48 protein-coding genes and 3 pseudogenes (2 of these 51 cut by a window edge) are annotated in these 57,671 nt (G+C 71.5%); 22 read left to right on the top strand and 29 right to left on the bottom strand.

The annotated features are described in order from the left end of the window. Both speB and ABZ642_RS33150 read left to right on the top strand, forming a co-directional pair. Positions 1–446 carry the end of an agmatinase gene (gene speB / locus ABZ642_RS33145; protein ID WP_351734961.1) on the top strand. It extends 523 nt beyond the left edge of the window, so the window shows 446 of its 969 coding nt (coding positions 524–969); the start codon falls outside the window, past its left edge; its stop codon occupies positions 444–446. After that, positions 443–2,128, top strand: a complete 1,686-nt coding sequence (locus ABZ642_RS33150; RefSeq protein ID WP_360490672.1) for a thiamine pyrophosphate-binding protein — start codon at positions 443–445, stop codon at positions 2,126–2,128. Before speB ends, ABZ642_RS33150 begins: the two co-directional genes overlap by 4 nt. Positions 2,129–2,184: 56 nt before the next feature. On the opposite strand, the gene ABZ642_RS33155 is transcribed toward ABZ642_RS33150, so the two are convergent. From ABZ642_RS33155 to ABZ642_RS33180, 6 genes are all read right to left on the bottom strand, one after another. After that, positions 2,185–2,541 carry a peptidase inhibitor family I36 protein gene (locus tag ABZ642_RS33155; RefSeq protein WP_360490675.1) on the bottom strand — a complete coding sequence of 119 codons (357 nt, stop codon included), beginning with the start codon at positions 2,539–2,541 and terminating at the stop codon, positions 2,185–2,187. 142 nt (positions 2,542–2,683) lie between these two features. Continuing rightward, positions 2,684–3,490, bottom strand: coding sequence for an endonuclease (locus tag ABZ642_RS33160; protein WP_360490678.1), 807 nt, complete (start codon positions 3,488–3,490; stop codon positions 2,684–2,686). 138 nt (positions 3,491–3,628) lie between these two features. Next, positions 3,629–5,980: a glycosyltransferase family 39 protein gene (locus tag ABZ642_RS33165; RefSeq protein WP_360490681.1), complete on the bottom strand. Its 2,352-nt coding sequence runs from the start codon at positions 5,978–5,980 to the stop codon at positions 3,629–3,631. Positions 5,981–6,098: 118 nt separating this feature from the next. Next, positions 6,099–7,136 carry an esterase-like activity of phytase family protein gene (locus ABZ642_RS33170; protein WP_360490684.1) on the bottom strand — a complete coding sequence of 346 codons (1,038 nt, stop codon included), beginning with the start codon at positions 7,134–7,136 and terminating at the stop codon, positions 6,099–6,101. A gap of 154 nt (positions 7,137–7,290) precedes the next feature. After that, a complete protein-coding gene (locus ABZ642_RS33175) occupies positions 7,291–8,136 on the bottom strand; it encodes a serine hydrolase (protein WP_360490687.1) in 846 nt (281 codons plus the stop codon). 124 nt (positions 8,137–8,260) lie between these two features. Next, a complete protein-coding gene (locus ABZ642_RS33180; protein WP_360490845.1) occupies positions 8,261–9,973 on the bottom strand; it encodes an MOSC and FAD-binding oxidoreductase domain-containing protein in 1,713 nt (570 codons plus the stop codon). 244 nt (positions 9,974–10,217) lie between these two features. Here ABZ642_RS33180 and ABZ642_RS33185 point away from each other — a divergent pair, with 244 nt between their 5' ends. Together ABZ642_RS33185 and ABZ642_RS33190 are read left to right on the top strand one after the other, a co-directional pair. Beyond that, positions 10,218–13,952: an ABC transporter ATP-binding protein gene (locus tag ABZ642_RS33185; RefSeq protein WP_360490690.1), complete on the top strand. Its 3,735-nt coding sequence runs from the start codon at positions 10,218–10,220 to the stop codon at positions 13,950–13,952. A 146-nt stretch (positions 13,953–14,098) separates the two neighbouring features. Then, positions 14,099–14,491, top strand: coding sequence for a hypothetical protein (locus ABZ642_RS33190; protein ID WP_360490693.1), 393 nt, complete (start codon positions 14,099–14,101; stop codon positions 14,489–14,491). A 61-nt stretch (positions 14,492–14,552) separates the two neighbouring features. Here ABZ642_RS33190 and ABZ642_RS33195 read toward each other — a convergent pair whose 3' ends face one another. Next, positions 14,553–15,170 (bottom strand): hypothetical protein, encoded by a 618-nt coding sequence (locus tag ABZ642_RS33195; protein ID WP_360490696.1) that lies wholly within the window; start codon positions 15,168–15,170, stop codon positions 14,553–14,555. Between the two features lie 101 nt (positions 15,171–15,271). After that, complete coding sequence (locus ABZ642_RS33200) at positions 15,272–17,095, bottom strand: glycoside hydrolase family 3 protein (RefSeq protein WP_360490699.1); 1,824 nt, start codon at positions 17,093–17,095, stop codon at positions 15,272–15,274. A 483-nt stretch (positions 17,096–17,578) separates the two neighbouring features. Between ABZ642_RS33200 and aroA the strand changes: the two genes are divergently transcribed. Continuing rightward, entirely contained in the window at positions 17,579–18,865 is a 1,287-nt protein-coding gene (gene aroA / locus ABZ642_RS33205; protein WP_360490702.1) for a 3-phosphoshikimate 1-carboxyvinyltransferase, read from the top strand. Positions 18,866–18,980: 115 nt separating this feature from the next. Here aroA and ABZ642_RS33210 read toward each other — a convergent pair whose 3' ends face one another. Both ABZ642_RS33210 and ABZ642_RS33215 read right to left on the bottom strand, forming a co-directional pair. After that, positions 18,981–19,781 (bottom strand): sugar phosphate isomerase/epimerase family protein, encoded by an 801-nt coding sequence (locus ABZ642_RS33210; RefSeq protein ID WP_360490705.1) that lies wholly within the window; start codon positions 19,779–19,781, stop codon positions 18,981–18,983. 17 nt (positions 19,782–19,798) lie between these two features. After that, positions 19,799–20,734 carry a bifunctional helix-turn-helix transcriptional regulator/GNAT family N-acetyltransferase gene (locus ABZ642_RS33215; RefSeq protein ID WP_360490709.1) on the bottom strand — a complete coding sequence of 312 codons (936 nt, stop codon included), beginning with the start codon at positions 20,732–20,734 and terminating at the stop codon, positions 19,799–19,801. Positions 20,735–21,117: 383 nt separating this feature from the next. On the opposite strand from ABZ642_RS33215, the gene ABZ642_RS33220 reads away from it, so the two are divergent. After that, positions 21,118–21,525 carry a hypothetical protein gene (locus ABZ642_RS33220; protein WP_360490712.1) on the top strand — a complete coding sequence of 136 codons (408 nt, stop codon included), beginning with the start codon at positions 21,118–21,120 and terminating at the stop codon, positions 21,523–21,525. 134 nt (positions 21,526–21,659) lie between these two features. Then, on the top strand, positions 21,660–22,907 hold the full coding sequence (locus ABZ642_RS33225) for an FAD-dependent monooxygenase (protein WP_360490715.1): 1,248 nt from the start codon (positions 21,660–21,662) through the stop codon (positions 22,905–22,907). A 250-nt stretch (positions 22,908–23,157) separates the two neighbouring features. Here ABZ642_RS33225 and ABZ642_RS33230 read toward each other — a convergent pair whose 3' ends face one another. Continuing rightward, positions 23,158–24,204: a LacI family DNA-binding transcriptional regulator gene (locus ABZ642_RS33230; protein ID WP_360490718.1), complete on the bottom strand. Its 1,047-nt coding sequence runs from the start codon at positions 24,202–24,204 to the stop codon at positions 23,158–23,160. A gap of 227 nt (positions 24,205–24,431) precedes the next feature. Here ABZ642_RS33230 and ABZ642_RS33235 point away from each other — a divergent pair, with 227 nt between their 5' ends. The 8 genes from ABZ642_RS33235 to ABZ642_RS33270 all read left to right on the top strand — a co-directional run bounded on the left by ABZ642_RS33235 (position 24,432) and on the right by ABZ642_RS33270 (position 31,481). Continuing rightward, on the top strand, positions 24,432–25,589 hold the full coding sequence (locus ABZ642_RS33235; RefSeq protein WP_360490721.1) for a Gfo/Idh/MocA family oxidoreductase: 1,158 nt from the start codon (positions 24,432–24,434) through the stop codon (positions 25,587–25,589). Further along, positions 25,586–26,737 (top strand): dihydrodipicolinate synthase family protein, encoded by a 1,152-nt coding sequence (locus ABZ642_RS33240; RefSeq protein WP_360490723.1) that lies wholly within the window; start codon positions 25,586–25,588, stop codon positions 26,735–26,737. The genes ABZ642_RS33235 and ABZ642_RS33240 overlap by 4 nt, the downstream gene beginning before the upstream one ends. Before the next feature lie 32 nt (positions 26,738–26,769). Next, positions 26,770–27,570: a sugar phosphate isomerase/epimerase family protein gene (locus ABZ642_RS33245; protein ID WP_360490848.1), complete on the top strand. Its 801-nt coding sequence runs from the start codon at positions 26,770–26,772 to the stop codon at positions 27,568–27,570. A gap of 188 nt (positions 27,571–27,758) precedes the next feature. After that, positions 27,759–28,016: a hypothetical protein gene (locus ABZ642_RS33250; protein WP_360490726.1), complete on the top strand. Its 258-nt coding sequence runs from the start codon at positions 27,759–27,761 to the stop codon at positions 28,014–28,016. Positions 28,017–28,062: 46 nt separating this feature from the next. Further along, positions 28,063–29,130 (top strand): MerR family transcriptional regulator, encoded by a 1,068-nt coding sequence (locus ABZ642_RS33255; RefSeq protein WP_360490729.1) that lies wholly within the window; start codon positions 28,063–28,065, stop codon positions 29,128–29,130. 81 nt (positions 29,131–29,211) lie between these two features. Further along, positions 29,212–29,541: a hypothetical protein gene (locus tag ABZ642_RS33260; protein ID WP_360490732.1), complete on the top strand. Its 330-nt coding sequence runs from the start codon at positions 29,212–29,214 to the stop codon at positions 29,539–29,541. Between the two features lie 12 nt (positions 29,542–29,553). Next, a complete protein-coding gene (locus ABZ642_RS33265) occupies positions 29,554–29,964 on the top strand; it encodes a hypothetical protein (protein WP_360490735.1) in 411 nt (136 codons plus the stop codon). A gap of 521 nt (positions 29,965–30,485) precedes the next feature. Then, positions 30,486–31,481 (top strand): DUF5937 family protein, encoded by a 996-nt coding sequence (locus ABZ642_RS33270; RefSeq protein ID WP_360490738.1) that lies wholly within the window; start codon positions 30,486–30,488, stop codon positions 31,479–31,481. Here the strand turns inward: ABZ642_RS33270 and ABZ642_RS33275 are convergent. From ABZ642_RS33275 to ABZ642_RS33325, 11 genes are all read right to left on the bottom strand, one after another. Beyond that, the gene (locus ABZ642_RS33275) at positions 31,470–32,456 is read right to left on the bottom strand and encodes a hypothetical protein (protein WP_360490741.1); all 987 of its coding nucleotides are present in this window, start codon (positions 32,454–32,456) and stop codon (positions 31,470–31,472) included. The genes ABZ642_RS33270 and ABZ642_RS33275 overlap by 12 nt on opposite strands. A 39-nt stretch (positions 32,457–32,495) precedes the next feature. Next, complete coding sequence (locus tag ABZ642_RS33280; RefSeq protein ID WP_360490744.1) at positions 32,496–33,014, bottom strand: peptidase inhibitor family I36 protein; 519 nt, start codon at positions 33,012–33,014, stop codon at positions 32,496–32,498. Positions 33,015–33,177: 163 nt separating this feature from the next. Continuing rightward, complete coding sequence (gene rbsD, locus ABZ642_RS33285) at positions 33,178–33,567, bottom strand: D-ribose pyranase (protein WP_360490747.1); 390 nt, start codon at positions 33,565–33,567, stop codon at positions 33,178–33,180. Then, positions 33,564–34,466: a ribokinase gene (locus ABZ642_RS33290; protein WP_360490750.1), complete on the bottom strand. Its 903-nt coding sequence runs from the start codon at positions 34,464–34,466 to the stop codon at positions 33,564–33,566. The genes rbsD and ABZ642_RS33290 overlap by 4 nt, the downstream gene beginning before the upstream one ends. A gap of 73 nt (positions 34,467–34,539) precedes the next feature. Next, the gene (locus ABZ642_RS33295; RefSeq protein WP_360490753.1) at positions 34,540–36,486 is read right to left on the bottom strand and encodes a substrate-binding domain-containing protein; all 1,947 of its coding nucleotides are present in this window, start codon (positions 36,484–36,486) and stop codon (positions 34,540–34,542) included. Further along, complete coding sequence (locus ABZ642_RS33300) at positions 36,476–38,002, bottom strand: sugar ABC transporter ATP-binding protein (RefSeq protein ID WP_360490756.1); 1,527 nt, start codon at positions 38,000–38,002, stop codon at positions 36,476–36,478. The genes ABZ642_RS33295 and ABZ642_RS33300 overlap by 11 nt, the downstream gene beginning before the upstream one ends. Further along, positions 37,999–39,030 (bottom strand): LacI family DNA-binding transcriptional regulator, encoded by a 1,032-nt coding sequence (locus ABZ642_RS33305; RefSeq protein WP_360490759.1) that lies wholly within the window; start codon positions 39,028–39,030, stop codon positions 37,999–38,001. Before ABZ642_RS33305 ends, ABZ642_RS33300 begins: the two co-directional genes overlap by 4 nt. A 144-nt stretch (positions 39,031–39,174) precedes the next feature. Beyond that, complete coding sequence (locus ABZ642_RS33310) at positions 39,175–40,032, bottom strand: PhzF family phenazine biosynthesis isomerase (RefSeq protein ID WP_360490762.1); 858 nt, start codon at positions 40,030–40,032, stop codon at positions 39,175–39,177. Positions 40,033–40,253: 221 nt separating this feature from the next. Next, positions 40,254–41,036, bottom strand: coding sequence for a VOC family protein (locus ABZ642_RS33315; protein WP_360490765.1), 783 nt, complete (start codon positions 41,034–41,036; stop codon positions 40,254–40,256). A 170-nt stretch (positions 41,037–41,206) separates the two neighbouring features. Next, positions 41,207–41,650, bottom strand: coding sequence for a nuclear transport factor 2 family protein (locus tag ABZ642_RS33320; RefSeq protein WP_360490768.1), 444 nt, complete (start codon positions 41,648–41,650; stop codon positions 41,207–41,209). A 157-nt stretch (positions 41,651–41,807) separates the two neighbouring features. Then, positions 41,808–43,109 (bottom strand): amidohydrolase family protein, encoded by a 1,302-nt coding sequence (locus ABZ642_RS33325; RefSeq protein WP_360490770.1) that lies wholly within the window; start codon positions 43,107–43,109, stop codon positions 41,808–41,810. Positions 43,110–43,279: 170 nt separating this feature from the next. Here ABZ642_RS33325 and ABZ642_RS33330 point away from each other — a divergent pair, with 170 nt between their 5' ends. Then, positions 43,280–43,723: an Lrp/AsnC family transcriptional regulator gene (locus tag ABZ642_RS33330; RefSeq protein WP_360490773.1), complete on the top strand. Its 444-nt coding sequence runs from the start codon at positions 43,280–43,282 to the stop codon at positions 43,721–43,723. 13 nt (positions 43,724–43,736) lie between these two features. Here ABZ642_RS33330 and ABZ642_RS33335 read toward each other — a convergent pair whose 3' ends face one another. From ABZ642_RS33335 to ABZ642_RS33345, 3 genes and pseudogenes are all read right to left on the bottom strand, one after another. Further along, positions 43,737–44,912, bottom strand: coding sequence for an aminotransferase class I/II-fold pyridoxal phosphate-dependent enzyme (locus ABZ642_RS33335; RefSeq protein WP_360490776.1), 1,176 nt, complete (start codon positions 44,910–44,912; stop codon positions 43,737–43,739). Positions 44,913–45,069: 157 nt separating this feature from the next. Beyond that, positions 45,070–45,921 carry a PhzF family phenazine biosynthesis protein gene (locus tag ABZ642_RS33340; protein WP_360490779.1) on the bottom strand — a complete coding sequence of 284 codons (852 nt, stop codon included), beginning with the start codon at positions 45,919–45,921 and terminating at the stop codon, positions 45,070–45,072. Positions 45,922–46,009: 88 nt separating this feature from the next. Beyond that, a pseudogene (locus ABZ642_RS33345) lies at positions 46,010–46,171 on the bottom strand (ATP-binding protein); the annotation flags it as partial. A 10-nt stretch (positions 46,172–46,181) separates the two neighbouring features. Here ABZ642_RS33345 and ABZ642_RS33350 point away from each other — a divergent pair. Next, positions 46,182–46,346, top strand: a pseudogene (locus ABZ642_RS33350) (DUF397 domain-containing protein); the annotation flags it as partial. A gap of 11 nt (positions 46,347–46,357) precedes the next feature. On the opposite strand, the gene ABZ642_RS33355 reads toward ABZ642_RS33350, so the two are convergent. Continuing rightward, entirely contained in the window at positions 46,358–47,239 is an 882-nt protein-coding gene (locus ABZ642_RS33355; protein ID WP_360490782.1) for an alpha/beta hydrolase, read from the bottom strand. Positions 47,240–47,596: 357 nt separating this feature from the next. On the opposite strand from ABZ642_RS33355, the gene ABZ642_RS33360 reads away from it, so the two are divergent. The 5 genes and pseudogenes from ABZ642_RS33360 to ABZ642_RS33380 all read left to right on the top strand — a co-directional run bounded on the left by ABZ642_RS33360 (position 47,597) and on the right by ABZ642_RS33380 (position 54,118). Next, complete coding sequence (locus ABZ642_RS33360; protein WP_360490785.1) at positions 47,597–48,733, top strand: alpha/beta hydrolase; 1,137 nt, start codon at positions 47,597–47,599, stop codon at positions 48,731–48,733. A 130-nt stretch (positions 48,734–48,863) separates the two neighbouring features. Beyond that, positions 48,864–49,595 (top strand): annotated as a pseudogene (locus tag ABZ642_RS33365) (methyltransferase domain-containing protein); the annotation flags it as partial. A gap of 139 nt (positions 49,596–49,734) precedes the next feature. Beyond that, a complete protein-coding gene (locus tag ABZ642_RS33370) occupies positions 49,735–50,283 on the top strand; it encodes a hypothetical protein (RefSeq protein ID WP_360490788.1) in 549 nt (182 codons plus the stop codon). Between the two features lie 48 nt (positions 50,284–50,331). Beyond that, positions 50,332–52,590 (top strand): ATP-dependent RecD-like DNA helicase, encoded by a 2,259-nt coding sequence (locus ABZ642_RS33375; RefSeq protein WP_360490791.1) that lies wholly within the window; start codon positions 50,332–50,334, stop codon positions 52,588–52,590. 238 nt (positions 52,591–52,828) lie between these two features. Next, the gene (locus ABZ642_RS33380) at positions 52,829–54,118 is read left to right on the top strand and encodes a citrate synthase (protein ID WP_351690840.1); all 1,290 of its coding nucleotides are present in this window, start codon (positions 52,829–52,831) and stop codon (positions 54,116–54,118) included. Between the two features lie 662 nt (positions 54,119–54,780). Here ABZ642_RS33380 and ABZ642_RS33385 read toward each other — a convergent pair. The 3 genes from ABZ642_RS33385 to ABZ642_RS33395 form a co-directional block, all read right to left on the bottom strand. Further along, complete coding sequence (locus ABZ642_RS33385; protein WP_360490794.1) at positions 54,781–57,060, bottom strand: heavy metal translocating P-type ATPase; 2,280 nt, start codon at positions 57,058–57,060, stop codon at positions 54,781–54,783. Between the two features lie 148 nt (positions 57,061–57,208). After that, a complete protein-coding gene (locus tag ABZ642_RS33390; RefSeq protein WP_360490797.1) occupies positions 57,209–57,448 on the bottom strand; it encodes a heavy-metal-associated domain-containing protein in 240 nt (79 codons plus the stop codon). Positions 57,449–57,521: 73 nt separating this feature from the next. After that, positions 57,522–57,671: the 3' portion of a PrsW family intramembrane metalloprotease gene (locus ABZ642_RS33395; RefSeq protein ID WP_360490799.1), read on the bottom strand. 801 nt of this gene lie beyond the right edge of the window; the window shows 150 of its 951 coding nt (coding positions 802–951); its start codon lies off the right edge, out of view — the gene reads right to left on this strand; its stop codon occupies positions 57,522–57,524.

Below are 57,671 nucleotides of genomic sequence, written 5' to 3' on the forward strand. Positions count from 1 at the left end.
TCGAGGAGGGCATCCTCGACACCTCGGCCCTCTCCCACGTCGGCACCCGCGGCCCGCTGTACGGCAAGCAGGACCTGACCGACGACGAGAAGATGGGCTTCGGCATCGTGACCTCGGCGGACATCTACCGCCGGGGCGCCGACGAGGTGGCCGACCAGCTCCGTCAGCGCATCGGCGACCGCCCGCTGTACATCTCGATCGACATCGACTGTCTGGACCCCGCGCACGCCCCGGGCACCGGCACGCCCGAGGCCGGTGGTATGACGTCCAGGGAACTGCTGGAGATCCTGCGCGGACTCTCCTCCTGCAACCTGGTGTCGGCGGACGTCGTCGAGGTGGCCCCCGCGTACGACCACGCGGAGATCACGTCGGTGGCGGCCTCGCACACGGCGTACGAACTGACCACGATCATGACCCGACAGATTGCCGAGGCTCGTTCGAAGTGACCCACGACCACGACCTGGTACTCCGCCCGACGGAGGAGCAGACGGCCGCAGCCCTCGACCCGCCCGCCGGCCGCAACGGCGGGGACCTGGTCGTGGAGACGCTGGCCGGACTCGGCGCGACGACGGTCTTCGGACTGCCCGGCCAGCACGCCCTCGGCATGTTCGACGCCCTGCGCCGCTCGTCGCTGCGCTATGTCGGCCTGCGGGTGGAGAACAACGCGGGCTTCGCGGCGGACGCGTACGGCAGGATCACCGGCGAGGCGGCCCCGCTGCTGCTGTCGACCGGTCCCGGCGCGCTGACCTCGCTGGCCGCGCTCCAGGAGGCGGCCGCGGCCTCCGCGCCCGTGCTGGCGATCAGCAGCCAGATCCCGACGGCCGGCCTCGGCGGCGGCCGCCACGGCTACCTGCACGAACTCCCGGACCAGTCGGCCTCCTTCCGGGGCGTGGTGAAGTCGGTCCACACCGTCCGCACCCAGTCGCAGATCCCGTCCGCTCTCGCGGCGGCCTGGAAGTCGGCCCTCTCCGCCCCGCACGGCCCGGTGTGGGTGGAGATCCCGCAGGACGTGCTGCTGGCCCCGACGCCGCTCCCGGTGGTGACGGCGATGGACGCCACCCCGGACGAGCTGCCGCCGCGCCCCGAACTGACCGCGGTGGCGGCCGACCTGCTGTCCCGCGCGGCCCGCCCGGCGATCATCGCGGGCGGCGGAGTGGTACGGGCGGACGCCTCGGGCAAGCTGCGGCAGCTGGCCGAGCGGCTGAACGCCCCGGTCGTCACCACCTTCGGCGGCAAGGGCGCCTTCCCCTGGCAGCACCCGCTCTCCCTCCAGTCCTGGCTGGAGGACCGCCACACCACGGACTTCCTGGAGGACGCGGACGTCCTGCTGGTCGTGGGCTCGGGCCTGGGTGAACTCTCCTCGAACTACTACACGTTCAAGCCCCGGGGCCGGGTCGTCCAGATCGAGGCGGACCTCGGCAAGCTGGAGGCCAACCACCCGGCGCTCGGCATCCACGCGGACGCCCGGCTCGCGCTCCAGGCCCTGCTGGAGACGGTGTCCCCGCGCGCGGACGACACGGCGGCCGACCGGGTACGGGACCTGCTGTCCCGGGTCTCGGAGCGCGTCGCCGCCCAGGAACTCACCCTGGAGCAGGACGTGTTGGCGGCGGTCCGCCGGGCTCTCCCGCGGACGTCCCCCTCCTTCTGGGACATGACGATCCTGGCCTACTGGGCATGGTCGGCGTTCGACCCGCAGGGCACCAACCTCATGCACTCGGCCCAGGGCGCCGGCGGTCTCGGCTACGGCTTCCCGGCGGCGCTCGGCGCGGCCGCGGCCGACCCGACCCGCCCGGTCCTCGCGGTGTCCGGCGACGGCGGCGCCCTCTACTCCATAGCGGAACTGGCGACGGCGCGGCAGCACGACCTCCCGGTCACCTGGCTCATCGTGGACGACGGCGGCTACGGCATCCTGCGCGAGTACATGACGGACTCCTTCGGCGAGGCCACGGCGACGGAACTGGCCCGCCCCGACTACGTGGCGCTCGCCGAGTCCTTCGGCGTCCCCGCCGTCCGCACCACCCCCGAGACCCTGGAGACGGACCTGGCGAAGGCCCTGTCGACCCCTGGGCCCTCGGTGGTCGTGCTCCCGGCACTGCTGCGGATGTTCGCGCCGACGCATCTGGGCTGAGTGCGAAGTGCCCCGGGCAGGCCGCCCTACCGGCCGGCCCGGGGACGGTGACCGGTTCAGCAGGCGCCGGCGCCCACCCCGTCGATGCGGCCGCCGAAGTCGCCGAGGTACTGGGAGCGCCAGTCGCCGTTGAAGACGTCGCGCTTCTCGGTCGGGGACCAGTTGACGAGGCAGGCGCGGGTGGAGGCGACGAAGGAGCCGACGTGGTCGTGGAGGCCCGGCGGCATGTCGCGGTATCCGCTGCGGGCCGTCCACTCCCAGTAGTCGCCGCCGAAGCCCTCCCCGCTCCAGAAGCACACCGAGCCGTCGGGACAGGAGGGGGCGGCGGCCGCGTGCGCGGAGGCGCTCTGCGCGGGCACCACCAGCGCGGTCAGCGCGAGCGCGGCGGCGAGGGACCAGGTACGAAGCTTCACGAGGCTCTCCGTAAAAGGGAGTTGGGGACACCCCGGCGGAACTGCCGGGGCGCCCCCATGCTCCTGGGCGATCACACGGACACGCCCGAGCCCAAGATCGACTTCACCTGTGTGAGGTAACTAGTCGTTCAACATCACCGGGCTACCAGATCGCGTCCACCCACTCCGGGTGGTCGATGAACGGGTTCCGGTTGTGCTGGTAGGTGCTGTAGATGACGTCGTTGCGGTTCTCCTCGAAGGAGTCCGGCGGGTCCTCGTCGTTCCACTGCTTGAGGACCGAGAGCTTGCCGATGTACGGGTTGGAGCCGTTGGCGACCTTGTCGTCGGGCTCCAGGTTCGCGAACCCGTCGTCGCCCTCGTAGCGGACGGCCATGTAGAGGATCATGCGGGCCACGTCGCCCTTGACCGCGTCGCGCGGCTCGAAGGAGTCCGAGTCGGCCTTGCTGCCGCCGCTGTTGGTGAAGGTGGAGCCGCCCTCGTCGAAGTCGAGGTTGCCGCGCTTGCCGTTGACCGCCACGTCCTCGGGACGGATGTGGTGCAGGTCCGTGCCGGGGCCGGTGGACGTGGTGAGGTCGCCGTGCGAGATCGCCCACACGTGCTCACGGTTCCAGTCGCCGCTGTCACCGCCGTTGAGGGTCTTGCTGCGCGAGATGCCCGAGTACAGCAGGATCACGTTGCTGCTGTTGTTCGGGTCCTGGTCGGTCTTCTTCAGGGCGTCCCACAGGGCCGAGTACGACAGCTTGGTGACGTTCGCGCTGATGATCGTGTGCAGGGACGACTTGAGGCTCGTCCCCGTCTTGCCGATCGCGTTCTTGTAGTACGTCGAGTCGTACGCGGTCGTCGTGGCGGCGGCCGGAGTCGCCGTCAGCGCCGGGGCGGTCAGGCCCACCAGGACGGCGGCGGTCGCCAGGGCCACCGACTTCCAGCGCCGGATGTGTGTCGCCAGCATAAAGAGTTTCCCATCTACGCGGGTTGATGAGGCGGCAAGAAGGAGGGTGACATGAACATGAGGACGGCGCGGTGAACGGGACGTAAAAAGAAACCCCCGACCGTGTGGTCGGGGGCCTCTTCGGGTGTCGGGGTTACGTCAGCCGACGTCCGACGGGTCCAGCCGGTAGAGCGTCGAGGTGGACGCAGAAGACGAAGTGGACGAAGACGTCGAGGACTTGGAGTTCGAGGTCGAGTTCTCCGTAGTGCCCGTGCTCTTGCTGTAGGCGCTCTCCTTCACCGCCGTCCCGTTCTTCTGCACCCAACTGGTCACCTCGGAGCTGAGCGTGTTGTTGCCGCCCATGCCCATACCGCCGCCGCCGACCTGGATGTAGTGCAGCTTGCCCGCCTTCACCAGTTCCTTCAGCTTGGCGACGGTCATCGCCTTGTCGGATCCGGTGAAGCCCCACATGGAGATCACCGGCTCCTCGGCGCTCAGCTCGATCTGGGCCGCGGACTGGGAGTTGGAGACCGCGAGCAGCCAGGTGGCGCCGTCCATGTGCTTCTTCAGGTAGGCGATCAGGTCGCTGCTCACGCCGCCGCCCATACCGCCGCCCATGCCACCGCCGCCGAAGCCGCCGCGCTGACCGGTGCCGCCGCCTGCCTCGCCGGTCCCGCCGGTGCCGTTCGGCGGGGTGCCGCCCGCCTCGCCGGTGCCACCGGTCCCGCCGGCCGCACCGCCCGGCAGCTCGCCGTTCGCGCCACCGGGGAAGCCGCCGCCCTGCTGGGTGCCGCCGGGCGCCTGGCCATTGGTACCGCCGGGACCGCCGGTGCCGCCGGTGCCGCCGGCCGCACCCGTACCGCCGCCCGGCGCCTCGCCGTTCGTGCCGCCGGGGAAGCCGCCGCCCATCTCGCCGCCGGCCTCGGCGTTCTGCCCGCCCGGGAAACCGCCCCGGTTGCCGCCGCCACCGCCGGGACCGCCGCCGAAGCCGCCGCTGCCCGTCGAGGGGCCGGCCGTCGGGTTCGTACCGCCCATGCCACCGCCGGCGGAGCCGCCGAACGGGTCCGCCGCCGCGTATGCCGTCGGACCGGCCAGCGCCGCGATCACGGCCGCCGCCACCGAGGCCGTGAGAAGGCGGGCCCGGTTGCCGGACCGGAAGAGGATCATGCCCACGATGCCGGCCACCGTCAGGACGCCGATCGTCGGCCACAGCCAGGTGTTCCAGCCGGAGGCGCGGCGGAGCAGGACGATCGCCCAGATGCCGGTCACGCCGAAGGCGGCCGGGAGGACCCAGAGCCACCGCTTGTCGGTGCGGAACGCGTGCAGCAGCATCGCGCCACCGCCGCCGCACAGCGCCGCGACGCCCGGGGCCAGCGCGGTCGTGTAGTACGGGTGCATGGTGCCCTGCGCGGTCGCGAAGATCACGTAGTGCAGGAGGGTCCAGCCGCCCCACAGGACCAGCGCCATCCGGCGCAGGTCGGTGCGGGGAGCGCGGCCGCACAGCACCAGGCCGCCGATCAGGGCGATCGCGGAGAAGGGCAGCAGCCAGGAGATCTGGCCGCCGAGGATGTCGTTGAACATGCGGCCGAGACCGGCGGAGCCGGAGAAGCCGCCGCCGCCACCACCCCCGCCGCCGTTGCCCTCGCCGCCGAAGACGCGGCCGAGACCGTCGTACCCCATGATCAGGTCCCAGGCCGAGCCGTCCGTGGAGCCGCCGATGTAGGGGCGGTCGGAGGCCGGGACCAGGGAGACGGCGATCGCCCACCAGAAGCTGGAGACGGCCAGTACGACCGCGGCGAGCGCCAGGTTGACGATCCGCTTCACCCACGGGGCCTTCGACGCGTACAGGTAGAGCGCGAAGACGGCCGGGAGCGCGATCCAGCCCGCGAGCAGCTTGGTGTTGAAGGCGAGGCCGAAGCAGGCCGCCGAGCCGAGCAGCGGGAGCAGCTTCTCGTCACGGGTGGCGCGGAACGCCAGCGCCGCGCCCGCGACCATCAGGAAGACCAGGATCGTGTCGGGGTTGTTGTCGCGGTTGATCGCGACGGTGATCGGGGTCAGCGCGAGCACCAGCGCGGCGACGGTCGCCGCGCCGTGGCCCCAGATCCGCTTCAGGTTCGCGTGCAGGATCCAGATCGTGCCGAGGCCGGCCGCGACCTGCGGCACCATCATCTGCCAGGTGCCGAAGCCGAAGATCCGGCACGACAGGCTCATGACCATGGTCGCGAACGGCGGTTTGTCGACGGTCAGGAAGTTGCCCGGGTCCAGCGAACCGAAGAACCAGGCCTTCCAGCTCTTCGTGCCGGCCCAGATGGCGCCGCTGTAGAAGGTGTTCATGCTGGAACCGGAGAGGTTCCAGGAGTAGAGCACCGCCGCCAGGATCAGGATCGCGATCAGCGCGGGCAGCGACCAGCGCGGTGCCTTGTCCGGCAGGGGAGCCGCGGGGGTCGCCGTGGGCGGCGCCCAGTCGGGGGACACGGTCGTGGGGGGAATGGGATCGGTGGCAGATGTCACCAGCCCACCATGCAGACGGCCGATGGGTGAGGGCTGTGCCGATCCTGGGCGCAGGCTGTGGGTGGATGAGATATGGGTAAGAGGGCGGCCGGTGCGACCGCCCTTCGGAGCCGCTGTCTCAGTGCGCGCGGACCGACAGGCGGTAGAACCGGGTCGTCTGGGCCGCGTTCTGGTTGTCGTCGCTGACCAGGAGAACCTTGTACGCGCCCTGGGAACGGCCGGTGACCACCATGCCCTCGATGTTGTCGAGGAGCGGGTTGGGCTGCGGCTGCTTGGCCGTGGCGCCCAGGGTCGGGCAGGTCGCGATGTCCGTGAGCAGGGTCTTCCTGATCAGCCGGACGCCGGGCTGCCCGGTGAGGTTGGCGATGCCGCTGGTGTCGGTGGCGTGCCGCGGGTCGGCCAGGAAGAGGCGGACGGTGTTGCCGACGCCGGCGGTGAACCCGCGCTCCAGGACGAGGAGACGGCCGTCGGGGAGCGCCTGGACCTCGGGGACGCCGAGGATCGGGTCGTCGGTGCGGTAGGCGTACTGGGCCGACAGCCTGAAGTGGTCGCCCTTGGTCCGCTGCCAGGTCTGGAAGCGGACGATCCCGGCGGTGTCGCCGGAGAGGGCGTACTCCATGGAGGCCAGCAGGGTGCGGCCGCCGTTGAGGAGGGTCAGGCCCTCGAAGGTCTGGTTGGAGGTGGCCCGCCCGGCCGGGGAGACCAGCAGCGACGACGGCACGGGGAGGCGGTCCAGGATCCTGCCGTCCACCGAGTAGCGGCGGATCGACGGCTCGGTCTCGGAGGTGACCAGCCGGGTGCCGTCGCGGTCCACGACCAGGCCCTCGGAGTCCAGCGCGGCGCCGTTCTCGTCGGCGAGCTGGACGACCTTCTTCGGCGCCAGCGTCCTCGCGTCGAGGTCGAAGAGCGAGGACCGGTCGGAGAGGGCGGCCAGGGAGCCGTGCCGGTCCAGGGCGAGGGCCGAGAAGTTGCCGACGAAGGTGCCGTCGAAGGTCGTCTTGTCGAGGGCGTCGGAGAAGCCGTCGATGGAGACCGTGGACGAACAGGCTTCGACCGGGGCGGACTTGGCCGACGCGACGGCGGGTCCGGCGGCGGACAGGCAGGTGGCCGCCGCCAGGCCGGCGGTGACGGTGGCGAGTACGGTTCGCAGGCGCATGGCCGTCACCGTAGGGCGGATCGGTGAAGGGCGGGAGACCCGCTCGTGAAAGGTCGGGTCGGGGTCGGGCCACCCACCGGCTCGGAGCCGGATCACGGTACGACCACGGCCGGGTCATGGCCGGAGCACGCTCCCGCCATGACCCCTGGCGGGCTCAACTCGCCGCCAGATCCTTGTGGATGGCCTTCGCGATGCCCTGGATCGTGGTGATCCCGTAGTTCATGGTGCTGTTGTCGTGGGTCAGCACGGTCAGCATGTAGTCGTGGCCGCCGCCCTTGAAGGTGCCGAGGCTGTGTACCCGCCAGCCGTGCGTGGAGCGCGACAGCCAGCCGTTCTTGACGTGCACGGAGACCCCGGAGGGGACGCCGTACGGGGTGCCCCAGCGCTGGGACGAGATGACCTGCCCCATCAGCTTCTGGATGTACGCCCGTGAGTTGTCGCTCAGGACCGTGTTCTTGGCGGTGATCAGGGTGAGCAGCCGCTGCTCGTCGTGGACGTCGATCTGGGTGAGACCCCAGTAGCCGTTGGCGCCCGGGGTGGTCTGGGTCATCCCGGCGGCGGTCAGGAACCCCTTGATCTTCGTCATGCCGAGCTGCTTCCACAGCTTGGTCGTCGCGTCGTTGTCCGACTTGGTGATCATGGCCTTGGTCAGCGTCTGCTCGGTGGTCGTCAGATAGCGGTTGTGCTTCTTGGCGTCCCACAGCAGCGTGGCCAGCACGGTCACCTTCACGGTGCTCGCCGAGTCGTAGTGCGTGGTGGCACGGAGCGTGCAAGTGGTCTTCGTGGAACGGTCGTAGAGGCCGACGGCGATGGTCCCCTTGCGGTTCGCCATCGCCGCCGTGATGTCCTTCTTCAGCTTCGTGGCCAGGCCCGCCTTCGCGGACGTGCAGCTGACGGTGGGAGCGGCTGCCGAGGCGGGTGCGGCCACCCCCGCGGTGAACGCGGCCCCGCCTGCGATCGCCACCAGCACCTTGGCGCGTCTGGATATCCCGTGAGTCATAACCGGATTGACTCGCGAGTTCGCCCGAATGGTTGTACGGGCGGGGAAGGGTTTGACTAGTCGTTACCGGCACGGCGACGGCGGGGTGCCGGTCGCCGCGGCCGGCGCGGCCGCGCCGCCCGGGTCAGAGGTCGAGGACGGTCTCGGTGGCCGGGGTGCTGCAGCAGACGAGGACGGTGCCGGGCTCGGGGAGTTCGAGCGGCGCGGTGGTGTACTCGACGTCGCCTGTCACCAGCGGGGTGACACAGGTGTGGCAGACGCCGGTGCGGCACGACCAGCGGGTCGGGACGTCGCAGGCCTCGGCGAGGTCGAGGAGCGAGCCGTGGGCGGGGGACCACGGGGTGGTGACGCCGCTGCGGGCGAAGGTGACGAGGGGGCCGGTGCCGGGGGGACCGGACGGCTGGTGCGGGCGGACCGCGGCGGTGGGGGTGACGCCGGGGTTGACGGCGGCGAGCGCGCTGAACCGTTCCGTGTGGATCCGCTCGGGGCGCAGACCGTGAGCGCGCAGCAGGTCGCCGAAGTCGTCCATGAAGGCGGTGGGCCCGCAGAGATAGGCGTCGGCGTCGGCCGGGACGCCGAGGGCGGTGAGTGACGCGGCGGTCGGGCGGCCCCGGGTGACGTGGTCCTCGCCGGGGCGTGGGCCGTCGGCCGTGTAGTAGATGTGCTCGTGGGCGTCGGGGAGCCGGGCGAGGAGGGTCCGGGCCTCGGCCGCGAAGGCGTGGTGGGCGCGGTCGTGGGCGGTGTGGAGCCACCAGAGGGGGCGTGGGTCCCGGGCGGTGGCGAGCCGGTGCAGCATGGCGAGCACGGGAGTGGCACCGATGCCCGCGGAGGCGAGGACGACCGGGCCGGTGCCTTCGCCGAGTACGAACGTGCCGCGTGGGGCGGCGACGTCCACGAGGTCCCCGGCGCGGAGCCCGGTGTGGAGGTAGCCGCTGACCCTCCCGTGGGGCTCGTGCTTGACGCTGATGCGGTAACCGCCGGCCGCGGGCCCCGAGGACAGGGAGTAGCTGCGCACCTCGTGGGCGGCCTCGCCGGTGGTGAGGCGGACGGAGAGGTACTGGCCCGGGCGGGCCTCCGGCAGCGGGGTGCCGTCGGTGGCGGCGAAGTAGACGGAGGCGATGTCGGCGGTCTCGCGGACGATACGGGCGACCCGCAGGGGTCGGAAGCCCGGCCATCCCGGCTGGTCTCCTGGCTGTCCGGCGGCGGCCAGTTCCCGGAAGGACTGCTGCCAGCCGGGGCTGAGGGCGGGGATGTCCAGCGCGGTGCGCAGCTTCGCGGGGTCGCGGCCGGGGAGGTAGAGCAGCGCGTCGGTGTCGGCGACGCTGAGCTCTCCCGGACCCTTGCGGGTGAGGGCGATCTCGTCGCCGGCCCGGACGTGTCCCTCGGTGAGCACCCGCAGGTAGAAGCCCGGGCGGTGGTGGGCGACCAGGAGGGCGGCCATGGTGGGCTCGCCCAGGCGCATGCCGACGCGGTAGCAGGTGACGCGTGGCTGGGTGACCTCGAACTCCGCCTCGCCGATCCGGTACCGGTCGCCGATGCACACCTCGTCGTCGGGCAGGCCGTCGACGGTGAAGTTCTCCCCGAAGCTCCCGAAGGTCAGGTCGTCGCGGCCGAGCTGCTTCCGCCAGTACCGGTAGGAGTCCAGCTGGTAGACGAGCACGGCCCGGATCTCGCCGCCGTGCCCGGCCAGGTCGCCCTGGCCGTCCCCGTCGATGTTCAGCCGCCGCACCATACGACGGCCGGACACGGGCGCCTTCCACGCTCCGGTCCGCACGGTCCGCCCCTGCCAGGGCACGTCCTTCGGCAGCCCCACGTTGACGGACAGCAACGTCCCCATGGCGACCTCCCGCGGGCACCCGGCCGTCAGACCCTCCTGGTCATGCATCCTGCTGCCTCCTGCGGGATTCCGCGAACGGAGGACGACCACGGGGCCGGGTCCCGTCGGCCGGAGGCACGGCGGCCCAGGTCCATGGGCCGAGTCCGCTGCGACCAGCGACCGAGGTTTTGTTGCGGAGGGATGAAATCCGGTTCCGTGCGTGTTGTGGCCATGCGGAAGAACAGGGCGAACGGAGGGCGGCCGCGTGGCAGCGCAACAGGGGGAACGGCAGGGCTGGGCGCGCAGGCTGGCGGGGTATGCCTGGCGGCACCCCCGGGACGTCGTCCTCGCGCTCGGGTCCTCGCTGGCGGGTATGGCCGTGCTGGCCGTCGTGCCCCTGATCACCAAGGTGATCATCGACGACGTCATCGGTGATCACAGCCGGGGCATGGGCGCCTGGGCCGGTGCCCTGATCGGCGCCGCCGTGCTCGTCTACGCCGCCACCTTCGTGCGCCGCTACTACGGCGGCCGGCTCGCCCTCGACGTCCAGCACGACCTGCGCACGGAGATGTACGCCACCCTCACCCGGCTCGACGGACGGCGGCAGGACGAGCTGTCCACCGGCCAGGTCGTCGGGCGGGCCACCAGCGACCTCCAGCTGATCCAGGGCCTGCTCTTCATGCTGCCGATGACCATCGGGAACGTCCTGCTCTTCGTCATCTCCCTCGGGATCATGGCCTGGCTGTCGGCGCCGCTGACCCTGGTCGCCCTCGCGGTCGCCCCGGCGCTGTACTGGATCGCCAAGCGCAGCCGCAGCAAGCTCCACCCCGCCACCTGGTACGCCCAGGCCCAGGCCGCAGCCGTGGCCGGCGTGGTCGACGGCGCCGTGAGCGGTGTCCGCGTGGTGAAGGGGTTCGGACAGGAGGAGCAGGAGACCGGGAAGCTGCGGGAGGTCGGGCGCCGGCTCTTCGCGGGACGCCTGCGCACCATCCGGCTGAACAGCAGGTTCACCCCCGCCCTGCAGGCCGTCCCGGCCCTCGGCCAGGTCGCGATGCTGGCGCTCGGCGGCTGGCTGGCCGTCCGCGGTCACATCACCCTCGGCACCTTCGTCGCCTTCTCCTCCTACCTGGCCCAGCTGGTCGGCCCGGTCCGGATGCTCGCCGTGGTCCTCACCGTCGGCCAGCAGGCCCGCGCCGGCACCGAGCGCGTCCTGGAGCTGATCGACACCGAGCCGACCCTGAAGGAGGGCACGAAGACCCTGCCCGCCGACGCGCCCGCGACCGTCGAGTTCGACGACGTGTCCTTCGGGTACGACGACGACCGCCCCGTCCTGCGAGGGCTGAGCTTCGAGATCCGGCCCGGCGAGACCCTCGCCGTCGTCGGCTCCTCCGGCTCGGGCAAGTCCACGGTCTCCCTCCTCCTCCCGCGCTTCTACGACGTCAGCCACGGCGCCGTCCTGGTCGGCGGCCACGACGTGCGCGAGCTGACCCTGGACTCGCTCAGGGCCGCGATCGGGCTGGTCCCGGAGGACTCGTTCCTCTTCTCGGACACGGTCCGCGGCAACATCGCGTACGGCCGCCCGGACGCCACCCAGGAGGAGATCGAGGCCGCCGCCCGCGCCGCCCAGGCGGACCGTTTCATCACCGCGCTGCCCGACGGCTACGACACCAAGGTCGGCGAGCAGGGCCTCACCCTCTCGGGCGGCCAGCGCCAGCGCGTCGCGCTCGCCCGCGCCCTGCTCACCGACCCCCGTCTGCTCGTCCTGGACGACGCCACCTCCGCCGTCGACGCCCGCGTGGAGCACGAGATCCACGAGGCGCTCGCGCACGTGATGCGGGACCGGACGACCCTCCTCATCGCCCACCGCCGCTCCACGCTCAACCTCGCCGACCGCATCGCCGTCCTCGACCGGGGCCGGCTGGCCGACATCGGCACCCACGACGAGCTCCAGGAACGGTCCGCCCTCTACCGCCGGCTGCTCACCGACCCCGACGAACTGGGCGGGGTCTCCCCAGGACACGCGATCCCGGCCGCACCGCACGAGGACATGTCGGTACGGGAGGAGCTGGACGCCGAGTTCGACGTCGAGCGCGGCGTGACCCCGCACCTGTGGACCGGCGACCGCGCGCCCAAGGACCTCGCCCTCTCCGGGACCCCGGCCACCCCCGAGCTCCTCGCCCAGGTCGACGCGTTGCCCCCGGCGACCGACATCCCCGACATCGACGAGGCCCGCGCCGTACAGCCGGAGGACTCCTACGGCCTGCGCCACCTGCTGCGCGGCTTCGGATCGCCCCTCCTCGTCAGCCTCGCCCTGGTCGCCGTGGACGCCGGCATGGGCCTGCTGCTGCCGGTGCTGATCCGGCACGGCATCGACCAGGGCGTCACGAAGATGGCGCTCGGCGCGGTCTGGGCGGCCGCCCTGCTGGGGTTGTTCGCGGTGCTCGTCCAGTGGGCGGCCCAGGTCGGCGAGACGCGCATGACCGGCCGTACCGGCGAACGCGTCCTCTACTCCCTCCGCCTCAAGATCTTCGCCCAGCTCCAGCGGCTCGGACTCGACTACTACGAGCGGGAGCTGACCGGCCGGATCATGACGAGGATGACGACCGACGTGGACGCGCTGTCCACCTTCCTGCAGACGGGTCTGGTCACCGCCTTCGTCTCGGTCGTCACCTTCTTCGGCATCATGGTCGCCCTGCTGGTGATCGACGTCCAGCTCGCGCTGGTCGTCTTCGTCACCCTGCCCCCGCTGATCGTCGCGACCTTCTTCTTCCGCCGGGCCAGCGTGAAGGCCTACGAGCTCGCCCGCGAGCGGGTGTCGGTGGTCAACGCCGACCTCCAGGAGTCGGTGTCGGGCCTCAGGATCGTGCAGGCCTTCCGGCGCGAGCAGGACAGCGGCCGCCGCTTCACCGAGCGCAGCGAGAGCTACCGCACGGCCCGTCGCAGGGGCCAGTTGCTGATCTCGGTCTACTTCCCGTTCGTGCAGCTGCTGTCGTCGGTGGCCGCGGCGGGCGTCCTGATCGCGGGCGCCCACCGCGTCGAGGCGGCGACGCTGACGACCGGCGCGCTGGTCGCCTACCTCCTCTACATCGACCTGTTCTTCGCCCCCGTCCAGCAGCTCTCCCAGGTCTTCGACGGCTACCAGCAGGCCACGGTCTCCCTGGGCCGCATCCAGGAACTGCTCCGCGAGCGGACGTCGACACAGGCCGGGGACCAGCCGCGGGAGGTTCCCGAACTGCGGGGTGAGATCGCCTTCGAGGACGTGCACTTCGCGTACGGGGCCGATGAGGAGGCCCTGGGCGGCATCGACCTGACCATCCCCGCCGGGCAGACGGTCGCCTTCGTCGGCGAGACCGGCGCCGGCAAGTCCACCCTCGTCAAACTGGTCGCGCGGTTCTACGACCCGACGGGCGGCCGGGTGACGGTCGACGGCCGGGATCTGCGCACCCTGGACCTCACCGCGTACCGCCATCGCCTCGGGGTCGTCCCGCAGGAGGCGTACCTCTTCCAGGGGACCGTCCGGGACGCCATCGCCTACGGCCGCCCGGAGGCCGGCGACGCCGAGGTGGAGGCGGCGGCCCGCGCGGTCGGCGCCCACGAGATGATCGCCACCCTCGACGGCGGCTACCTCCACGAGGTGGCCGAGCGCGGCCGCAACCTCTCGGCCGGCCAGCGCCAGCTGATCGCGCTGGCCCGCGCGGAACTCGTCGACCCCGACGTCCTGCTCCTCGACGAGGCGACGGCGGCCCTGGACCTGGCGACGGAGGCGCAGGTGAACCTGGCCACCGACCGCCTCGCGGGCCGTCGTACGACCCTTGTGGTGGCCCACCGGCTGACCACGGCCGCCCGCGCCGACCGGGTGGTGGTCATGGATCGCGGCCGGGTCGCCGAGGACGGCACCCACGACGAACTCCTCGCCCGCGACGGCCGCTACGCCGACCTGTGGCGCACCTTCATCGGCCAGTCCGAGGAACCGGAGGAACCGGTCGGCGCCACCCGCTGAGCCGCCGCCGTCGTGGTCTGCCGTGACCAAGGGCGGGTCGTCCGGTCCCTGACGGTCGTGCAACCATCCGACATATGTCGTGCGTCCGTACATCAGTACGGTCATGGCTGGGGCACAGCTGCGGTGCGGTGCGGGAGGGGACGACTGTGGACAGTGGTGCGATACGGCGGCGGCTGGCGCTCGGTGCGGCCGTGCTGGCCGCCTCTGGGGTGCTCGCCCTCGTGGCGCCGGCCGAGGCCCAGGCCGTGACGGCGGCCGACTGCGCCGGACGCCAGGTACGGACGCTGCCCTTCGCCACCGGCACCGTGCACATCTACCGGCAGGGCGGCTACGTCTGCGCGATCACGCTCCCCAAGTCGTCCGGCGGCAGACGCATGATGTCCGTCAGCGTCCAGGCCCGCGGCAACCGCCCGGTCGTCGACAAGGGCAAGTACAAGTACCACGCGGGCCCGGTGACCGTGCACGCCGGGCACCGGTGCGTCTGGGTCAAGGGCGCGGTGGGCCGCTCCTCGGCGAGCTCGGGGTGGATCCTCTGCTGACGCCGTGACCGGCCGTCGGCGTCGAGCGGACGGCTGCGCGGCCGGGGCCGGCATGGGGCGTTCACACGCGGCGGGCGCAGCCCACCGGCCGTTCGCCGCCGAGCCGGACGTACAGGGCCGTCGACGCCGGGCACCGGTCCCGCGTGGTCACCGCCCGCACCACCTCGTACTGCGGCTTGCGCTTTCCCGAGCCGTCGCAGGCGGTCTCCCGGACCTGGCCGTGGCCCGAGCCGTAAACGCAGTCGCCGACGATCGTGCGCGGTCCACCGCCCCCGCCGGGGTCCCCGGGATGCGGTGGCTCCAGGTTGCGCATGCAGGCGTAGCCCTGAGGGATCGTTCCGTCACCGTCCACGTCGCCGCCCGTGCGCTGGGCGCTGATGTGCAGCACGAAGTCGGTGGTGGCCGGGCACGCCGGGCCGGCGGCGACCGTTCCGTCGTACCGGGCGACGACCCGGGCCGCCGCCCGTTCGCTGGTGCAGGGCACCTCGGTGAAGCCGGCGGCCCGAAACGAGCTGCACTCGTCGACCGCGAGGAACCGGGCACCGTACCCGGAGGCCGTCGGACTCCCCGCAGGCCGCGCGCTGCCCGCCGGTTCCCCGGACGAGGACAGCCGGCACCCGGCCGACAGCAGGGCGACGGCGAGTGTCACCAGCACCCCGGCGAAACGTCTGCTCCTCATACCAACCCCCCTGCCAGCGTGGCCCGCGATCACGGCCCACGCCAGCTGTGCGGGATGTTTTCCGCCTGTTGGGGGTGTTACGCCCGATCCGTTACGTACGTCTAGTACGTCAGCCCATGGCCGATCGGGTACAGCACCTGCGTCGGATCGTCCGCCCGCTGCACCGGCACCGGCAGCCTGCCGCGTGGCGCGACCCGGCCGGCGATCACCCGGGCCGCGGCCCGCAGTTCGACGTCCGTCCAGGAGTAGGACGCCAGGCAGGCCCGCACGGCGGGCAGTTGGGCGATGTCGTACGGGTTGCGCACGGCCACCGCCACCACCGGGCGGCCGGTCGCGAGCAACTGCTCCACCAGCCGCCGCTGTCCGCTGTCCGCCGTCACGTTGTACGTCCCGACGACCACCGCGTCCACCTCCTGGGCCGCCGCGACCGCCTTGTCGATCGTCGCCGCGGACGGCTCCGTACCGGTGGCCAACGCGGTCGCGGTGAAGCCGAGTTCGGTGAGGGCGGCGGCGAGCACACCGGTGGGCGGCCCCGTCGTCCCGGACGGGGAGGCCGGGTCGGCGCCCACCACCAGCACCCGGCCGTGCGTGCGGCGGGACAGCGGGAGCAGGCCGCCCTCGTTGACCAGCAGGGTGGTGGTGCGCTCGGCGATCCGGTCGGCGGTGGCGAGGTGCCGGGCCGTGCCCACCACCCGGTCGACGTCCTTGGCGTTGACGTACGGCCGGTCCAGCAGCCCCAGCCGGGACTTCAGCCGCAGGATGCGCAGGATCGACTCGTCCAGCCGCGCCTCGGTCAGCTCCCCGTCCTGTACGGCCTTCAGGACGGCGTTCCAGGCCACGTCCAGGGTGGGTGGGTTGAGGAGCTGGTCGACCCCGGCCTTCAGGGCGAGCACCGGGACCCGGTCGTCGCCGTACTTGGTCCGCACGCCCTCCATGCCCAGCGAGTCGGTCACCACGACCCCGTCGTAACCGAGTTCACCGCGCAGGATGCCGGTGAGGACCGGGTGGGAGAGGGTCGCCGGGTCGCCGGAGCCGTCCAGCGCCGGGAACTGGATGTGCGCGGTCATGATCGAGTCGATGCCCGCCCGCACCGCCGCCCGGAACGGGACCGCGTCCAGCTTCTCCCACAGCTCCCGGCTGTGCGTGATGACCGGGAAGCCGGTGTGGCTGTCGACGGCGGTGTCCCCGTGGCCCGGGAAGTGCTTGGCGGTGGCCGCGACCCCGGCGTCCCGGTACCCCTGCGCCTCGGCGGCGACCAGGGCGCCGACCGCGTCCGGGTCGGCTCCGAAGGACCGTACGCCGATGACGGGGTTGGCCGGGTTCACGTTGACGTCGGCGTCGGGGGAGTAGTCCTGCCGGACGCCCATCGCCCGCAGCTCGGCGCCGGAGATCCGGCCGAGGGTACGGGCGTCGGCGCGCGAGCCGCCCGCTCCCATGGCCATCGCGCCCGGGAAGAGGGCCGCGGGCGTGCCGATCCGGCAGACGGCGCCGTGCTCCTGGTCGGTGGCGATGAGCACGGGGAGGCCGCGCGGCTGGTCCAGGGAGGCCCGCTGGATCCCGTTCGACAGTTCGGCGATCTGCCGCGGGTCCCGGGTGTTGTGCGTCCAGGTGAAGTAGATGATCCCGCCGACGCGGTACCGGGCGATCAGCTCGGCGGCCGTACGGACGCCGATCTCCTTGCGGTTGGCATCGATGTCGGCCTGGTCGGGGGCGGTGGCGGAGTGGCCGTAGACCCGCATCACGAACAGCTGGCCGACCTTCTCCTCAAGGGTCATACGGGAGATGAGCGAGTGGAGCTTCTTGTCGTCGGCGTTCCGGTGGTCGGCGTTCTTGTCGTCCGAGCCGAAGGCGTACGCGCTGTTGCCGACGGTCAGCCCCGCGGTGACGCCCGCGGTCGCGGCGAGGACGGTGCGTCTGGAGGGCACGTGCGCTCCTTCCGGTGGGGAACCGGCTGAAGGAAACTTCCGTAGGCACACCAATATTCGGGAAGTTTCTTTCCGTCAAGGGAAAGCACAGTAACCAGAAAGGGGCCGCCATCGGCGCATTGGAGGGGGGCACGTCGATGGCGGCGGGCCGGCGGCCGTGGTGCGGCGGAGAGGGTGGGTCAGCGATCGCAGCCAGCAGCGAGGGCCGACACCACACCACGGAGACTCTTCCGACAGCCTGAGGGTTGGACGGACGGGCAGGGGGGCGGGTTCCCGGCGGAGGGCGCATTTCCGTAAGTCGGGGGCGGAGGGATGCGAGGGACGTCAGTGAAGCGCCCCTGAACAGGGGTGCGGGGCCGTATCCGGCATGCGGCTCCGCCGCGGGGACGCGACCAGCCCCACCGGCCCGCACACATCGATCCACCTGTTCCACCCCATGGACAGACATCTCCCCGCCCCGGGAAAACCCGAGATCATCGCCCCATGCCCCTCGTCGCGATCCCCGGTTCCAAGTCCGTCACCGCCCGCGCCCTCTTCCTCGCGGCCGCCGCCGACGGAGTCACCACCCTCGTCCGCCCCCTCCGCTCCGACGACACCGAGGGCTTCGCCGAGGGCCTCACCCGGCTCGGCTACCGCGTCGGCCGTACCCCGGACACCTGGCAGGTGGACGGCCGGCCGCAGGGCCCCGCGCTGCCCGAGGCCGAGGTCCACTGCCGGGACGGCGCCACCACCGCCCGCTTCCTGCCCACGCTCGCCGCGGCCGGCCATGGCCGCTACCGCTTCGACGCCTCCGAGCAGATGCGCCGCCGCCCCCTCGCCCCGCTCACCCGCGCCCTGCGCGACCTCGGTGTCGACCTGCGGCACGAGGAGGCGGAGGGCCACCACCCGCTGCGCATCGAGGCGGCCGGGGTCGAGGGCGGCGAGGTCACCCTCGACGCCGGGCAGTCCTCGCAGTACCTCACCGCCCTGCTCCTGCTCGGCCCGCTGACCCGCAAGGGCCTGCGGATCCGGGTGACGGACCTGGTCTTCGCGCCGTACGTGGAGATCACGATCGCGATGATGCGGTCGTTCGGGGTGGCGGTGGCGCGCGAGGAGAACAGGAAGGGGGACACCTTCGAGAACAGGAAGGGGGACACCTTCGTCGTGCCGCCCGGCGGCTACCGGGCCACCACCTACGCGATCGAGCCCGACGCCTCCACCGCGAGCTACTTCTTCGCCGCGGCGGCCGTCACGGGCCGCGAGGTGACCGTCCCGGGGCTCGGGCGGGGTGCGCTCCAGGGCGACCTGGGCTTCGTCGACGTACTGCGCCGGATGGGCGCGGACGTGGAGATCGGCGCCGACCGGACGACCGTCCGCGGCACGGGCCGGCTGCGCGGTCTCACCGTGAACATGCGGGACATCTCCGACACCATGCCGACCCTCGCGGCGATCGCCCCCTTCGCGGACGGTCCGGTGCGGATCGAGGACGTGGCCAACACCCGGGTCAAGGAGTGCGACCGGCTGGACGCCTGCGCGGAGAACCTGCGCCGGCTGGGAATCGGGGTCGACACCGGCGAGGACTGGATCGAGATCCGGCCCGGCACCCCTGCCCCGGCCGGGATCAAGACCTTCGGCGACCACCGCGTCGTCATGTCCTTCGCGGTGACCGGCCTGCGCACGCCGGGGATCTCCTTCGACGACCCTGGGTGCGTGAAGAAGACGTTCCCGGGCTTCCACGAGGCCTTCGGGGAGCTGGCCGCGGGGTGGGGAATCCCTTACGACGGCGCGTGACCCGGGCGTCCGTGACCGCGACGTCGTGACCGCGACGTCGTGACCTGGGCGTCGTGACCTCGGCGCTGTGACCTCGGCGCGGGGCCTGCTCTCTCGCGGCGGCCGGTCGTTCCGCTCACGCCGAGTCGTTGAGCAGGTGTGCCAGGTGGTCCCGGCCCGCCGTCAGCAGGCCGGGCAGCGGGGCCGCCGCCTCGTACCAGCGCTTCTCGTACTCCCAGCACAGCCAGCCGTCCCAGCCGTGCCGGGAGAGCACCTCGATGCACTCGGACAGGGGCAGGATCCCGGCACCGAGCGGCAGCGGGGTGGTGTCCTCGGCCGAGGCGATGTCCTTGACCTGGACATAGCCGAGGTGCGGGGCGAGCGCGGCGTAGGTCTCGGCGGGCTGCTCGCCGCCCAGCCAGGTGTGCATGACGTCCCAGAGGGAGCCGACCATGCGGTGGCCGACCGGGCCGAGGACGCGGATCGCGGCGGCGCCGGTGCGGTGCGAGTCGTGCGTCTCCAGCAGGACCCGGACACCGAGCGCGGCGGCGTCCTCGGCGACCGTGCCGAGCCGCCGGGCGGCGATCGCGTCGGACTCGGCGGTGGGCAGCGCCGGGTCGGCGCCGGGGAAGACGCGGACGAAGGAGGCGCCCAAGTCGTGCGCCAGCTGGAGGAGTTGGCGCACCTCGTCGAGGACCGGGGCATCCTCGCCGGGGGCCGCGACGCGCGCGTACCCGGCGACGCCCAGGACCTCCACCCCGGCGGCCTTGAATTCGGCGGCCACGTCGGCCCGTGCGGCCGGGCCGAGGCCGGGATGTACCGGCTCCTCCGGATGGGCGCGCAGCTCGACGCCGTGGTAGCCGTGGGCGGTGGCGAGCGCCAGGACGTCCGGCACCGGCAGACCGGGAACCCCGAGGGTGGAGAAGGCGAACCTCATGTCCACCAACCTACTTCTCAGCCGCCGCTTGCGTGCAGGTCCAGTCGCCAGTCCTGTCCGACCAGGTCCTTGCCGAAGGAGCGGTGCGGCTTCTCGGCGCTGAGGACGAAGCCGTGCCGCCGGTAGAGGCGGCGCGCGGCGGCGAGGACGTCGTTGGTCCACAGCACCAGGTCGCGGTAGCCGACCCCGCGCGCGAAGTCGATCACGGCGGTGACCAGCCGGTCCCCGATGCCCAGCCCCCGCGCCTCCGGCTCCACGAGCAGCAGCCGCAGCCGTGCGGTGCCCGGGGCGTCGTCCCGTACGCACATCACGCACCCCATGGGCCGCCCCGCCCGCTCGGCGATCCAGACCCGCTCCAGGTGCGGGTCGTGGTCCTCGGCGTAATCGGCGACGATCCGGGCCACCAGGCCCTCGTAGTCGGTGTTCCAGCCGTACTCGGCCGCATACAGCGCGGCGTTGCGCTGCACGATCCAGCCCAGGTCGCCCGGGTGCGGCTCGCGCAGCACGACCTCGCCGGCACCGTCGGGGGTGTGCGCGTCGCCGAGGATCGTACGGATGGTGCGCATGGCCTCGGCGAGGCGTGGCCGGGCACCGGGGTCGACGGCGCCCAGCAGCGAGCCGACCGAGTCCCGGGCGCGCTCGTCGAGCAGCTCGGCGGCGGACCGGCCGTCCGCGGTGAGCGACACCCGCCGCCGTCGCGGGTCCTTCTCGGAGGGCGAGCGCTCGACCAGGCCGGTCTCCTCGAACTTGTTGAGGATCCGGCTCAAGTACCCGGCGTCCAGCGCGAGATCGGTGCGCAGGTCGGCCGCGTCGGTGTCGGCGGAGTTCGCGAGCTCGTACAGCACCCGGGCCTCGGTGAGGGTGTACGGGGCGTAGAGGTGGCGGCCGTAGTCGAGGGCGCCGATGAGGTTGGTGTAGAAGCGGTTGAAGGCGCGGATGTCCTGGACGGTCATGGCTGGACCCCGATGGTTGACTGAGTCAGAGATGCCGCGCCCCCGAGGCTATCCCGTCACCCGGTGCGGCCGGAAGGCGTACGTCTGAACGGCCGTGCCGCGGGCTTCACTTGTTCTTCTTTGGCTGGGTTCGGTCCTGCTTTTGACTTCGTCGCGCCCGCGCCGTAGGTTTATACACGAACGTCACTAATGTCCGTTTCAACCTAGGGCGTGACGTGGTCCGCCGGAGAGCCCGTGCGGTGCGGAGAACCGGCATCAAGGGCGGCGGACGCGCTCAGAGCTGCGCGCAGGCTCTGGAGTGCACGCAGGGCGGCCCCCGAAGCGGCCGCCGTAACAAACCACACCCTCGGAGAGGGGCGATCATGCGCGCGCACACCACACGTATGAAGAGGGTCGCCATCGCTGCGATCTCGGCACCCATCCTGGCACTTGCCGCGGGAGCCGGAGTCGCGAGCGCGGCCACCCACGCGGCGCCTGACCACGTTGTCGCCTACCAGGACAACGGCGGTGGCGGAGGCCACGGCGGCGGTGGCGGAGGCCACGGCGGCGGCGGCGGTCACGGCGGCGGTGGCGGTGGCCACGGCGGCGGTGGCTACGGCGGCGGCGGTCACGGTGGCTACGGCGGCGGCGGTCACGGCGGCTACGGCGGCGGTGGCTACGGCGGCGGTGGCTACGGCGGTCACGGCGGCGGCGGCTGGGGCGGCTGGGGCAACGACTACGGCTATGGCGGCTGGGGCGGCGGAGACGGCGGCTGGGGCGGCGGCGGCTGGGGCGGGGGCGGCTGGGACTGAGCCGAGCCACAGTGATTGACGCTCCCTGACGACAAAGGGTGGGTCCGGGTGTCCGGTCTTCGGGCACCCGGACCCATGCGGCAGAACCCCTGCGGGCCCCCGGGGCCCGGGGGGGCCGTTGAGGCGGTGACCGGATGAGGATCGTCTGTGTGGGCGGAGGCCCGGCCGGGCTGTACTTCTCGATCTCGGCGAAACTGCGGGACGCCGGGCACGAGATCATCGTTCTGGAGGCGGATCCGCCCGAGGCCACCTACGGCTGGGGCGTCGTCTACTGGAGCAATCTGCTGGACATCCTGCACCGCAACGACCCCGAGAGCGCACGGGCGGTGCGCGCCGGCTCCGTGCTCTGGCAGCAGCAGGACATCCGCGTGCACGGCAACCGGTACGACGGCACCGCGCACTTCGGCGGCTACGGCTACAGCATGGGCCGCGCGGCCCTGCTCGGCGTCCTGGCCCAGCGTGCGCGCTCGCTCGGCGTGGAGGTACGGCACGAGCGCCTCGCCGATCCCGCCGACCTGCCCGACGCCGACCTGGTGCTTGCCGTCGACGGCGCGGGCAGCCGGATCCGGCAGAGCCGTGCCGAGCGCTTCGGCCCGCACATGGAGACCGGCCGCAACCACTACATCTGGCTCGGTACCGACCGGCAGTTCGACAGTTTCCTGTTCGCCTTCGAGGAGACCCAGGCGGGCTGGATCTGGTTCCACGCCTATCCGTCGTTCAAGGGGGTCAGCACCTGCATCGTGGAGTGCTCCCCCGAGACCTGGCAGGGCCTCGGCCTCGACAGGCTGGACGAGGACGACGCCGTACCCCTGCTGGAGAAGATCTTCCACCGCGCCCTGGACGGCCACTCCCTGATCAGCAGGTCACGGGGTGCGCCGGCGAAGTGGCAGCGGTTCACGCACATCGCCAACGAGACCTGGGTCGACGGCACCGACGAGGGCCGGCCCGTCGTGCTGGCCGGCGACTCGGCCCACACCACGCACTTCACGCTGGGCTCCGGCACCCGGCTCGCCATGATCGACGCGCTGGTGCTGGCGTCCGCCCTCAAGGAGTTCCCGGATCCGCGGGTGGCGCTGCGCGAGTACGACAAGCACCGCCGCGCGGAACTGCACGCCGTGCAGGCGACGGCGCGCACCAGCATGGCCTGGTTCGAGCGGGTCGACGCCTACCTGGACCGCGACCCGGTCGACTTCGCCTACGCGATGGCGGTCCGGCAGGGCCGTCAGTCCTCCTGGCACTACCAGGCCCACCTCGCCAACCAGCTGAAACCGGTACGCCAAGCCCGACGGGCCTACGACACGGGCAGGCGCTGGTACCAGGACCGGAAGCGGGGCGAGATGCCACTGCCACTGCTCGGGCGGTCCCTGCGGGGCGCCCGCTGACACCGGCGCGGGGCGGCCCCGCCGCCGACCACGCGCGAGCACCCTGAGGAACCGTTTCTGCTGGGTGGGCGCCTCGCGATTCCTGCTCGGACCGACCGCCACCCACCGCACGGTGACCACCCCGTCAGGCCCGCGGCCCAGCTGCTCGGGCTCGTGATCCACCGGCCCAGGCCCATGGCACCCGCCCTCAGGGTCGTGCTCGCCCGCAGTCCCGGGCCGACGGCCCGGCTGTCATGGGCCCATGCCCCGCTCAGCTCCGCGGTACCCCCGAAGAGCCCCGGACCATCAGCTCCCCCCGGACCGTCGCGATGCCGCCCGGCGGGGGCTCCTCGCGGCCCATGGCGATGCGGCCGGCCCGGGCGCCCGCCTCCGCGAGCGGCAGCCGTACCGTCGTCAGCGCCGGCACCGCGTCGATGCTGAACGGCAGGTCGTCGAAGCCGGCCACCGACACGTCCGCCGGGATCCGCAGCCCCGACTCCCGCAGCGCCGCGCACGCCCCCAGCGCCACCGAGTCGTTCGCGGCCACCACCGCCGTCAGCGACGGGTCGCGGCGCAGCAGTTCGAGCGTCGCCTCGTACCCCGCCCGCCGGTCGTAGCGCCCGTGCACGGTCCAGCGCGGGTCCTCCTCGATGCCCGCCTCGGCCAGCGCGGCCCGGTGGCCCTCCAGGCGGTGCCGGGTGGTCGTCCGCTCCTCCGGGCCCGCGATGTAGCCCAGCCGCCGGTGGCCCAGTCCGATGAGGTGCTCGGTCAGTTGCCGGCCGCCGCCGCGGTTGTCGAAGGTCAGGGCCACCGCGTCGGTCTCCGGCGCCGGCGGCCGCCCGCACAGCACCACCCGGGTCCCCGCGTCCGCCAGCTTGCGCAGTTTCGACGCCACCGCCGCCGCGTGCGGCGCGTTCTCCATGGCGCCGCCGGTCAGGATGACCGCCGCCGCCCGCTGCCGCTGCAGCAGGGTCAGATAGGTCAGTTCACGCTCCGGCGACCCCCCGGTGTTGCAGACCACCGCCAGCCGCTCGCCGCCGGCGCGCCCGCCCGGGCCGCCGATCTCCGCCTGGATCGCGCTCGCCATGATCCCGAAGAACGGGTCGGCGATGTCGTTGACGAGGATGCCGACCAGGTCGGAGGTGGCCGCCGCGAGCGCGCTCGCCGGCCCGTTGAGGACGTAGTCCAGCTCGTCCACCGCCCGCAGCACCCGCTCCCTCGTGGACGCCGCCACGGGGTAGTTGCCGTTCAGTACGCGCGACACCGTCGCGGGCGAGACCTGGGCGCGGGCCGCCACGTCCGCCAGGGTCACCGTCATCTCGTCGTCCTCCGGTCGCGCGTCTCTTCGTACGCCGTCGTACACAGCCTGATCAAAGGAAGCCCCCTTGCCGTGCAGACCATAAGGCCATTCACTCCTGTTGTTCGCCCCCTCGAACAACTCGACCCCATCACGGTCTTGTACAGACCAGTGGTCAAAGGCTAGCTTCAGACCATATAGAAAGCGCTTGCTGCGTTAGTGAGACGCATGCGGACGAAGGGAATCACGTGACACGCAAGACGGTGCGTATCGCCATGAACGGCGTGACCGGGCGCATGGGCTACCGCCAGCACCTCGTCCGCTCGATCCTCGCGCTGCGCGAGCAGGGCGGTCTCGACCTCGGCGACGGCACCGTGCTGTGGCCGGAACCGATCCTCGTCGGCCGCCGGGAGCACGCGCTCCGCGACATCGCCGGCCGGCACGGCCTGTCCGACGAGCACATCTCCACCGACCTGGAGTCCGTGCTCGCCGACCCGACCGTGGACATCTACTTCGACTCCCAGGTCACCTCCGCCCGCGAGGAGGCCCTGCGGCAGGCCATCGCCGCCGGAAAGCACATCTACACCGAGAAGCCGACCGCGACCGGCCTGGCGGGCGCCCTGGAGCTGGCCCGGCTGGCGGACGCGAAGGGCATCAAGCACGGCGTCGTCCAGGACAAGATCTTCCTGCCCGGCCTGCTGAAGCTGAAGCGGCTCATCGACGGCGGCTTCTTCGGCCGGATCCTTTCGGTCCGCGGCGAGTTCGGCTACTGGGTGTTCGAGGGCGACTGGCAGCCCGCCCAGCGCCCGTCCTGGAACTACCGGGCGGAGGACGGCGGCGGCATCGTCGTCGACATGTTCCCGCACTGGGAGTACGTGCTGCACGAGCTGTTCGGCCGGGTGAAGTCCGTCCAGGCCCTCACCGCCACCCACATCCCGCAGCGCTGGGACGAGAACGGCAAGCCCTACGACGCCACCGCCGACGACGCCGCCTACGGCATCTTCGAACTCGACGGCGGCGCCATCGCCCAGATCAACTCCTCCTGGGCGGTCCGCGTCAACCGCGACGAACTCGTCGAGTTCCAGGTCGACGGCACCGAGGGCTCGGCGGTCGCCGGACTGCGCAACTGCCGCGCCCAGCACCGCAGCGCGACCCCCAAGCCGGTGTGGAACCCGGACATCCCGGCCACCGAGGTCTTCCGCGACCAGTGGCAGGAGGTCCCGGACAACGGCGAGTTCGACAACGGCTTCAAGGCCCAGTGGGAGCTCTTCCTCAAGCACGTCTACGCCGACGCGCCCTACCACTGGGACCTGCTGGCCGGCGCCCGCGGTGTGCAGCTCGCCGAGCTGGGCCTGCGGTCCTCGGCCGAGGGCCGCCGCATCGACGTACCGGAGATCTCCCTGTGACCATCCAGCTCCCGGGCGCCGACGGGGCGCTGCGGACCTACGAGCCGCGCACCGAGCCGCTCGCCGTCACCCCCGGCACCCCCCTCACCTCCCGTACGGTCTTCTCGGCGGCCCATGTGGTCGCCGACCCGTTCGCCGACGTCTCCCCGGACTCGGCCGCCGCCGTCGACTGGGACGCCACCCTCGCCTTCCGCCGCCACCTGTGGTCGCACGGCCTGGGCGTCGCCGAGGCGATGGACACCGCCCAGCGCGGCATGGGCCTGGACTGGGCGGGCGCGGCCGAGCTGATCCGCCGCAGCGCCGCCGAGGCGAAGGCGGCCGGCGGCCGGATCGCCTGCGGGGTCGGCACCGACCAGATCACCGGCGGCACGCTCGCCGAGATCCGGGCCGCCTACGAGGAGCAGCTCGCGCTCGTCGAGGAGTCGGGCGCCCAGGCCGTCCTGATGGCCTCCCGGGCGCTCGCCGCCACCGCCGCCGGCCCCGAGGACTACCTGGAGGTCTACGGCCACCTCCTGCGCCAGGCCGCCGAGCCGGTGGTCCTGCACTGGCTGGGCCCGATGTTCGACCCGGCGCTGGCGGGCTACTGGGGGTCGGCCGACCTGGACGCGGCGACAGAGGTGTTCCTGGAGGTCATCGCCGCCCACCCCGACAAGGTCGACGGCATCAAGGTCTCCCTGCTGGACGCGCAGCGGGAGATCGACCTCAGACGGCGGCTGCCGCAGGGCGTCCGCTGCTACACCGGCGACGACTTCAACTACCCCGAGCTGATCGCCGGCGACGAACAGGGTTTCAGCCACGCCCTGCTCGGCATCTTCGACCCGCTGGGACCGCTGGCGGCGCAGGCGGTACGGATCCTGGACACGGGCGACACGGCGGGCTTCCGGGCGCTGCTCGACCCGACCGTGGAACTCTCCCGCCACCTCTTCCAGGCCCCCACCCGCTTCTACAAGACGGGCGTGGTGTTCCTGGCCTGGCTCGCCGGCCACCAGACACACTTCACCATGGTCGGCGGCCTGCAGTCGGCCCGTTCCCTGCCGCACTTCGCCCGCGCCTACGAACTCGCCGACGGACTGGGCCTGTTCCCCGACCCGAAGCTCGCCGAGGACCGGATGAAGACCCTTCTCGCCCTGTACGGAGTGACCCGGTGACCGGCGACCTGTCCCGCTTCTCGATCAACCAGATGACGGTGAGGCAGCTGTCGCTGCCCGAACTGGCCGACGCCTGCCTGGAACTGGGCGTGCCCGCCGTCGGCCTGTGGCGCGAGCCGGTCCAGTCGTACGGCGTCGACGCGACCGCCAAGCTGGTCCGCGAGGCGGGTCTGACCGTCACCACCCTGTGCCGGGGCGGCTTCCTCACCGCGATCGACCCCGGGGCGCGGGCGGCGGCCCTCGCCGACAACCGGCGGGCGGTCGAGGAGGCGGCGGCCCTCGGCACCGACACCCTCGTGCTGGTCTCCGGCGGCCTGCCGGCGGGCTCCAGGGACCTGCACGGGGCCCGGGAGCGGATCGCGGACGCGCTGGGGGAGCTGGGCCCCTACGCGGAGCGGCACGGGGTCCGGCTGGCCATCGAGGCGCTGCACCCGATGTACGCCTCCGACCGCTGCGTGGTCTCCACCCTCGCCCAGGCCCTGGACCTCGCCGAACGCTTCCCCGCCCACCAGGTCGGCGTCACCGTGGACACGTACCACATCTGGTGGGACGACCGGGCGCCCGCGCAGATCGCCCGGGCCGGCGCGGGCGGCCGTATCCACACCTTCCAGCTCGCCGACTGGACCACCCCGTTGCCCGAGGGCGTCCTCAACGGCCGCGGCCAGATCGGCGACGGCGCGATCGACATGCGGGAGTGGAAGGGGTACGTGGAGGCGGCCGGCTACACCGGTGCCATCGAGGTCGAGCTGTTCAACGACGGGCTGTGGGCGCGGGACGGCCGCGAGGTGCTCGCGGAGACGGCGAGCCGCTTCGTGTCGCACACGGCGGACTGACGGGTCCGTGGCCTGCCCGCTTCACGCACTGAGGGGCAGGCCACGGCCGGGTGCTCCCGCTCGGAACGTACCGGGGACCGACCGACCGAGGACGGGCCTGTACAGCCGCACCGTTCCTCGGGGGTGTAGTTCGGCCGCCCGACGACGTACCGCAGGGGCGAAGCCCCCTTGCGCGGTGCGGACAGCCGGTGGGCGACGAGGCCGGATACGTCTCCCGGCTCGCCGGCCAGATCGAGAGCAGGCACCTCGGCATGGCGGGCGACCTGCTCGACCATGCGGCCGAACTCCTCGCCGAGCAGCGGCTGACCGGCGAAGAACTTCGCTACCTCGCCCGGCGGCCGAGTGAATCGCTGAGACGTCGAGCGTGTCGCCGAGAGCAGGGGTGCCCGGTTGCCGCCTGGTCACTGATCTTCAAAGCGTGGTGTCGTGGCGCTGAGCGGTGTTGACCCTCGACCTTGTGCAGGGCCCAGAGTGCTGGGTGTGGAGAACGACATGCGCAGCATCGGAGAGATGGCCCGCGACAGCGGCCTGGGCGTAAGCGCCCTGCGGTTCTACGACCGCGCCGGCGTGCTGGTCCCGGCCTGGGTGGATCCGGTGAGCGGATACCGCTGGTACGAACCCGAGCAGGTTGAAGAGGCCCGGCTGCTGGCCTGGTTGCGCCGGGCCGGGATGCCGCTGGCGGACATCCGGCTCGTGCTGGCCAGTTGGTCCGGCGCGGACACCGATCTGGTCCGGAAACTGCTCGAGGCGCACCTGCGCCGTCTCGAACAGGGGCTGTCCGATGCCCGCAGCGCGTTCTCCGCACTCCGAGCGCTACTCGATCACCGGGAGAATGTCATGACCTCGCTCCGCATGGCCGCCGTCCGCCTGTCCGTCGCCGCGCCGGAGCTGGCAGCCGCACTGGACACGGTTCGGTTCGCGGCGAGCACCGACCCCGAGCTGCCGATGCTCGGCGGAGTCCTGTTCGACATCGAGGGCGAGAGCCTTCATGTCGTGGCAACCGACCGGTACCGAATGGCGGTCGCGCGGGCCGGTGTCGCCGGATACGACGGGAGCCGAGTGCAGGTCGTCGTGCCCACCCCGCTCGTCGACGCGATGCGGGCGCTGCTGGACGGCGAGGGACCTGTGCGACTCTCTCTCGACGGTGACCGCGTGACACTGGAGGCGGGGGACAGGCAGGCGGCCGGTCAGTGCCTCGACCACGGCTTTCCCGACTACCGTCGTCTCCTGCCCCAGGCCGGCAGGCGCCGCACCGTCGTCGAGGTGGCGTCCTTCCGGGAGGCTCTGGAGACCGGTCCGGTCCGCTCCGGAGAGGCCGGGGCGCACGACCTCAGCGTGCTCAGGGTGGAGGACGGCGGCACGGTGACCCTCTGGGGTGATGTCGACGAGGACCCGAACCGTGTCGCCCTCAACCGTGAGTTCCTGCTGGCCGCGCTGGCCGCCGGGGCCCGTGACCGACTGGTTCTGGAGTTCGGCGCGCCCACCGCGCCGATCGCGATCCGCCGGCCCGACGACGAGGGCGCCTTCTCGATGCTGATGCCGGTCCGTCTGGAGAACTGACGGCACAGGCGAACATCCACCGCTCCCGTCGGAACCTGTGCGAAGCCGTTGAGCTCCCTGTGAACATGCGTATCGCCACCGTTGCCGTGGCCTCCGCCGCGCTGGTCGCCGCCGCAGATCGCGTTCAAGGCAGCCGAGAAGCCGTCAGAGATCTTCGTCAAGAACAAGCATCTTTCCACTTCGGCCGGAGGCTGGGCGAAGTTTGACTCCGACTCCATACCTCAGGTTCAGTCCTGGGTGGCCGAGGCGCTAAAGTCGAAGAATGCCGTATTCCTCCCGAACAAGGACACGTCCTTCAAGATGATCGTCGACCTCGGAAGGTCCATCGGGACCAGGGGCGAGACAGGCATCAGAATCATGGTGGGTGAGGACGGGGTGGTCTTCAACTGCTTCCCCGAGAGAATTCACTAGAAGGACGAGGCTGTGCTCATCTCATATTCGAACTTCACCACCCAGGATCTTCGCGGTACCAGTCTGGAACAGCTCTACACCAACATTGAAGCCGACCTGCGGGTCGCCGACGGTGATGTGCTGGTCTACAGCGAGATCCTCTTCCCGGTGGCCGAACTCGCGTCCGAGCTGATGAATTGGATCCGCGAGACGGATTCGGAGCGTCCCGATTTCACACTCGACTCGATGTCCTTCGCCGAGGAAGGGGTTGTCAGCATCACCCGGGCATCGGGCGGTTGGCGGATCGGATCGGTTCTCTCGCCAGGAATCAGCAGCGGGATTATCGACGAGTCCTCACTGCTCCAGGAGATCCGACAGTTCGCCGGTCTCGTACAGCGTGACGTGGCCGCCGCCGGTATCAATCCCGCGCTCCTGTTCCAATAGCGACGGGACAGCCGCCATTGCTCCGCCCCTCCTGTATCACCCCGTCAGGACGGGCGGAGCCGAGGAAGACTTCAGGTAGCTATGGGAGTCGACCGTTCACCCTGCGGTGACGCCCCGCGGGCGTGAAAATCGGTACAGCGCCGCCTCCGTGGACTCCTTGGCGGCATCGACCGCATTGCCCGCCTCGTCGGCGGCCTTGTCCGCCGTCGCCGCAGCGAGCGCGTGGTCGGCAGCCTCGTTGGCCGCGTCGCGACTGCCCTGCCGCCTTCACCCGTACAACCATTCCCCCGTCCGACCGGTCGTACCCGGCGTCAGAACTTTCGGAGGGGGATCCGGGGGGATCGCGGGGGTTCTGACCGGAGGGGGTGAGCCGAGGGGGTTCGATCGACGGATCGGGCCCCCTCGAAGCGTGCCCGGCCCCTCCCGGGGCGTCCGGCTGGTTCCTGTGTTGTTCGTGGGGGCCTCGTGCCCCAGGCTGCTGCCTGAACGGGACGACTTGTTCGACTCGGGGGGCGGTTCTCGTGCTGCGTATTCACTTCACGCCTCAGGACCTGACCCGCGTCCGGGTGGCGAGCGCCCCCGACCCGCTCTGGGAGATCACCTGCAGCCTGCACCGGTTACAGACCTCGCGGGGCCGCTGGGCGTACGCCGACTGGTACCGGGAGACCCGCGTCACCCTCGTCGGCACCCAGCTCGGCGCGGCCGTCCGGCGGCTGCTGGTCCCGGTGCTGCCCCGGGCCCGCTACCTGCCCGACTTCCTCACCCCGCACGCGTCCGCCGACGGCCTGGACCGCGGGCTCGCGGCGATCGTCGACACCCCGCCCGACCGGGTCGCCCTCGAGATACGGACCCTGGACCGGATCACCGGCGCCCCCGACTGGGCGCCCCGGCTGCGGGAACGCGAGGCCCGCGAGGACCTCACCGAACTCCTGCGCGCCTACCACGAAGCGGTCATCGCGCCCCACGAGAGCCGCATTCACGCCACGATCGCCGCGGAGCGCGCCCTGCGGGGCCGGGACGCCCTCGCGACCGGGCTCGACGGACTGCTCGCCGGCCTGTCACCCGCCGTCCGCTGGCAGCCCCCGGTCCTCCACGTCGACTACGTCGAGGACCGGGACCTGCGCCTCGACGGCCGCGGAATTCACCTGATCCCCTCCTACTTCTGCTGGCAGTCGCCGATCTCGATGGCCGACGACACCCTTCAGCCGGTGCTGGTCTACCCCGTGCACGGCCTCCGTGCGCCGGCCCCCGAACGGCCGCCCGAGGTCTCGCTCGCCGCGCTGCTCGGCCGTACCCGCGCGGCCGCGCTGCGGTCCCTCGCACTGGGCGCGACCACCTCCGAACTGGCCGGGGTCCTCGGTGTGTCGGTGCCCACGGCCTCCCACCACACCACCGTGCTGCGCGACGCCGGCCTGGTCTTCAGCCACCGCCACCACAACACGGTGCTGCACACCCTCACGCCACTCGGCGCCGCGCTGCTCAGACCGGCGAGCGACGCCGGGGTGTCATCCGAGTGAGCCCCGGCCGTCCTGGCCGAGCAGGACCGCGGCCCGGGTCAGGGCCTGCCGGCGGTGCTGCCAGACCTCCTCCAGGCGGGCCCGGGTCCGTGCGGGCTGCTGCCGCAGGAAGACGGCGCGCCGGTCGGCGCCCGTGCGGCGCAGGCCGCTCACGCCGTCGCAGTGCTGATCGGCCGTCGCGGCGGCGCGCTGCTCCCGCGCCAGCTTCGAGGCGCTCGCTCCCCGGACGGCCTCGGCCCGCAGCGACTCGATCAGCGCGGCGGGCGTCTTCGCCGGCCGGCCGGCGTCGGCCAGGCAGCGCTGCCAGCGCCCCAGGGCCTTCTGGTAGGCGGGGTCGGTGGCCAGGTACCGCTGGAGGAGCTGGTCGACGTCCTGCGGTACGAGGGTGTCCTCCAGGGCGGCCCGTACGGTGCCGTACAACTCGGCCCGCGCGCGGGCCGTGCAGCCGCCCGTGGCGTAGGTCCCGCTCGCCCCGCTGGGCAGGGTCAGCGGCGCCGATCGGCCGGCCGGCCCGTCGAGCGCGGCGGAGTAACGGGTCCGTGCGGTGGCGGACAGGGAGCGAACGTAGCGGTCCTGGGCCGTGGGGCCGTTGTTCATGCCGCCCAGCGCCGTGGAGACGCCGTAGCCGGGTGCCGAGCGGGAACCGATCGACTCGGCCGTGGTCGCCCCGGCGGGTGGCCGCGGGCCCGCGCTGGTGACCAGGAAGCGCAGTCCACGGTCGCGCATGCAGCGCTGGGTGAGGATCTGTGAGGCGCCGAAGAGCTGCCAGCGCTGACGCAGCGCGGTGGCGTCGTTGGTGAGGACGGCGGCGGCGTGACCGGACTCCCGCGCCGCCGGTGCCGCCTCGGCCGAGGCGGCCGTGCCCGGTCCGGTGCACGCGGTCGCGGCCGTGCAGACCAGGGTCACGAGGAGGAGCAGCAGGGGCAGCAGGCGTGCCGGTGCGTGCCCGGCCCGGCGGTGCGGGAGCTCTGTCATGGGTGATCGCCCGTCATCCAGTGGCCGGAGAGGGCCCGGTCAGCAGGCCGAGGTCCAGTAGTTGCTGCTGATCGAGTCGTTGAAGCTGGTCGAGGTGCCGGGCCAGACGAGGTTCGCGAAGTTGCTGTTGGACCAGTCCTTGGGCAGGCAGGCGGACAGCCCGGAGTAGTTGATGTCGCGCCACACCTCGACACCCAGGCCGCTCGTCCCGTGGTTGTACCCCGAGGAGGCGCAGTCGCTCCACGTGCCGGTGGAGCAGCTGGAGTGGGAGTAGGCACCCCAGTTGGTGTTGGCGCCGGAGAACTTGCCCGGCCCGTCGCCGTAGCCCGAGTTGACCCAGAAACAGAAGTAGGTGCTCGGGCAGTCCCCGATGGCCTGCGGGGAGACCGAGGCGGAAGCGGTCGTCCCCGATACCGCCTGCGGGGCGGCGGCGGCCGGCTTGGCGGCCGGGGCGGCGGAGTGCCCGTCGGCGGCGGCCGCGCTGCCGGGAAGGGTGAGGCCGATGAAGGCGGCCAGGGCGGTGGCGGCGAGCGCCGCGGCTAAACGGAAGGATCTCATGTGAATTCCCTCTTTCTGGAGCTTTCTGGGGCTGTTCGTGCGTGATGAGTGATATTGCCAACCGGGGCCGAGGGCGGCCATCACGTTTCACGGGGATGAAAAGTCCCAGGTGCGGAGGGGGAGTCCGGTGCTCCGTATGCGCCGCGTGCTCGGGCGCGGGCGTCTAGAAGAACACCCCGCACCGCAGCAGCACGTTGGCGTACGGCCGGGCCTCGCCCGTGCGCACCACCAGGTGGGCGCCCCCCGACAGCTCCTTGAGCCGTTCGTGCGGGACCAGGGTCAGGTCGAGGAAGTGCCCGTCCAGCAGATCGGCCGCGGCCGGATTGGCCCCGCGTATCTCGGTCGCCGCCGTGGCGCCCTCCACGACCAGCTCGGACAGCAGCCCCTCCAGCACCTGGGCGAAGGACGGCACCCCGGCCCGGAAGGCCAGGTCCACGACCCGCGGCCCGCGCGGGATCGGCATCCCGGCATCGCAGACCAGCACTCCGTGCCCGTGCCCCAACTCCGCCAGCGCACCGGAGAGATGCCGGTTGAGGATCCCGGTCTTCTTCACAGCGCCTCGACCTCCGCCGCCGTCGGGTACGAGTCCTGCGCGCCCCGCTTCGTCACCGCCGCCGCCCCGACCCGGGCCGCGTACGCCGCGGCCTCGGTGAGCGACGCGCCAGCCCCGAGCCGTACCGCGAGGGCCGCGGTGAACGCGTCCCCGGCGCCCGTGGTGTCCACCGCGTCCACCTTCACGGAGGGGACCGACTCGACCCCGTGCCCGTCGGCGACCAGCGCGCCCGCCGCGCCCAGCGTCACCACCACCGACTTCGGGCCCCGGGCGAGCAGGAGCCGTGCCCAGTCGGCCGGCTCCTCGCTCGCGGGGGCCTCGCCGAGGAGCACCTTCGCCTCGTGCTCGTTCACGATCAGCGGGTCGCAGGCCGCGAGGACCTCGTCCGGAAGGGGCCGCGGCGGGGACGGGTTGAGTACGAACCGGCTGCCGGGGGCCAGGTTCCGTACCACCTCCACCACCGTCTCCAGCGGGATCTCCAGCTGCGCGGAGACCACCCGGGAGGCGTGCAGGAGGCCGGCCGCGGCCTGTACGTCCGCCGGTGCGAGCCGGCCGTTCGCGCCCGGCGAGACCACGATGCTGTTGTCTCCTGAGGGGTCCACGGTGATCAGCGCGACGCCCGTCGGGGCCCCGCCCGCCAGCACGCCCGCGGTGTCAACCCCGGCCGCACGCTGCGAGTCGAGCAGCAGCCTGCCGTGCGCGTCGTCGCCGACCCGGGCCAGCAGGGCGGTGCGGGCACCGAGCCGGGCGGCCGCGACCGCCTGGTTGGCGCCCTTGCCGCCGGGGTGCGTGGCGAGGTCGCCGCCGAGCACGGTCTCACCGGCGGCCGGCCGCCGCTCGACCCCGATCACCAGGTCGGCGTTGGCCGATCCCACGACCAGGAGGTCGTAGTCGTACATGAAGTGACTCCCTAAGAGAACGAGTTGAGGCGGCCGGGCACGACAGGTGTCGCCCGGCCGCCTCCTTGGTACCTCAGCCAGTGAACCCGGCCACGTTCTCCTTCGTGACCACCTTCACCGGCACCTTGATCGTCGACTCGACCTTCTTGTCCTGGATCGCCTTGAGCGCGTTGTCCACGGCGATCTTCCCGAGCTGGGAGGGCTGCTGGGCGACCGACGCGTACAGCGTGCCGTTCTTGACCGCGGTCAGGCCGTCCGGGGTGCCGTCGAAGCCGACCACCGAAACCGACGTGCCGGCCTTGGAACCGAGCGCCTTGATCGCGCCGAGGGCCATCTCGTCGTTGGCGGCGATGACGCCCTGGACGTCGGGGTGGGCCTGGAGCAGGTTCGACATCACGTCGAGGCCCTTGGTGCGGTCGAAGTCGGCCGGCTGCTGGGCCACCACCTGGATGCCGGGGTAGGCCTTGAGCCCGTTGGCGAAGCCCTGCGCGCGCTCCCGGGCGGCGGAGGTGCCGGCCTGGCCCTGCAGGATCACGATCTTGCCGTGGCCGCCGAGCTTGTCGCCGATCGTCTTGGCGGCCAGCTCGCCGCCGGCGACGTTGTCGGAGGCGACCAGCGCGTCGGTCCTGGCGTTGTTGACGCCCCGGTCGACGGCGATGACGGGGATGTCGGCCTTGTCGGCGGCCTTCACCGAGTTGCTCGCCGCGTCCGAGTCCACCGGGTTGACGATGATCGCGCCCAGTCCCGAACTGGTGAAGTTCTGAAGCTGGTTGGCCTGCTGCGAGGCGTCGTTCTGGGCGTCCGTGACGGTCAGGTCCACGCCCAGCTTCTTCGCCTCGGCCTGGGCGCCGGACCGGATCTGCACGAAGAAGGGGTTGTTCAGGGTGGACAGGGACAGGCCCATCTTCGGGTTGCCGGAGGAGGAGCCGGTGTGCAGCAGGGAGGTCGCGGCGACCAGCCCGACGGTGACGACGGCCGCAAGCGCGTACGTCCCCGCCTGCTTGCCCTTGTTGCCCCCGGTACCGGCGGCCACCGGGGTCGCCCCGGCCTTGCGGCGCACGGTGTCGAGGAGCACGGCGAGCGCGATGACGACACCGATCACGACCTGCTGCCAGAACGCGGAGACGTTCAGCAGGTTGAGGCCGTTGCGCAGCACCGCCAGGATCAGCGCGCCGATCAGCGTGCCGGAGGCCTTGCCGGTACCGCCGGCCAGCGACGCGCCGCCGATCACCACCGCCGCGATGGCGTCCAGTTCGTAGCCGTTGGCGGCCTGCGGCTGCGCCGAGGACAGCCGGGAGGCCAGCACGATGCCGGCGACGGCCGCGAACAGCCCGGACAGCGCGTAGATGGCGAGCTTCTGCTTGGACACCCGCAGCCCGGAGAGCCGGGCGGCCTCCTCGTTGCCGCCGATCGCGTACATCGAGCGTCCGATGTACGTACGGCCGAGCACGAAGGCGGCGATCAGCCCCATGAGGACCATGACGAGGACCGGTACCGGCAGCCAGCCGCCGAGCGTGTCACCGAGGTGCGAGACCGAGTCGGGGAAGGCGATCGGGGAGCCCTCGGAGATCACCAGCGACAGACCGCGGGCCACCGACAGCATGGCCAGGGTGGCGATGAACGGCGGCAGCTTGCCGTACGCGATGAGGAAGCCGTTGACGAGACCGGCCACGATGCCGGTCGCGACGGCCAGCACCACGGCCAGGAAGACCGGCACCCCGTGCGAGGTGGCGCTCCAGGCCAGCACGGTGGCCGACAGGGCCGCGACCGAGCCGACCGACAGGTCGATGCCCGCCGCGACGATCACGAACGTGACACCGAAGGCGAGGATGGCCGTCACGGCCGCCTGGACGCCGACGTTCAGCAGGTTGTCGGTGGTGAGGAAGTCCCCCGACAGCGCCGACATGGCGATGACGAGGACGATCAGCGCGGTCAGCGCGCCGTTGTCGAGGAGCAGCCGGCGCACGCCGGAGACGCCACCGGCGCCCGCGTTCCCGCTCTTGAGCGTGTCAGTGGCCACGTCCGGCCTCCTTGTCGGTTGTGGTGGTGGGGGTGGAGACGGCGAGGGCCATCACGGAGTCCTGGGTGGCCTGGTCGGCGGAGAGCTCGCCGGCGATCCGGCCCTGGGCCATCACCAGCACCCGGTCGCTCATCCCGAGGACCTCGGGCAGGTCGCTGGAGATCATCAGTACGGCGGCCCCGGCGGCCGTCAGCTCGTTGATCAGCTGGTAGATCTCGACCTTGGCGCCGACGTCGATACCGCGCGTCGGCTCGTCGAGGATCAGCACCTTGGTGTCGGCGAGGAGCCACTTGCCGATGACGACCTTCTGCTGGTTGCCGCCGGAGAGCGTGCGCACGTGCTGACCGAGCCCGGCCATCCGCACGCCCAGCTGCCCGGCGATCCGCTCGGCGGCGACATGCTGCGCCTTGAGGTCGACGATCCCGGCCCGGGTGGCCCGGCGCAGGGTCACCAGGCCGAGGTTCTCCTCGACGGACGCGTCGAGGACCAGCCCCTGCCCCTTTCGGTCCTCGGGGACGAGCCCGATCCCGGCGGCCATGGCCGCGTTGACGTCGTGCCGCTTCAGCGCCGTACCGGAGACCTGCACGGCCCCCTTGTCGTACGGGTCGGCGCCGAACACGGCCCGCACGACCTCCGTGCGACCGGCGCCCACCAGGCCCGCGATGCCGACGACCTCACCGGCATGCACCTGGAAGCTCACGTCGTGGAAGACGCCGTCCCGGGTCAGCCCGTCCACGGACAGCAGCGCGGCACCGGTCTCGGCCCGCTCGCGCGGGTACTGCTGGTCGATGGAGCGTCCGACCATGAGCCGGACCAGTTCGTCCTGCGGGGTGGCGGCGGGCACCTGCCCGACGGACTTCCCGTCGCGGATCACGGTCACCCGGTCCCCGAGAGCGGCGATCTCCTCCAGGTGGTGCGTGATGAAGACGATCCCCACCCCGTCGGCCCGCAACTGCCGCACGATCGCGAAGAGCTTCTCCACCTCCTCCGAGGTGAGCACGGCGGTCGGCTCGTCCATGATGAGCACCCGCGCGTCCAGGCTGAGCGCCTTGGCGATCTCGACCATCTGGAGGCGGGCGATACCGAGTTCACGCACCCGCGCGCGGGGTGAGACGTTCACCCCGACCCGCTTGAGCAGGACCTCGGCGTCGGCCTCCATCCGCTTCCGGTCGATCATCCCGAGGCGGCGCGGCTGCCGGCCCAGGAAGATGTTCTCGGCGACCGTGAGATCGGGTACGAGGTTGAACTCCTGGTAGATGGTGGCGATCCCGAGGCGCTCGGAGTCCTGCGCACCATGGATGCGCACCTCCTCGCCACCGGCCAGGATCCGCCCTTCGTCGGGCGTGTAGGCGCCGGAGAGCATCTTGATGAGGGTGCTCTTGCCCGCGCCGTTCTCACCGAGGAGTACGTGCACCTCGCCCCGGCGCAGATCGAAGTCGACGCCGTCGAGCGCGACCACGCCGGGGAAGGACTTCCGTATGTCCTCGATGCGCAGCAACTCGTCCGGGTCGCTCACGACGTGCTCCTTTGCACAGGGGTCTGGTTCTGGCCACGGTTCGCGCCGCACGAGCGGCGGACGACGAGCCGGGCGGGGAGGGTGACGGACTGCGGAGGCCGCCCCTCGATACGGTCGATCAGCGCGCGCACGGCGGCGCGTCCCAGCTCGCCGGTCGGCTGGGCGATCGCGGTGACCGGCGGATCGGTGTGCACGAACCACCGGATGTCGTCGAACGCGGCGAGCGCGATGTCGTCCGGCACCCGCAGGCCGCGCGCGCGTACGGCGTCGAGCGCGCCGAGCGCCATCAGGTTGTCGGCGGCGAAGACGACCTCGGGCGGCTCGGGCAGGTCGAGGAAGCCCTCGGTGACCCGCCGCCCGCTCTCGGCCTGGAAGTCGCCCTGGCCTATGTAGGCGTCGGGGAGGGGGACGCCGTACTCGGCGAGCGCCTCCCGGAAGGCCCGCACCCGCTCACTGCCGGTGGTGGTGGCCGCGGGGCCCGCGATGATCGCGAGCCGCCGGTGCCCCAGCCCGTGCAGATGCGCGACGAGATCCCGTACGGCGGCCTGTCCGTCCGCCCGCACCACGGGCACGTCGACGCCGGGGATCCACCGGTCGACGAACACCATCGGCGTCCCGCCGCGCGCCGCCTCCAGCATCAGCGGGGAGCCGCCGTCGGTGGGGGAGACCAGCAGCCCGTCGATACGGCGGTCGAGCAGCGTCCGTACGTGATGGTCCTGCAGCTCGGGCCGCTCGTCGGCGTTGCCGATGATCACGCTGTAGCCGTGCGCGCGGGCCTCTTCCTCGACCGAGCGGGCCAGCTCCGTGAAGTACGGGTTGAGTACGTCGCTGATGACCAGGCCGAGGGTGCGGGTCTGGTCGGTGCGCAGGGAGCGGGCGAGGGCGTTGGGGCGGTAGCCCAGCGTCTCGACGGCGGCCAGCACACGGGTACGGGCGTCGGCGCTGACCGACGGATGGTCGTTCAGGACACGGGACACCGTGGCGACGGAAACGCCCGCCGCGGCGGCCACGTCCTTGATACTCGCCATCGCCGCTCCACCTCCTCGTGGAACTCATGGAATCGATTACACGCACTGCGTACCGAGGATTGGAATCGATTACACGGCGGAGAGGCAAGAGGTGGGAGATGGCCGAAACCGAATCGTGACTCGGGCCGGCCTGCTCGGTTTCCGTCAGCCGATGCGGGTTCCCGTGCCGCTGACGCGGACGCGCGGGTCGCCCGCGTGCAGGGTCACCGTGAGTTCGCCGGGGCGACCCAGGTCCTGGCCCTGGTGCAGGGTGAGGACGGCCTCCTCGGGGACCAGGCCCAGCTCACGGGCGTAGGCACCGAACGCGGCGGCCGCGGCACCGGTCGCCGGGTCCTCGACGACGCCCCCGACCGGGAACGGGTCGCGGACGTGGAAGACGGTGGCCGACTCCCGCCACACCAACTGGACCGTGGTCAGGTCCAGGCGGTGCATCAGCGCTTCGAGGCGCGCGAAGTCGTAGGCGAGATCCGCGAGGCGCGCCCGGGTCGCCGCCGCGAGCACGAGATGGCGGGCGCCGGCGAAGGCGATCCGGGGCGGGAACGCCGGGTCGAGATCGGCGGCCGGCCAGCCGAGCGCGGCGAGCGCCTCCGCGAGGTCGGCGTCGGCGACCTCCTCGACGTGCGGCTCGACGCTGGTGAGGGTGGCCGTGACCGTCCCGCCCTCGTCGGTCACCTTCACCGGCACGGTACCGGCGCGCGTCGCGAACACCAGCTCGCCGGGGCCGATCCGCTCGGCGAGCGCGATCGCGGTCGCGACGGTGGCGTGCCCGCAGAACGGCACCTCGGCCTTCGGGCTGAAGTAGCGGATGGCGTACGACCGTTCCTGCTCGGACGCGGTCAGGAACGCGGACTCCGAGTACCCGAGGTCGGCGGCGATCGCCAGCATGTCCTGGTCGTCCAGGCCCTTGGCGTCCAGTACGACACCGGCGGGGTTCCCGCCCTCGGGGCGGCCGGAGAAGGCGGTGTATCGCAGGACCTCGGGGCGCGGCGCATTCGTCGTCATGACCGCCCAACACGCGTCGGCCGCACGGCTATTCCGGCCGGTGCGGCCCTCGCCGGACGCGGCGGCCGGAACCGCGGCCCGCGTGCTCGGTTCCCGCGCCCATCCCCATCCCCTTCCACCGTCCGTGCACCGGTCACCTCAGGGGTGTCCAGGGTCGTACGGAGGGCGGAAGGGGGCCGAACCCGGCGCTGTCAGGGCCCAGTCGAGCCACCGACCGCGTCCTACATCGGCTTCGGCTTGAAGACCGCGAAGGTCGCGCCCTGCGGGTCGGCGACCACCGACATCCGGCCGGCCATCATCTCGAACGGCGGTGCCAGCACTGATCCGTTGCGCTTGACCAGCGCGTCCACCGTGGAGTCGACGTCGTCCACCGCGAAGTACGTCAGCCAGTGCGGCGGAACGCCGGGCCGGTCGTCGCCGAGCTGGGCGGCGCCGCCGACGCCCTTGCCGCCGATGTTCAGCGACCAGTAGTCCCCGTCGGCGCCCTCCATCGGCTGGATCTCGATGCCGAAGGACTCGCCGTAGAAGCCGGTGGCGCCGAGTACGTCGCTGGTGTTCAGCTCGTTCCAGATCAGCGTGCCCGGCTCGTTGACCAGCCCGGCGCCGTGGAACTCGCCCGGCTGCCACACCCCGAACACCGCGCCCTGCGGGTCGGCGGCGATCAGCATCCGGCCGAGACCGCCGACGTCCATCACCGGGGCCAGCAGGGTGCCGCCCGCCGAGACGATCGCGTCCTGGGTGGCCGGCGCGTCGGTGCTGGCCAGGTAGGTGGTCCAGACGGTCGGCGGCTCCGGCTGCCCCTCGGGCGCCATGGCGGGACCGATCCCGGCCACCGGCTTGCCCCGCAGCGTGCAGACGGCGTACCCGCCGAACTCACCCGGGCCGACCTCGCCCTGCCAGCCGAACAGGTCACGGTAGAAGTCCAGCGCCGCCTGCTGGTCCTGCGCCATCAGGTCGACCCAGCACGGGGTGCCGGTCGCGTACGGAGTGGTGATCTCGGGCATCTCAGGTTCTCCCTGCGCGCGAAAAAGTTCCCGCCGCCCACCTTCACCGCCCACCGCGGATCCCGCCACCCGGGCCGCACGGGGAAATTACATTCGCAGGCCGCCGGCACATCGATGAGGCATCGCCGATTTCCTGCGACCTGATCTGTCGGACGGGCTTCAGGAGCGCCTCAGGAGACATCCTTCCGCAACGCCGTGATGAGGAGGTCGAGGTCCCCGCGCGCCGTGTACGTGCGGATCGGGTCGATGTAGTCGCGGGACTCGACGATCCGACCGTCCCGGACACGCATGACGAAGACGCAGGGCACTTTGGCCGTGGAGTCGTCCGGCGCCGTGAACTCGTAGGCGAACTCGGCGACGATCACTTCGGGGTCGGCGGTCTCGTGCACCACGACATCGGCGACCCGCCTCTTCGGCTGGGACTCCCGAACCTCCGGCGGCACCGTGAAGTGCTCCCGGAGCGCACGCCGGCTCGTCAACGGCTCGGACTCCGGCGTCGCCATCGGATGCCGGACGTCGGTGAGCTCGCCGTACAGGTCGGGCAACTCCCCGAAGTTCCCGTCGGCGACCCCGTGGACAAGCCGGAGAAACACCTCGCGCGGACTCGGACTCACAAGAACTCCCCCAGTGATGCGTACAGGTGGCTGGTGATCAGCATCATCGCGTGACGCGAGCCGGTCCTGCGGGCTGTTTCGGCCAACAGCACACCCCCCGCTGCCCGGCCGTCGGGGCCCCGTCTCCGCGCCACCCGTCCGGATCCGGCCACTGCGGTCACGTCGTGTTCGGCTCTGGGCGCCAAGTGCCGTCCAGCGGGACGCCGGCGGCCGCCGCGACCCGGTCGCGGGACTCCCGCAGACGGGTGCGCAGCGACCGCAGGTCCACGTCGACCAGCACGCCGTCCCGCTTCACGACGCGGCCCGCGACGAGGACCGTGTCGACCAGGCCGGGGTGACCGGCGGCGACGATCGTGCCGGCGGGGTCGGTGACCGGGAAGACGGTGATGTCGTCGGTGCGCAACAGGATCACGTCGGCGTCCTTGCCGGGCGTGAGGCTGCCCGTGCGGGCGGCGAGGCCCAGGGCGTGGGCGCCGTCGACGGTGGCGAACTCCAGCAGGTCACGGGAGTCGAGTCCGCCGTCCAGGCCGCGCTGTACGACGTAGGTGGTGCGCATGGTGGAGAACATGTCGCCGCCGACCGACGGGACGTCGTCGATGGAGAGCGTCGGGCGCAGGCCCGCGGCCAGCATCCGGCCGGTCATCGGCCGGCCGAACCCCATCTTCAGCTCGACGTCCGGGCTGATGGACACCGTGGCGCCGGCGTCGGCGAGCATCCGCAGCTCGTCGTCGCCGATCCCGTTCGCGTGCACGAACGTCGTGGTGTCCCGCAGCAGCCCGTGCTCGTGCAGGTCGGCGACCGGGCGCCGGATTCCCTCGGACTCGACGTGCAGGCTGGTCCGCAGGCCCAGTTCGGCCGCCAGCTTCAGCTCCTCGGCGACGGTGTCCATGGCGGTGTCCTCCGCACCGCGCAGCCCGAACGCCATGGTGACCAGGGTGTCGTCGCCGGGAAGCGCGGACCGCACGCGGCGGATCTCGGCCTCGACCGGGTCGGCGGTGCCCCATCCCGCGCCGTGGCAGAAGACCGACCGCCCCGGCGCGTCCCGCAGCGCCGCGACACCGGCGTCCGCGTGCTCGGGGCTCTGCGCGCAGTGGAACCAGTCGAGCATCGTGGTCACACCGGAGTGCAGGGCCTCGAGGCGGCCGAGCAGGGTGCCCAGGTAGACGTCCTCGGGCCGGTAGCGGGGCTTCAGCGTCCGGTGCATGGCCTGCGCCCACTCGGGGAACGTCCAGTCCGCGCCGATGCCGCGGAACGCGGTCTGCCAGGTGTGCCGGTGGGTGTCCACGAAGCCGGGCATCACGATCCGGTCGGTCGCGTCGATCACCTCGGCGTCCGGGGCGTTGATCGCCTCGGCCACCTCGACGATCACGCCGTCCTCGATCAGCACGTCACCGCGTTCGAGATCGCCGACGGCCGGGTCCATGCTGACCACGGTGCCGCCGGCAAGCAGGATCCTCATCAGAAAGCTCCTCTACGAAAAGTGGTTGTCTGCCCGGATTGACGATGCGGACAAGTCTTGCCGAGCGGCGTGTCGATGGAGGCCGATCCCGGCAACGTCGGCAGGAAATTGCGCGGCCAAGGGGGCGGAGAATTGTGGTAGGCCTCGTTCCCGGGCAATAATCTGCCCCTATGGATGATGTGGATCGGTCCATCCTCGCCGTGCTCGAGAAGCACGGGCGGATCAGCAACGCCGAGCTCGCCGCGCGGGTCGGTCTGTCGCCGTCACCGTGCCTGCGGCGCGTGCACCGCCTCGAGGAGACCGGGGTGATCCGCGGCTACCGGGCGGAGATCGACCCCGCGGCCCTCGGCCGTAGCCTCCGTGTGTTCGCGGGCGTCCGCCTGATGCGGCACAACCGCGGCGACGTGGCCGCGTTCGAACGCGCGGTCGTCCAGCTGCCCGAGGTGGTCCACGTCCACCACGTCACCGGCAACTACGACTACCTGCTCCAGGTCGAGGTCGCCGACCTGCCGGCCTACGAGGAGTTCCACGCCAACCGGCTGGCCGACCTGCCCGGCGTCGCCACGGTCAGCAGCTACGTCACGATGAAGACGCTCTCCGCCCGCACCGCGTGAAGCCCGGGACCGTTCAGGCGGTGGCGGCCACCGCGTCGGCCGCCGTGATCACGTCGGCGACCAGGTCGGCCGTGTCCTCCACGCCCGCGGCCAGCCGGACCAGGCCCGGCGGCACCGCGGCGGCGAGTTGGTCGTCGCTGAGCATGCCGCGCCACATGGACGCCGGGTGCACGGCCAGTGATTCCACGCCGCCGAGGCTGGCCGACCGGCGGGCGTAGCGCAGCCGGCCGAGGAACGCGTCGGCCGCCTCGAAGCCGCCGGTGAACTCGACGCTCAGCACTCCGCCGAACCCGTTCATCTGGCTCGTGGCCAGCTTGTGCTGCGGGTGGCAGGCCAGGCCGGGATAGTGCACCCGGCGCACGGCGGGGTGGGCGTGCAGGGCCTCCGCGAGCGCCTGGCCGTTGGCGTTGTGCCGGGGCATCCGCAGCGGAAGGGTGCGCATGCCGCGCAGCAGCAGCCACGCGTCGAACGGCCCGAGCACGGCTCCGGTGAGCAGACCGGTGTCCCAGACCCGGTCCAGGAGTTCGGCCGGGCCGGCCAGCACTCCGGCGGAGACGTCGGTGTGGCCGTTGAGGTACTTGGTCGCGCTGTGCCAGATCAGGTCGACGCCGAAGTCCGCCGGGCGCTGGTTCAGCGGGGTGGCGAAGGTGTTGTCGGCCATGGTCGGTACGTCGTGCGCGCGGGCCAGGTCCGTTACGGCGCGCAGGTCGGTGATCTGGAGCAGCGGATTGCTCGGGGTCTCCACCAGGATCAGGCGGGTCCGCGGGGTCAGCGCCTTCTCGAACGCCTTCGGGTCGGTCTGGTCGACCTGTGTGGTCGACACGCCGAACCGGGGCAGCAGGTTGAGCAGGACCGACGCGGTACCGCCGTAGGTGGACCGCTGCCCGATGACATGGTCACCGGCGGACACCAGGGCCAGTACGGCGGTGGTGAGCGCGGCCATCCCGGACGCGGTCACCATGGCCGCCTCGGTCCCCTCCAGTTCCGCGACGACGGCCGCGACCTGCGCGTGGTTCGGGTTGCCGAAACGGGTGTAGAAGTCCTGGCCGCGCGGGTCGACGGCGGCCCGCGCGAACGTCTCGCCGTCCGGGGCCGAGAAGGCCGCCGTCTGGTAGATGGGCGGTGCCACGGCGCGCTGTGGAAGGACCTCGCGATCGGCGTGGACGGTGACTGTGCTGTTGCCCGGCATGGTTGCGTGCCCTTCCGTGGTCCGTCGGTACGACACCGTCGAGCGTGGCCGACCGAACCGCGAAAGCGGGCGCATCCGAGCAATGTTGGCAGCATATTGCGCGTGGAGTGGGGTCCAGGATTGTGCTAGAGGTGCGAATCGCGCAATCCTGTGCTCGTCAAAGAGTGATGGTGCCCCGGACGCAGACGGTCGTGGCACCGCTCACCCACACGGTGCCGTCCGCGTCGGCGGTGACCTCGATGGTCGCGGCCCGTCCCACCCGCGCGCCCTGCGAGACCCGGTAGGCGGCGGGGGCCGCGCCGGTGGCGGTGAGCCACTGCCCGACGGCGGCGTTCATGCTGCCGCAGGCGGGGTCCTCGGGCACTCCGCAGCGGGGCGCGAACGTCCGCATCTCGAAGTCGTGCGGGGAACCGTCGGGGTAGGCCCCGATCGCGCCGACCATCGCGGTCGGGATGCGGGAGAGGTCGGGTTCAAGGGCGAGCACCTCTTCGGCGGTGGCCAGCCGGAGCACGGCCCAGCCCGGCCCGTTGTCGACCCACTGGTGGGCGAGGACCCGGTCACGTCCGATGCCGAACGCGGCCACGATCTCTGCCAGGTATCCGTCGTCGAGCGCGCCGTCCCGCACCAGCGGCGGCGCGGCGAAGGCCAGCACGCCGTCGTCGCGGCGCACGGTGACCAGACCGGCGCCGCACTCCTGCACGATGCGGTCGGCGCGCCGCGGCACACCGCCGCCGTCCAGCCAGGCGCGCGCCGAGCCGAGGGTGGGGTGCCCGGCGAACGGCAGCTCACCGTCGGGCGTGAAGATCCGCAGCCGGTAGTCCGCCTCCGCGACGGTGGGGGCCACCACGAACGTGGTCTCCGACAGGTTGGTCCACCGCGCCAGCCGCTGCATCTCCTCGTCTTCCAGGTCCGCCCCGTCGAGGACGACCGCGACCGGGTTGCCGCGATAGGGACTTGGCGAAAACACGTCGACCTGGACGAACGGGCGGTTGCGGGGCGGCATGGTCATCACGGCCTCTCGGTGACGGAGTCGGCCCCATCACAACGGGCGCCCGTACGGCCGGGACATGGCCAGTCACGACAAAGTGGACTGCCTTTTACGCGGCGGCCGGCTCGCACCACACGTACTTGCCCCGGTTGCCGTATCTCGACAGCGGCTGCCGTCCCCACAGATCCGAACAGGCCCGCACCAGCGCCGGCCCCCGCCCCTCCTCCGCCTCCCCGAGTCCCTCCAACGGCACGGGCGGCTCCGGCGGTTCCCCTTTCGACTTGGACGGCTTTGCGAGGCGGAAGTCGTCCTACTCGGGCCCGGGGGATGGCAACGAGTGCGTGGAGACAGCCATCACCCCCACCCACACAGCCGTCTGCTACTCAAAGGCCCCGGCCAGAGCCACCCTCACCTTCCCGGCCGGAGCCTTCACCACTTTCCTCGGCGCGACCGCCTTTCAGCGCGCCCGGCGCAGGAAGTCGACGACCAGGTCGGTCGTCGCCTGCGGCTGCTCTTCGGTGATCCAGTGCCCGCAGTCCGGGATGACCGCGTCTTCGACGTCATCGGCGACACACCGCAGCACCTCGCCGATGCCGGGGCCGAAGGTGGCTTCGCCGCCGAAGGCCAGGACCGGCATCTGAAGCTTGCCCTGGGCGAGGAACTTCTTGTTGTCGTCCGCGTCCTGGGCGAACGCCAGGAACTGGGCAAAGCTCGCTCGCATGGCGCCGGGTCGTGCGTAGAGCGCCGCGTAGTGCTGGCGCTTGGCTTCGTCGAACCGCTCCGGGACGACGGAGAGTTCGTTCCAGAAGCGGTCGAGGTAGATGCGTTCGCGGCCGTCGACCAGCCGCTCCATGTCGTGACCTCCGAAGCCGAAGTGCCACATGGCCGGGTCCTGGGTGATCTGGTCCCAGGGTCCGATGCCGGGCAGCGGCGCGTCGATCGCCACCCATCGGCTGACGCGCTCGGGGTGGGTGGCGACGGCCGCGAAGCCGACCATGATGCCGATGTCGTGTGTCACCAGTTCGATCGTTCGCACGCCCAGGGCGTCCAGGACGCCCCACACGTCCGCCGCCTGGTTCTTCTTGTCGTAGCCGCCGTCGGGCTTCGAGGAGAGGCCCAGCCCGCGCAGGTCGGGTGCGATGACCGTGTGGTCTTCGACGAGTGCGTTCGCCAGGTGGCCCCACATGTCGCCTGTCGTGCCGAAGCCGTGCAGCAGGACCACCGCCGGACCCTGCCCGCCGACGCGTACATGGATCGTGGCGCCGTTGGTTTCGATCTCGCGCGACTGCATACCGGCCGGGAAGGGGTGGATGCCGTGCTGACGACTGTTGTCGTTCATCGCTTCACTCCGGGTTCGAGGGGAACATGGCCCCGACGGCGAGGGCGGCCGGGGAGACAGGGCTGTACGCACCGGTGGCGCATCTTCCTGAGGAACTGGATCGGAAGCGGTCACCGATCCGTGGCACACGATCGAAGCTAGCCGACCGGTCCACTACGTACCACTCGCGTGCCGGACGCCGTTCCCATGGCGCGGACCGCTGACCTGTGATGGAAGGCAGGGGCTATCAGCAGAGAGGAAGTTGGTCGGTGATCTCGCCCTGCCCGACCGGCCGTCGAAGGTGCTCCCCGGCCGGAAGCAAGCGACAATTGATCACCTGTCTGACCGGTGATGGCCACTGCGAGGGAGGGGTCTCTCATGATCAACAGGCGCACGTTCAACAAGACCGTCGGCACGGGCGCGGCCACGCTGGCCGGACTCCAGGCAAGCGCGAAGGCCGCGTCCGCCCACCAGGCGGAGGGCGACCCTCCGACCCCGACGGTGCCCCCGACGCCCACGGTGCCCATGGTCACACCGGGCACGCATACGTCCTTCGGCAAGTTGAAGCACGTCAAGGCGGGCGTGCTGGACATCGGCTACGCCGAGGCGGGCCCGGCGCACGGCCCCGTCGTCATCTGCCTGCACGGCTGGCCCTACGACATCCACAGCTTCGTGGACGTCGCCCCGCTGCTCGCGGCGCAGGGCTACCGGGTCATCGTCCCTTACCTGCGCGGTCACGGGACCACGCGCTTCCTGTCCGCCAAGACCGTCCGCAACGCCCAGCAGTCGGCGATCGCCCTGGACATCGTCGCCCTGATGGATGCTCTGAAGATCCAGCAGGCCCTTCTCGCCGGCTTCGACTGGGGATCACGCACCGCCGACATCATCGCGGCCCTGTGGCCCGAACGCGTCAAAGGCCTGGTGTCCGTGAGCGGGTACCTCATCACCGACGTCGAGGCGCAGAAGAAGCCTCTGCCCCCCAAGGCCGAACACACCTGGTGGTATCAGTACTACTTCAGCACCGAGCGGGGTCGCCTCGCCATGGAGGACAAGACATACCGGCATGATCTGTGCCGGCTCGTCTGGGACGAGGTCTCTCCCACCTGGCACTTCGACAACGCCACGTTCGAGCGGACGGCCACCGCATTCGACAATCCCGACTACGCGGCGATCGTCATCCACAACTACCGCTGGCGGCTGGGGCTCGCCGACGGCGAACGCCGATACGACCGGTACGAGAAGGTACTCGCCACGCGCCCCGTGATCGGAGTGCCGACGATCACGATCGACCCCGAGCGCGACCCGTTCACCGCGCCCGGCAACGGGGCGTCGTACCGCGATCGGTTCACGGGCAGGTACGCCCACCGCGCACTCGAGGGCGTCGGCCATGACATGCCGCAGGAGGCACCAACCGCCTTCGCCCAGGCGGTCGTCGACGTGGACCACTTCGACGGCCGTCCCGGGGTCGAACACCACCGTTCCCAGGGTCCCGCGAGTTCATCGTCGCCATCTTGAAGGGCGGCAATCCGGCGTCCCCCCACGTGAACCGAGACCCGTGCGCCGTCGGCCGAGAGGCTGAGGCGCCAGGAGCGGCCCGCGGTGGCGTGGCGGTCGACGGCGGCGGGCTCGTGCGGCCAGGTGCCTCGACATCGCCCGGCACGGTTACGCCGGTCTCCTCACCGGCGGCCGGGCCACCAGCGGCGACGACGGTGCCATGGTCCGGGCCCGGGACCGCTTCCTGGCCACCGGCGGCTACGCCCGCATCCGGCGGACCGTGGCCCGCCTGGCGGCCGACTCGGCCCCGCGGCCGGGCACGGTCGTGGACGTCGGGTGCGGAACGGGCTACTACCTGGCCGGTGTTCTGGACCGGTTGCCCGGCGCCCACGGTCTGGGCCTGGACACGTCGGTGCGCGCGCTGCGCTCGGCCGCTCGGGCCCACGAGCGGGGCGCCGCGGTGGCCTGGGACGTCTTCCGTCGCTTCCCGCTCGCCGACGGGGCTGCCGACATCGTGCTCGACGTGTTCGCGCCGCGCAATCCGGCCGAGTTCCGCCGGGTGCTCCGCCCGGAGGGCCGGCTGATCGTGGTCCGTCCCACCGTGCGGCACCTGGCCGAGCTGTACGGCCGGGTGCCCGGAACGATCACCGTCGACCCGGCCAAGGAGCAGCGCCTGCACCGGGCGCTGGCCCCCTGCTTCGAGGCCGTCGTCACGGAGCGGGTCGAGTACCCGGTGGACCTGTCGGGGCGGCAGGTCCTGGACCTGGTGGGGATGACGCCGAGCGCACGGCATGTGAACGGTGCCGACCTGACCGGGGACGGCCTCCTCCTGCCGGACCGGGTCACCGTCTCCGTACTGGCCACCGCCTATCGGCCCCGGTGACCACGACGGGCGCAAGAGCCGCACCCGGTCGGCCTGTTACCGAATGCGGACAGACCCGGGTGAACGGCGCCTGTCCCGCCGCCATCTCATGGGGTGTCGTGAAACAGCCCGTTCTGACAGCCCATGGGGAGCTTTCATCATGACCGTCAACCGTGTCCGCCGTACCGCCCGTTCCGCCGGTCTGCTGGCCGTCGTCGCCGCAGCGGCACTGTCGCTGACCGCCTTTCACAGCGGCGGCGGCGACGCCGGCGCCGCCACGGCGGCCACGGCGGCATCCCCCGTCCGCACCCAGCCCCTGCCCGACGGCAGCAAGGCCGAGATCTACAAGCTCGGTGCCCGGCACTACCGGCTCAAGATGGTCCACCGCGGTGACGTGCTGGCCACGATGGAGGCGAATCGCCACGACGCCGGGCTCGACGCCAACGACATGTTCATCGTGCTCACGCCGGACGGCCGGGTGCAGTCCTGGATGGGCGGCGGACACGAGGGGCCGGGCACCTTCCGGCTCATGGGCGGCTGGACGGCCAAGGTCACCAAGGCCGGTGAGGGCCACTACCGCGCCCGGATCCTCGGCGACGCCGGCGGCGTGTCCGCCACGCTCGACGCGAACGAGCACGACGCCGGTGTCGAGGTGGACCGTGTCTACGTCGTCCTCAGCGCCGGCGGTGTGATCAGCGCCCACACGTGACCGCCGGCGGCCGCCACCCCTGTCAGTCCCCACCGGTACCGTCGGATCATGGCTCAGCAGACGGGGACCCCCACCGGCGAACGACGGCTCGCCACCGTCGAAGGCGTGCTCGAACGCATCACCTACGCCAACGAGGAGAACGGGTACACGGTCGCCCGCGTCGACACCGGCAGAGGTGCCGGTGATCTCCTCACCGTCGTCGGCGCGCTGCTCGGCGCGCAGGTGGGGGAGTCGCTGCGGATGGAGGGGCGCTGGGGCTCGCATCCTCAGTACGGCAAGCAGTTCACCGTCGAGAACTACACGACCGTGCTGCCGGCCACCGTCCAGGGCATCCGGCGTTACCTCGGCTCGGGTCTCGTCAAGGGGATCGGGCCGGTCTTCGCCGACCGGATCACCCAGCACTTCGGCATGGACACCCTCCGGATCATCGAGGAGGAGCCGAAGCGGCTCGTCGAGGTGCCGGGGCTCGGGCCGAAGCGGACCAAGAAGATCGCCGACGCCTGGGAGGAGCAGAAGGCGATCAAGGAGGTCATGCTCTTCCTGCAGACCGTCGAGGTGTCCACCTCGATCGCCGTGCGCATCTACAAGAAGTACGGCGACGCCTCGATCTCCGTCGTCAAGAACCAGCCCTACCGGCTCGCCGCCGACGTCTGGGGCATCGGGTTCCTCACCGCCGACAAGATCGCCCAGTCCGTCGGGATTCCCCATGACAGTCCGGAGCGGGTGAAGGCAGGGTTGCAGTACGCCCTGTCGCAGTCCGCCGATCAGGGGCACTGCTATCTCCCCGAGGAGCGGCTGATCGCCGACGCGGTCAAGCTGCTCCAGGTCGACACCGGGCTCGTCATCGACTGTCTCGCCGAGCTGGCCGCGCCGCCCGAGGACGGGGAGGACCCCGGTGTCGTACGGGAGAGGCTGCCCGGCCCCGCCCCCGACGCCGAACCCGTCACCGCCGTCTACCTCGTGCCCTTCCACCGCGCCGAAGTGGCGCTCGCCTCCCAGCTGTTGCGGCTGCTGCGCACCGGCGACGACCGGATGCCGTCGTTCAGGAACGTCGCCTGGGACAAGGCGCTCGCCTGGCTGAAGGACCGCACCGGTACCGACCTCGCACCCGAGCAGGAGGCCGCCGTCAAGCTGGCGCTGACCGAGAAGGTCGCCGTGCTGACCGGCGGGCCGGGATGCGGCAAGTCGTTCACCGTCAGGTCGATCGTGGAGCTGGCGCGGGCCAGGCGGGCCAAGGTGGTGCTCGCCGCCCCGACCGGCCGGGCCGCCAAACGGCTCGCCGAGCTGACCGGCGCGGACGCGTCGACCGTGCACCGTCTGCTGGAGCTGAAGCCCGGCGGTGACGCGGCCTACGACCGGGACCGGCCGCTGGACGCCGACCTGGTGGTGGTCGACGAGGCGTCGATGCTGGATCTGCTCCTCGCCAACAAGCTGGTGAAGGCCGTACCGCCCGGCGCGCACCTGCTGTTCGTCGGGGACGTCGACCAACTGCCCAGCGTCGGGGCGGGGGAGGTGCTCCGGGACCTGCTCGCCGAGGACGGTCCGCTCCCCGCCGTCCGTCTCACCCGGGTCTTCCGGCAGGCCCAGCAGTCGGGGGTGGTGACCAACGCGCACCGGATCAACGCGGGGCAGACCCCGGTCACCGAGGGGATGAAGGACTTCTTCCTTTTCGTGGAGGACGAGACGGAGGAGGCCGGGCGGCTCACCGTCGACGTCGCCGCCCGCCGCATCCCGGCCAGGTTCGGCCTCGACCCACGGCGGGACGTGCAGGTGCTCGCGCCCATGCACCGGGGGCCGGCGGGCGCGGGTGTGCTCAACGGTCTGTTGCAGCAGGCCATCACGCCCGGCCGTCCCGACCTCGCCGAGAAGCGGTTCGGCGGGCGAGTCTTCCGGGTCGGCGACAAGGTCACCCAGATCCGCAACAATTACGAGAAGGGCAAGAACGGTGTCTTCAACGGCACCGTGGGCGTGGTCACCTCGCTCGACCCGGTCGACCAGCGCCTCACGGTGCTGACCGACGAGGACGAGGAGGTTCCGTACGAGTTCGACGAACTGGACGAACTGGCCCACGCCTACGCGGTGACCATCCACCGTTCACAGGGAAGTGAATATCCCGCCGTGGTGATCCCGGTCACCACCGGCGCCTGGATGATGCTCCAACGGAACCTCCTCTACACGGCGGTCACCCGGGCCAAGCAGCTGGTCGTGCTCGTCGGTTCACGCAAGGCGATCGGTCAGGCGGTGCGCACGGTGTCGGCAGGACGGCGCTGTACGGCACTGGACTTCCGGCTCCGCGGCGGCTCATAGGGGCTCATAGGTGACGCGCCGGGGGCCATCACGAAAAATGATCGATCAAATGAGTCGTGAAGGTCACAGAGCACTTCCAGATGGCGAGACAAGGGGGCAGGATGAGCAGGTTGGCGGCACTGAGTGCCGTCGATGGGCCTAATGGCCGACCCCGAGTGCACTCTCCTGAGCCAAATGGGGGATGGTAGAGACAGTCAGGGCACCTCGAAGATGAGGCACTACGTCGGTGAGGGAAGACGTGAGCGACAACTCTGTAGTACTGCGGTACGGCGACGGCGAGTACACCTACCCGGTGGTCGACAGCACCGTCGGCGACAAGGGCTTCGACATCGGGAAGCTCCGCGCCCAGACCGGTCTGGTGACCCTGGACAGCGGGTACGGCAACACTGCCGCCTACAAATCCGCCATTACCTACCTCGACGGTGAGGCGGGCATCCTTCGGTACCGCGGCTACCCGATCGAGCAGCTGGCGGAGCGCTCCACCTTCCTGGAGGTGGCGTACCTGCTGATCAACGGCGAGCTGCCGACCGTGGACGAGCTGACCACGTTCAAGAACGAGATCACGCGGCACACCCTGCTGCACGAGGACGTCAAGAACTTCTACCGGGGCTTCCCGCGCGACGCCCACCCGATGGCCATGCTGTCGTCGGTGGTGTCGGCGCTGTCCACGTTCTACCAGGACAGCCACAACCCGTTCGACGCGAAGCAGCGCGACCTCTCCACCATCCGTCTGCTCGCCAAGCTTCCGACGATCGCCGCGTACGCGTACAAGAAGTCGGTCGGCCACCCGTTCGTCTACCCGCGCAACGACCTCTCCTACGTGGAGAACTTCCTGCGCATGACGTTCTCGGTGCCGGCGCAGGACTACGAGCTGGACCCGGTCGTCGTCTCGGCGCTGGACAAGCTGCTGATCCTGCACGCCGACCACGAGCAGAACTGCTCGACGTCGACGGTCCGTCTGGTCGGCTCGTCGCAGGCGAACATGTTCGCGTCGATCTCGGCCGGCATCTCCGCCCTGTGGGGGCCCCTGCACGGTGGCGCCAACCAGTCCGTGCTGGAGATGCTGGAGGGCATCCAGGCCAACGGCGGTGACGTCGACTCCTTCATCCGCAAGGTGAAGAACAAGGAGGACGGCGTCCGCCTGATGGGCTTCGGCCACCGGGTCTACAAGTCCTTCGACCCGCGCGCCAAGATCATCAAGTCGGCCGCGCACGACGTCCTCTCCGCGCTCGGCAAGTCCGACGAGCTGCTGGACATCGCGCTGAAGCTGGAGGAGCACGCGCTCTCCGACGACTACTTCGTCTCGCGCAACCTCTACCCGAACGTCGACTTCTACACCGGCCTGATCTACCGCGCGATGGGCTTCCCGACCGAGATGTTCACGGTCCTGTTCGCCCTCGGCCGGCTGCCGGGCTGGATCGCCCAGTGGCAGGAAATGATCAAGGAGCCGGGTTCCCGCATCGGCCGTCCGCGTCAGATCTACACGGGTGTCGTCGAGCGCGACTTCGTGCCGGTCGAGGAGCGCTGACCCCAGCCGTCGCCGGTCAGGGGGCGCCGCCGTCATCGGTGCCCCCGCCGCACGGACACGGCGGAACGCGGCGGAGATCGTACGGTCACGGCTGAAAACCGCACACGCACAGCAGAAGGCGCCCTGGAGCGCCGGTCCCCCCACGGGCCGGCGACCAGGGCGCCTTCCCGTGTCCCGGTGCGGATTCCCCCCACGGGATCCGGCCGGGCGCTCGGTATGGCAGCGCCTGAATTCGCTGCTTTGAGCACAACGAGCAGAACTCGCCGTACTACGTGTAGTGCTGCTGTCGTGCTCCAGTGATGCGGTGCGGTCTGCCGGGACCCGTACCGCACGGGAGGGCCGCTCAAAGCTTCCCGTCGTACGTGTCCCGGCAACGCATCTCTGAGGAAGTCCCCCAAGACATCCCCAGATACCAGGTCAGCGCCCCCCAAGACGCTGGTCTGACATCGCCAACTTAGACCTTCGAACCCCTTCGATGGTTACGTTCACATCACTGTGATCTGCGTCTCTTGCATATGTCCGTTAGATGCGCAAGAGCCCCGATACGGCGATCGGAGCTCAAGCGTAAGGATGATGCGCGAGCCTTGTGAAGAGCTTATGTGAGGTGCGCGTTGGACTCCAGGGGGACTTCTGCATCCGCTGCCGCGAACCGGCGGTAACTTTCAGCGGAAGGTGCGCAGCCGCAGGCTGTTGGTCACCACGAACACGGACGAGAAGGCCATCGCGGCCCCCGCGATCATCGGGTTGAGCAGTCCGGCGGCGGCCAGCGGGAGCGCGGCCACGTTGTAGCCGAAGGCCCACACGAGGTTGCCCTTGATGGTGGCGAGGGTCCGCCGGGAGAGCCGGATCGCGTCCGCCGCCACCCGCAGGTCGCCGCGGACCAGGGTCAGATCGCCGGCCTCGATCGCCGCGTCCGTCCCCGTGCCCATCGCGAGCCCCAGATCGGCGGTGGCCAGTGCGGCCGCGTCGTTGACGCCGTCGCCGACCATGGCGACCGTGCGCCCCTCGCGCTGCAGCCGTCGTACGACGTCGGCCTTCTCCTCGGGCAGCACCTCGGCGAGCACGTCCTGGGAGTCGATCCCGACCGCCCGGGCCACCGCCTCGGCCACCGCCCGGTTGTCCCCGGTCAGCAGCACCGGCGTCAGCCCGAGGTCCCGCAGTTCGCGCACCGCCTCGGCGCTGGTCTCCTTGACCGTGTCCGCCAGGGCGAGAACGGCGCGGGCCTCGCCGCCCCAGCCGGCCAGGACGGCCGTACGGCCCTCCTCCTCGGCCCGGGAGCGGGCGGCGGTCAACTCCTCCGGTACGGCGTCGAAGAGACGTCCCACGGCCACCTCACGGCCGTCCACGCGCCCGCGTACGCCTCGCCCGGGGACGTTCTCGAAGTGCTCGGCCGCAGGCAGGGCCCCGACCCGCTCCTCGGCCCCCGCGGCGATCGCCCGCGCCACCGGATGCTCCGAGGCGTGTTCGAGGGCGCCCGCGAGCCGCAGCACCTCGTCCTTGTCGGTGCCGTCGGCGACGTACACCTCCTGGAGGCTCATCCGTCCGGTGGTCACCGTCCCGGTCTTGTCGAGCACGACGGTGTCGACCCGGCGCGTGGACTCCAGCACCTCCGGGCCCTTGATGAGGATGCCGAGCTGCGCGCCCCGCCCGGTGCCGACCATCAGCGCGGTCGGCGTGGCCAGGCCCAGGGCGCACGGGCAGGCGATGATCAGCACGGCGACGGCGGCCGTGAACGCGGCGGCCGTGTCTCCGGTGACACCGAGCCAGACCCCGAAGGTCGCGAGCGCGATCAGGATGACGACGGGCACGAAGACGGCGGAGATCCGGTCGGCGAGCCGCTGCACCTCGGCCTTGCCGTTCTGCGCGTCCGCCACCAGCCGCGCCATCCGCGCGAGCTGGGTGTCGGCCCCGACCCGGCCGGCCTCGACGACCAGCCGCCCGCCCGCGTTGACGGTCGCGCCCGTGACGGCGTCGCCCACGGAGACGTCCACCGGTACCGACTCGCCGGTCAGCATCGAGGCGTCCACCGCCGAGGCGCCCTCGACCACGGTCCCGTCGGTCGCGATCTTCTCCCCGGGCCGTACGACGAACCGGTCGCCGACCGCCAACGACGCCACCGGGACCCGGACCTCACGTCCGGCCCGCAGCACCGCCACGTCCCTGGCGCCCAGCTCCATCAGCGCCCGCAGGGCCGCCCCCGCCCGCCGCTTGGAGCGGGCCTCCAGATAGCGGCCGAGCAGGATCAGCGCGACGACCCCGGAGGCGACCTCGAGGTAGATCGAGGACGCGCCCCCCATGCCGCCGTCCGCCCGGGAGACGGTGAGCCGGAACTCGTCGTGCATGCCGGTCATGCCCGCGTCGCCGAAGAACAGCGCCCACAGCGACCAGCCGAACGCGGCCAGCGTGCCGACCGAGACCAGGGTGTCCATGGTGGCCGCGCCGTGCCGGGCGTTGGTCCAGGCGGCCCGGTGGAACGGCAGGCCGCCCCAGACGACGACCGGAGCGGCGAGCGTCAGGGACAGCCACTGCCAGTTGTCGAACTGCCACGCCGGGACCATGGCGAGCAGCACCACCGGCGCGGCCAGCAGGGCGGAGACGAGCAGGCGATGACGGAGGGCGGCGAGTTCGGGATCCCGCTCGGGCCTGGCCTGCGGTTCCGGTTCCTGTTCCGGCTCCGGGGGTGCGGGCTCCTCGGCGGTGTACCCGGTCTTCACGACCGTGGCGATCAGGTCGGCGACCTGGACCCCCCCGGGGTATGTGACCTTCGCCTTCTCGGTCGCGTAGTTCACCGTGGCGGTGACGCCGTCCATGCGGTTGAGCTTCTTCTCGACCCGGGCCGCGCAGGAGGCGCAGGTCATCCCGCCGATGAGCAGCTCGACCTCGGCCGTCGGGCCGGGGGCCGGCTCGGCTATCTGTGTCTCTGCGGTGGTGGTGCTGGTCATGTCCGGACTCCAGACAACGGACCGGACCGCGCGGAGCCAGTATCAGCTGGTCGGCACGGCCCGGCGGAGAGATACGTTTCCGTCGTACGTGCTGCGGGTGTTGCGCGTTTTGCGCGTGTCGCGGGTGCCGGCCGCGGCTTCGGCGAGGTCAGACCCGGCCGACGAGTTCGAAGCCCGCCTCGTCGACGGCGGCGCGGACCGCCTCCTCGTCGAGCGGGCCCGCGGAGACGACCGTGACCTCACCGCTGGACGCGACGGCCTTCACCGAGCTGACGCCGGGCAGCTGGGAGATCTCGGCGGAGACGGAACCCTCACAGTGTCCGCAGCTCATGCCGGTCACCTTGTAGACGACGGTCACGGAACCCTGGGTGTCGGTCTGGGCGGTCATGTCGTTCTCCTCGTGGAGGCGTGTGGGGCCGGTGGGGCCCGCGAGGGAACCCCACTGTTTTCACACTATACCCCTAGGGGGTATTTCTCCAAGAGGGGTCCCGGCGCGCCAGCGAGCGCACCCAGGCGATGCCGAGCAGCGCGACGAGCACCAGCAGACCGACCGAGAACAGGGTGAAGAGGTGCTCCTGTGCGGCCGTGGGGCGCGGGATGTATCCCTGGGC

It is taken from the genome of Streptomyces sp. NPDC007157, assembly GCF_040634235.1.
In the GTDB taxonomy this organism is placed as follows: Bacteria; Actinomycetota; Actinomycetes; order Streptomycetales; family Streptomycetaceae; genus Streptomyces.

Bases quoted from the DNA above. Each gene is read 5' to 3' on its own strand.
- ABZ642_RS33390 (WP_360490797.1), bottom strand. From the start codon at position 57,448: ATGACCGCCCAGACCGACACCCAGGGTTCCGTGACCGTCGTCTACAAG.
- ABZ642_RS33195 (WP_360490696.1), bottom strand. From the start codon at position 15,170: ATGAGGAGCAGACGTTTCGCCGGGGTGCTGGTGACACTCGCCGTCGCC.
- ABZ642_RS33280 (WP_360490744.1), bottom strand. From the start codon at position 33,014: ATGAGATCCTTCCGTTTAGCCGCGGCGCTCGCCGCCACCGCCCTGGCC.
- ABZ642_RS33220 (WP_360490712.1), top strand. From the start codon at position 21,118: ATGAAGAGGGTCGCCATCGCTGCGATCTCGGCACCCATCCTGGCACTT.
- ABZ642_RS33245 (WP_360490848.1), top strand. From the start codon at position 26,770: ATGACGGTGAGGCAGCTGTCGCTGCCCGAACTGGCCGACGCCTGCCTG.
- ABZ642_RS33325 (WP_360490770.1), bottom strand. From the start codon at position 43,109: ATGAGGATCCTGCTTGCCGGCGGCACCGTGGTCAGCATGGACCCGGCC.
- ABZ642_RS33255 (WP_360490729.1), top strand. From the start codon at position 28,063: ATGCGCAGCATCGGAGAGATGGCCCGCGACAGCGGCCTGGGCGTAAGC.
- aroA (WP_360490702.1), top strand. From the start codon at position 17,579: ATGCCCCTCGTCGCGATCCCCGGTTCCAAGTCCGTCACCGCCCGCGCC.
- ABZ642_RS33385 (WP_360490794.1), bottom strand. From the start codon at position 57,060: ATGACCAGCACCACCACCGCAGAGACACAGATAGCCGAGCCGGCCCCC.
- ABZ642_RS33290 (WP_360490750.1), bottom strand. From the start codon at position 34,466: ATGTACGACTACGACCTCCTGGTCGTGGGATCGGCCAACGCCGACCTG.
- ABZ642_RS33210 (WP_360490705.1), bottom strand. From the start codon at position 19,781: ATGAGGTTCGCCTTCTCCACCCTCGGGGTTCCCGGTCTGCCGGTGCCG.
- ABZ642_RS33225 (WP_360490715.1), top strand. From the start codon at position 21,660: ATGAGGATCGTCTGTGTGGGCGGAGGCCCGGCCGGGCTGTACTTCTCG.
- ABZ642_RS33355 (WP_360490782.1), bottom strand. From the start codon at position 47,239: ATGAACGACAACAGTCGTCAGCACGGCATCCACCCCTTCCCGGCCGGT.
- ABZ642_RS33335 (WP_360490776.1), bottom strand. From the start codon at position 44,912: ATGCCGGGCAACAGCACAGTCACCGTCCACGCCGATCGCGAGGTCCTT.
- ABZ642_RS33170 (WP_360490684.1), bottom strand. From the start codon at position 7,136: ATGCGCCTGCGAACCGTACTCGCCACCGTCACCGCCGGCCTGGCGGCG.
- ABZ642_RS33175 (WP_360490687.1), bottom strand. From the start codon at position 8,136: ATGACTCACGGGATATCCAGACGCGCCAAGGTGCTGGTGGCGATCGCA.
- ABZ642_RS33315 (WP_360490765.1), bottom strand. From the start codon at position 41,036: ATGCCCGAGATCACCACTCCGTACGCGACCGGCACCCCGTGCTGGGTC.
- ABZ642_RS33230 (WP_360490718.1), bottom strand. From the start codon at position 24,204: ATGACGGTGACCCTGGCGGACGTGGCGGCCCGCGCCCAGGTCTCGCCC.
- ABZ642_RS33370 (WP_360490788.1), top strand. From the start codon at position 49,735: ATGACCGTCAACCGTGTCCGCCGTACCGCCCGTTCCGCCGGTCTGCTG.
- ABZ642_RS33180 (WP_360490845.1), bottom strand. From the start codon at position 9,973: ATGGGGACGTTGCTGTCCGTCAACGTGGGGCTGCCGAAGGACGTGCCC.
- ABZ642_RS33215 (WP_360490709.1), bottom strand. From the start codon at position 20,734: ATGACCGTCCAGGACATCCGCGCCTTCAACCGCTTCTACACCAACCTC.
- ABZ642_RS33375 (WP_360490791.1), top strand. From the start codon at position 50,332: ATGGCTCAGCAGACGGGGACCCCCACCGGCGAACGACGGCTCGCCACC.
- ABZ642_RS33310 (WP_360490762.1), bottom strand. From the start codon at position 40,032: ATGACGACGAATGCGCCGCGCCCCGAGGTCCTGCGATACACCGCCTTC.
- ABZ642_RS33275 (WP_360490741.1), bottom strand. From the start codon at position 32,456: ATGACAGAGCTCCCGCACCGCCGGGCCGGGCACGCACCGGCACGCCTG.
- ABZ642_RS33340 (WP_360490779.1), bottom strand. From the start codon at position 45,921: ATGACCATGCCGCCCCGCAACCGCCCGTTCGTCCAGGTCGACGTGTTT.
- ABZ642_RS33330 (WP_360490773.1), top strand. From the start codon at position 43,280: ATGGATGATGTGGATCGGTCCATCCTCGCCGTGCTCGAGAAGCACGGG.
- ABZ642_RS33360 (WP_360490785.1), top strand. From the start codon at position 47,597: ATGATCAACAGGCGCACGTTCAACAAGACCGTCGGCACGGGCGCGGCC.
- ABZ642_RS33305 (WP_360490759.1), bottom strand. From the start codon at position 39,030: ATGGCGAGTATCAAGGACGTGGCCGCCGCGGCGGGCGTTTCCGTCGCC.
- ABZ642_RS33160 (WP_360490678.1), bottom strand. From the start codon at position 3,490: ATGCTGGCGACACACATCCGGCGCTGGAAGTCGGTGGCCCTGGCGACC.